Origin of the sequence: Apibacter sp. B3919, from assembly GCF_026537405.1 — a bacterium.
Lineage (GTDB): Bacteria > Bacteroidota > Bacteroidia > Flavobacteriales > Weeksellaceae > Apibacter.
This window is the reverse complement of sequence record NZ_JAFNMG010000001.1, coordinates 571749-629419: the sequence shown is the minus strand read 5'-3', so window position 1 is coordinate 629419 and position 57671 is coordinate 571749. Positions and strand designations below refer to the sequence as shown.

The 57671-nt window shown below is 32.7% G+C and carries 47 protein-coding genes and 1 riboswitch (2 of these 48 cut by a window edge); of the genes, 30 read left to right on the top strand and 17 right to left on the bottom strand.

Annotation, left to right across the window (positions count from 1 at the left end; all coding sequences use genetic code 11):
• The 3 genes from J3U20_RS02830 to J3U20_RS02820 form a co-directional block, all read right to left on the bottom strand.
• Window positions 1–944 carry the 5' portion of a homoserine dehydrogenase gene (locus tag J3U20_RS02830; RefSeq protein WP_185150270.1) on the bottom strand. 238 nt of this gene lie to the left of the window's left edge, so only the first 944 of its 1182 coding nucleotides appear in the window; the start codon lies at window positions 942–944; its stop codon lies beyond the left edge, outside the window.
• Between the two features lie 28 nt (window positions 945–972).
• Window positions 973–2109, bottom strand: a complete 1137-nt coding sequence (locus tag J3U20_RS02825; RefSeq protein ID WP_160542320.1) for a trans-sulfuration enzyme family protein — start codon at window positions 2107–2109, stop codon at window positions 973–975.
• A gap of 159 nt (window positions 2110–2268) precedes the next feature.
• A riboswitch (SAM riboswitch) is annotated at window positions 2269–2366 on the bottom strand.
• 302 nt (window positions 2367–2668) lie between these two features.
• Window positions 2669–2977 (bottom strand): MerR family transcriptional regulator, encoded by a 309-nt coding sequence (locus J3U20_RS02820; RefSeq protein WP_160542319.1) that lies wholly within the window; start codon window positions 2975–2977, stop codon window positions 2669–2671.
• Window positions 2978–3098: 121 nt separating this feature from the next.
• Between J3U20_RS02820 and J3U20_RS02815 the strand changes: the two genes are divergently transcribed.
• Window positions 3099–3866 (top strand): SDR family NAD(P)-dependent oxidoreductase, encoded by a 768-nt coding sequence (locus tag J3U20_RS02815; protein ID WP_160542318.1) that lies wholly within the window; start codon window positions 3099–3101, stop codon window positions 3864–3866.
• A gap of 68 nt (window positions 3867–3934) precedes the next feature.
• Here J3U20_RS02815 and leuS read toward each other — a convergent pair whose 3' ends face one another.
• Together leuS and J3U20_RS02805 are read right to left on the bottom strand one after the other, a co-directional pair.
• Window positions 3935–6790 carry a leucine--tRNA ligase gene (gene leuS, locus J3U20_RS02810; protein WP_160542404.1) on the bottom strand — a complete coding sequence of 952 codons (2856 nt, stop codon included), beginning with the start codon at window positions 6788–6790 and terminating at the stop codon, window positions 3935–3937.
• A 141-nt stretch (window positions 6791–6931) separates the two neighbouring features.
• The gene (locus tag J3U20_RS02805; protein ID WP_160542317.1) at window positions 6932–7567 is read right to left on the bottom strand and encodes a DUF6348 family protein; all 636 of its coding nucleotides are present in this window, start codon (window positions 7565–7567) and stop codon (window positions 6932–6934) included.
• Between the two features lie 315 nt (window positions 7568–7882).
• Between J3U20_RS02805 and J3U20_RS02800 the strand changes: the two genes are divergently transcribed.
• The 6 genes from J3U20_RS02800 to J3U20_RS02775 all read left to right on the top strand — a co-directional run bounded on the left by J3U20_RS02800 (window position 7883) and on the right by J3U20_RS02775 (window position 25824).
• On the top strand, window positions 7883–10960 hold the full coding sequence (locus J3U20_RS02800) for a T9SS type A sorting domain-containing protein (RefSeq protein WP_160542316.1): 3078 nt from the start codon (window positions 7883–7885) through the stop codon (window positions 10958–10960).
• 23 nt (window positions 10961–10983) lie between these two features.
• The gene (locus J3U20_RS02795) at window positions 10984–20871 is read left to right on the top strand and encodes an RHS repeat-associated core domain-containing protein (RefSeq protein WP_160542315.1); all 9888 of its coding nucleotides are present in this window, start codon (window positions 10984–10986) and stop codon (window positions 20869–20871) included.
• Between the two features lie 794 nt (window positions 20872–21665).
• Complete coding sequence (locus J3U20_RS02790) at window positions 21666–22706, top strand: RHS repeat domain-containing protein (RefSeq protein WP_160542314.1); 1041 nt, start codon at window positions 21666–21668, stop codon at window positions 22704–22706.
• A 14-nt stretch (window positions 22707–22720) separates the two neighbouring features.
• Complete coding sequence (locus tag J3U20_RS02785; protein WP_160542313.1) at window positions 22721–23197, top strand: hypothetical protein; 477 nt, start codon at window positions 22721–22723, stop codon at window positions 23195–23197.
• A gap of 537 nt (window positions 23198–23734) precedes the next feature.
• Window positions 23735–24685, top strand: coding sequence for a hypothetical protein (locus J3U20_RS02780; RefSeq protein WP_160542312.1), 951 nt, complete (start codon window positions 23735–23737; stop codon window positions 24683–24685).
• 548 nt (window positions 24686–25233) lie between these two features.
• On the top strand, window positions 25234–25824 hold the full coding sequence (locus J3U20_RS02775; protein WP_160542311.1) for a hypothetical protein: 591 nt from the start codon (window positions 25234–25236) through the stop codon (window positions 25822–25824).
• Window positions 25825–26218: 394 nt separating this feature from the next.
• Here J3U20_RS02775 and uvrB read toward each other — a convergent pair whose 3' ends face one another.
• The 8 genes from uvrB to hemG all read right to left on the bottom strand — a co-directional run bounded on the left by uvrB (window position 26219) and on the right by hemG (window position 34493).
• A complete protein-coding gene (uvrB, locus tag J3U20_RS02770; protein ID WP_160542310.1) occupies window positions 26219–28225 on the bottom strand; it encodes an excinuclease ABC subunit UvrB in 2007 nt (668 codons plus the stop codon).
• A gap of 279 nt (window positions 28226–28504) precedes the next feature.
• Window positions 28505–29125 (bottom strand): bifunctional nuclease family protein, encoded by a 621-nt coding sequence (locus J3U20_RS02765; protein WP_160542309.1) that lies wholly within the window; start codon window positions 29123–29125, stop codon window positions 28505–28507.
• Between the two features lie 152 nt (window positions 29126–29277).
• Window positions 29278–30099 (bottom strand): glutamate racemase, encoded by an 822-nt coding sequence (murI, locus tag J3U20_RS02760; protein ID WP_105297369.1) that lies wholly within the window; start codon window positions 30097–30099, stop codon window positions 29278–29280.
• A 28-nt stretch (window positions 30100–30127) separates the two neighbouring features.
• The gene (gene hemW / locus J3U20_RS02755; protein WP_160542308.1) at window positions 30128–31261 is read right to left on the bottom strand and encodes a radical SAM family heme chaperone HemW; all 1134 of its coding nucleotides are present in this window, start codon (window positions 31259–31261) and stop codon (window positions 30128–30130) included.
• A 338-nt stretch (window positions 31262–31599) separates the two neighbouring features.
• A complete protein-coding gene (locus tag J3U20_RS02750; RefSeq protein WP_105297371.1) occupies window positions 31600–32337 on the bottom strand; it encodes a uroporphyrinogen-III synthase in 738 nt (245 codons plus the stop codon).
• 6 nt (window positions 32338–32343) lie between these two features.
• Window positions 32344–32985: a DUF4271 domain-containing protein gene (locus tag J3U20_RS02745; protein ID WP_158254223.1), complete on the bottom strand. Its 642-nt coding sequence runs from the start codon at window positions 32983–32985 to the stop codon at window positions 32344–32346.
• A gap of 24 nt (window positions 32986–33009) precedes the next feature.
• The gene (locus J3U20_RS02740) at window positions 33010–33885 is read right to left on the bottom strand and encodes a carbon-nitrogen hydrolase (RefSeq protein ID WP_160542307.1); all 876 of its coding nucleotides are present in this window, start codon (window positions 33883–33885) and stop codon (window positions 33010–33012) included.
• 68 nt (window positions 33886–33953) lie between these two features.
• On the bottom strand, window positions 33954–34493 hold the full coding sequence (gene hemG, locus J3U20_RS02735) for a menaquinone-dependent protoporphyrinogen IX dehydrogenase (RefSeq protein WP_160542306.1): 540 nt from the start codon (window positions 34491–34493) through the stop codon (window positions 33954–33956).
• Between the two features lie 154 nt (window positions 34494–34647).
• Between hemG and trhA the strand changes: the two genes are divergently transcribed.
• A complete protein-coding gene (gene trhA / locus J3U20_RS02730) occupies window positions 34648–35274 on the top strand; it encodes a PAQR family membrane homeostasis protein TrhA (protein ID WP_160542305.1) in 627 nt (208 codons plus the stop codon).
• Window positions 35275–35281: 7 nt separating this feature from the next.
• Window positions 35282–35881 (top strand): dephospho-CoA kinase, encoded by a 600-nt coding sequence (coaE, locus tag J3U20_RS02725; RefSeq protein WP_160542304.1) that lies wholly within the window; start codon window positions 35282–35284, stop codon window positions 35879–35881.
• Here the strand turns inward: coaE and J3U20_RS02720 are convergent.
• A complete protein-coding gene (locus tag J3U20_RS02720; RefSeq protein WP_160542303.1) occupies window positions 35874–37088 on the bottom strand; it encodes an RsmB/NOP family class I SAM-dependent RNA methyltransferase in 1215 nt (404 codons plus the stop codon). The genes coaE and J3U20_RS02720 overlap by 8 nt on opposite strands.
• Window positions 37089–37219: 131 nt before the next feature.
• Here J3U20_RS02720 and J3U20_RS02715 point away from each other — a divergent pair, with 131 nt between their 5' ends.
• The 4 genes from J3U20_RS02715 to J3U20_RS02700 all read left to right on the top strand — a co-directional run bounded on the left by J3U20_RS02715 (window position 37220) and on the right by J3U20_RS02700 (window position 39978).
• Window positions 37220–37924 (top strand): alpha/beta hydrolase, encoded by a 705-nt coding sequence (locus J3U20_RS02715; protein WP_160542302.1) that lies wholly within the window; start codon window positions 37220–37222, stop codon window positions 37922–37924.
• Between the two features lie 117 nt (window positions 37925–38041).
• Complete coding sequence (locus J3U20_RS02710; protein WP_160542301.1) at window positions 38042–39007, top strand: PorP/SprF family type IX secretion system membrane protein; 966 nt, start codon at window positions 38042–38044, stop codon at window positions 39005–39007.
• Window positions 39008–39023: 16 nt separating this feature from the next.
• A complete protein-coding gene (gene idi / locus J3U20_RS02705; protein WP_160542300.1) occupies window positions 39024–39548 on the top strand; it encodes an isopentenyl-diphosphate Delta-isomerase in 525 nt (174 codons plus the stop codon).
• Between the two features lie 19 nt (window positions 39549–39567).
• Window positions 39568–39978, top strand: coding sequence for a secondary thiamine-phosphate synthase enzyme YjbQ (locus J3U20_RS02700; protein WP_160542299.1), 411 nt, complete (start codon window positions 39568–39570; stop codon window positions 39976–39978).
• Between the two features lie 45 nt (window positions 39979–40023).
• On the opposite strand, the gene J3U20_RS02695 is transcribed toward J3U20_RS02700, so the two are convergent.
• From J3U20_RS02695 to J3U20_RS02685, 3 genes are read right to left on the bottom strand one after another with little or no spacing between them, the layout of a single operon-like run.
• The gene (locus J3U20_RS02695; RefSeq protein ID WP_160542298.1) at window positions 40024–41262 is read right to left on the bottom strand and encodes a hypothetical protein; all 1239 of its coding nucleotides are present in this window, start codon (window positions 41260–41262) and stop codon (window positions 40024–40026) included.
• 11 nt (window positions 41263–41273) lie between these two features.
• Entirely contained in the window at window positions 41274–41993 is a 720-nt protein-coding gene (gene ric / locus J3U20_RS02690) for an iron-sulfur cluster repair di-iron protein (RefSeq protein WP_160542297.1), read from the bottom strand.
• Window positions 41994–42000: 7 nt separating this feature from the next.
• Window positions 42001–42441, bottom strand: a complete 441-nt coding sequence (locus J3U20_RS02685; protein ID WP_160542296.1) for an RrF2 family transcriptional regulator — start codon at window positions 42439–42441, stop codon at window positions 42001–42003.
• A 363-nt stretch (window positions 42442–42804) separates the two neighbouring features.
• On the opposite strand from J3U20_RS02685, the gene J3U20_RS02680 reads away from it, so the two are divergent.
• The 17 genes in view from J3U20_RS02680 to J3U20_RS02600 are tightly spaced (at most 48 nt apart) and all read left to right on the top strand, a layout consistent with a single transcriptional unit that may run on beyond the window.
• Window positions 42805–43194 carry an RrF2 family transcriptional regulator gene (locus tag J3U20_RS02680; RefSeq protein WP_105297385.1) on the top strand — a complete coding sequence of 130 codons (390 nt, stop codon included), beginning with the start codon at window positions 42805–42807 and terminating at the stop codon, window positions 43192–43194.
• Window positions 43195–43242: 48 nt separating this feature from the next.
• A complete protein-coding gene (locus J3U20_RS02675) occupies window positions 43243–44718 on the top strand; it encodes an MFS transporter (RefSeq protein WP_160542295.1) in 1476 nt (491 codons plus the stop codon).
• A gap of 34 nt (window positions 44719–44752) precedes the next feature.
• Window positions 44753–46108 (top strand): MFS transporter, encoded by a 1356-nt coding sequence (locus J3U20_RS02670; protein ID WP_160542294.1) that lies wholly within the window; start codon window positions 44753–44755, stop codon window positions 46106–46108.
• Window positions 46109–46124: 16 nt separating this feature from the next.
• Window positions 46125–47180, top strand: coding sequence for a respiratory nitrate reductase subunit gamma (locus J3U20_RS02665; protein ID WP_160542293.1), 1056 nt, complete (start codon window positions 46125–46127; stop codon window positions 47178–47180).
• Window positions 47181–47226: 46 nt separating this feature from the next.
• Window positions 47227–49449, top strand: a complete 2223-nt coding sequence (locus tag J3U20_RS02660) for a molybdopterin oxidoreductase family protein (protein WP_160542292.1) — start codon at window positions 47227–47229, stop codon at window positions 49447–49449.
• Between the two features lie 10 nt (window positions 49450–49459).
• On the top strand, window positions 49460–50029 hold the full coding sequence (locus tag J3U20_RS02655; RefSeq protein ID WP_105297390.1) for a 4Fe-4S dicluster domain-containing protein: 570 nt from the start codon (window positions 49460–49462) through the stop codon (window positions 50027–50029).
• 14 nt (window positions 50030–50043) lie between these two features.
• Window positions 50044–50550 carry a Rieske (2Fe-2S) protein gene (locus J3U20_RS02650; protein ID WP_105297391.1) on the top strand — a complete coding sequence of 169 codons (507 nt, stop codon included), beginning with the start codon at window positions 50044–50046 and terminating at the stop codon, window positions 50548–50550.
• A 4-nt stretch (window positions 50551–50554) separates the two neighbouring features.
• A complete protein-coding gene (locus tag J3U20_RS02645; protein WP_105297392.1) occupies window positions 50555–50827 on the top strand; it encodes a DUF6755 family protein in 273 nt (90 codons plus the stop codon).
• A complete protein-coding gene (gene moaA / locus J3U20_RS02640) occupies window positions 50820–51803 on the top strand; it encodes a GTP 3',8-cyclase MoaA (RefSeq protein WP_160542291.1) in 984 nt (327 codons plus the stop codon). The genes J3U20_RS02645 and moaA overlap by 8 nt, the downstream gene beginning before the upstream one ends.
• Before the next feature lie 38 nt (window positions 51804–51841).
• The gene (locus J3U20_RS02635) at window positions 51842–53035 is read left to right on the top strand and encodes a molybdopterin molybdotransferase MoeA (RefSeq protein ID WP_160542290.1); all 1194 of its coding nucleotides are present in this window, start codon (window positions 51842–51844) and stop codon (window positions 53033–53035) included.
• A complete protein-coding gene (locus J3U20_RS02630) occupies window positions 53023–53346 on the top strand; it encodes a winged helix-turn-helix domain-containing protein (RefSeq protein WP_160542289.1) in 324 nt (107 codons plus the stop codon). The genes J3U20_RS02635 and J3U20_RS02630 overlap by 13 nt, the downstream gene beginning before the upstream one ends.
• A 2-nt stretch (window positions 53347–53348) precedes the next feature.
• The gene (gene mobA / locus J3U20_RS02625; RefSeq protein WP_160542288.1) at window positions 53349–53915 is read left to right on the top strand and encodes a molybdenum cofactor guanylyltransferase; all 567 of its coding nucleotides are present in this window, start codon (window positions 53349–53351) and stop codon (window positions 53913–53915) included.
• Window positions 53912–54142 (top strand): MoaD/ThiS family protein, encoded by a 231-nt coding sequence (locus J3U20_RS02620; protein WP_160542287.1) that lies wholly within the window; start codon window positions 53912–53914, stop codon window positions 54140–54142. Before mobA ends, J3U20_RS02620 begins: the two co-directional genes overlap by 4 nt.
• 20 nt (window positions 54143–54162) lie before the next feature.
• Window positions 54163–55248 (top strand): HesA/MoeB/ThiF family protein, encoded by a 1086-nt coding sequence (moeB, locus tag J3U20_RS02615; protein WP_160542286.1) that lies wholly within the window; start codon window positions 54163–54165, stop codon window positions 55246–55248.
• Between the two features lie 12 nt (window positions 55249–55260).
• Window positions 55261–55698: a molybdenum cofactor biosynthesis protein MoaE gene (locus tag J3U20_RS02610; RefSeq protein ID WP_105297399.1), complete on the top strand. Its 438-nt coding sequence runs from the start codon at window positions 55261–55263 to the stop codon at window positions 55696–55698.
• Window positions 55699–55702: 4 nt separating this feature from the next.
• Window positions 55703–56392: an MOSC domain-containing protein gene (locus J3U20_RS02605; RefSeq protein WP_160542285.1), complete on the top strand. Its 690-nt coding sequence runs from the start codon at window positions 55703–55705 to the stop codon at window positions 56390–56392.
• 31 nt (window positions 56393–56423) lie between these two features.
• Window positions 56424–57671, top strand: partial view of an alginate export family protein gene (locus tag J3U20_RS02600; protein WP_160542284.1) — the 5' portion only. It continues 12 nt past the right edge of the window; 1248 of the gene's 1260 nt are visible here — the first part of the coding sequence; the start codon lies at window positions 56424–56426; its stop codon lies beyond the right edge, outside the window.

Below are 57671 nucleotides of genomic sequence, written 5' to 3'. Positions count from 1 at the left end.
CTGTAATCATACGTTAAAGCTGAAATATCAGAAAGCACGGCAGATCCGGTGGGTTTATCTCCCGCACCTTTACCGATCATCAGTTGCTTTTCTGAAAAAGCACTTTCTAAAACCACTCCATTATATTCATAATTTACATGAGCTAACGTATTTTCTTTTTCTATAAAAGTAGGAGCACAAAAACCCGTAATTTCATTATTATTTTTATTGCATCTTGCTATTAACTTGATTGTTAAATTTCTTTGACGAGCAAATTCCAAGTCGAAATCACTTATTCTTGATATTCCAAAATTAAATATAGATTCCGGTTTAGTAATAAGTCCAAAAGCATGAAAAAGAATAATACACAATTTATATTTAGGATCAATTCCCTCAACATCTAAGGTAGGATCTGATTCTGCGAATCCTTTTTCTTGTGCTTCTTTTAAAACCACAGGATAAGAAAGTTTTTCATGGATCATTTTGGTTAAAATGAAATTGGTAGAACCATTAAAAATTCCCGATACCGATGTTAATAAATCATTATCATAATATTCTTCTAAATTTCTGATAATGGGAATACTGGCACAAACAGAGGCTTCATAGAGTAGGGGAACTTGGTATTTTTTTTCCAACTTTAGTAGTTCAGGTAAATGTTCGGCAATCATCTTTTTATTTGCCGAAACTACAGCTTTTCCGTTTTTCATGGCCTCTGAAACAATATCAAAAGCAGCATCAGCGTCATCTATTAATTCGACAATAACTTCAATTTCAGGATCCGATAATAACTCGTATTTATCAGTAGTAAAATACTTTTTATCGATTGATCTCGGTTTATCGGGATGTTTAATACATATTTTTTTAATATTTGCATCTACACTTTCGGCTTCTTCTAACACTTTATACAATCCCGTTCCCACACATCCAAATCCAAAAATTCCTAATTTAAGTTTATTTCTTATCATTCAATTATTCAATTTATAAAATTAACCGTTAATCTAAAGCTTGTTTGATATCATTAATCAGGTCATCCACATTTTCAATTCCTACCGATAAACGAATTAAAGAATCTTGAATTCCTGTTTCTTTACGAACTTCAAGAGGGGTTGATTTATGGGTCATTGTTGCAGGATGGCTACCCAAACTCCTAACATCGCCTAAATTTTCAGCTAAAAGGAAAATTTTGGTACGGGTTAAAAAATCTTTTGCCGCTTCCAAAGTATCGTCTTTTAAACTAAAAGATACCATTCCGCCAAACCCTTTTTGTTGTTTGGCCGCAATATGATGGTTGGGATGATTTTTTAATCCTGGATAATATACTTTATCTACTTTGGGATGTGTAGTTAAAAATTCAGCAATTTTTTGAGCATTTTGTGAATGTTTTTCCATACGCAGAGATAGAGTTTGAATTCCGCGTAAAGTTAACCAACTATCAAAAGGAGAGAGTACGCCCCCTGAGGTATTTTGTAAGTATTTTAATTCTTCGGCTATTTTAGGATCTTTCACAACTATAAATCCGGATAAAACGTCTCCATGTCCTGAAAGATATTTAGTTCCACTGTGTACAACAATATCAGCACCTAAACGTATCGGTTGTTGTAAAGCAGGAGATAAAAAAGTATTATCTACAATTAATAGTGCTCCCACTTGCTTGGAAATTTTAGAGATTTCTTCAATGTCGGATATTTTTAAAGTTGGATTTGTAGGGGTTTCCAACCAAATGAAGCGAGTTTTATTTGAAACTGCATGTAAGACATTTTGAATATCAGTCGTATCAATAAATTTAGAGGTTACACCAAATTTATTATAAACCGTAGTAACTATTCGATAAGTACCTCCGTAAACATCATTTACAGCAATAATTTCATCCCCTTGTTTTAATAACTTTAAAACACAATCCGTTGCTGCCAATCCCGATGAAAAAGCAAATCCGGCAATACCGCCCTCTAATTCAGCAATGGCCTGCTCTACAACTTTACGGGTAGGATTAGCCGTTCTTGTATAAGCAAATCCTTTATTCAAATCCGGTTCTTCCTGAACATAAGAAGAGGTTTGGTAAATAGGAGTAGATATAGCTCCGGTAAGTACATCAGGAGTAGAAATATGTACTAATTTTGTTTCTAATTTCATGACTAGGTTGTTTTTTCTAATTAATAAATGCCTTAAAATTCATTAATCATCATAAAACAACTTATACAAGATTCCCATTTAAATGCTAAATTATGAATTAGCTTCTTTATGTAGGTCGAAAGAAGCTCGTATTATATGTATTTGTATGTAAGCTGTTTCGACTTATCTTTCCTTTACGGTTGGATGCAGCACCTACTCATATAAGAGGGTTGCTAAGGTATCATAGGGCCAATTCCCTCCACCTTTCTTGATAAGTAATTTTATTAATGATCGCTAAATATATTACAAAGATACGTTTTATTTTTTAATTTCCAATAAAAAACGATTTTATTATAATATTTATAAAGGTAATGTATTTTTAATAATCATTATAATATAAGACATAAAGCATACTAAATATAAATGAATTTACCAAAAGAAGTATTTTAATAATCATCGAAATTAATTTTAAGTTGAAAAAATAAAATTTTTTGTGATGGTAACTAATTTATATTAAGATCAATAATAATATTATGCAATGTAAATGATATTTTAACAACCCATTTATTTAATACTGATTTTATTTGTTGTTAAGCTTTTTTAATACATTTTCAATCAATTGCATTCGGCTGTCTAATTTTTGTGAAGCAGCATCTAATGTAAACCCTTCTTCCAATAATTCTTTTATTAGAATCATTTTTTTTATATTTTCATAATTGTATCTTCTGTTTTTTCCTTCCTGTTCTGTAAGACTTTTGATAATTCCTTTATCTTCCCAATACCTAATTTGTCGTGTAGGAATTCCCGTTATTTGAGAAACTTCGCCAATGCCCACAATTAATTGCTCTAAAAACTTAAAATCGAAAGATAAATGATTGGTTTCGTTCATTTTGTAAATTATTTACATTATTTGAAGTAAATATACAAAATAAAAGTTAAATTTGTAATTGTAAATAATTTACATAAAATGTAAATATTTAACAATAAACTATAATTAAAATTTAAGTATTATGTTAATAGACAAAAATGTTATTATAACCGGCGCTACTGAAGGAATAGGCTTGGGAATTGCTCGTGCTTTCGCCCAACAAAGAGCAAATCTTGTTCTAATTGCCAGAGATTCTCAAAAATTAAATAACATCAAAGAAGAATTTTCGTCGTATCATGTAACTGTTTCTCTGATTTCTGCGGATTTGACGGAAATTGAAAAATTATCTTCAGTTGGTAAACTAATTTTAGAAAAAGTAAAGACAGTTGATGTGTTAATTAATAATGCAGGAATCGGTCGTTTTAATCCTTTTGAAGAAACATCTGAAGATTTATTAGATAAACACATTAATCTTAATATGAAAGCGCCTTATATACTGACTCAAAATTTGTATCAATCTTTGAAAAAATCCAAAGGAAATATAATTAATATTTCATCTTATTTTTCACACAGAATGTTACCGGGAAGAGAATCTACTGCTTACTCCATGACAAAGGGCGGTATAGATTCATTTACTAAATCATTGGCTTTTGAGGCAGGAAAAGATGGAATTCGGGTTAATGCTATTGCTCCTGGAAGTATCGATACGCCGCTTCTACGATATAATTTAGAACAACTTAGCGAAGAAGGGAAAACAAATTTTCATACAATGATTAAATCTATATATCCGATGGGAAGTATTGGAACGGTAGAAGATATTGGGGCGGCAGCTGTTTTCCTGGCTTCCGATCAAGCCCGATGGATTACCGGAACGATTTTATCAGTTGATGGTGGGTTAACAACTAATTAGTTAATAAAAGATAGCATAAAAGAATATAAAAAAACCAATCCCAAAACGGATTGGTTTTTCAATTCTATTTATAGTACAATATTGACAATTCGTTTAGGCACAACAATAATCTTTTTAGGTTGTTTGCCGTCAAGATAATTCGGTGTTTTTTCATGGGCCATTACTGCTTCTTCAATTTCTTTAGGAGTAGCGGAAATAGGCATTTCAATTTTAAAACGTACTTTTCCATTAAAACTAACCGGATATTCATGTATTTCGGAAACAAGATATTCAGCGTTAAATTCAGGGAATGCTTGAAATTCAATGCTGTTTTCATGTCCTAATTTTTCCCATAGCTCTTCTGAAATATGTGGAGCATAAGGAGAGATTAAAATGCACAAAGATTCTAAAATTTCTCTTTTATAACATTTTATTTTTACCAAATCATTGGTAGCAATCATAAAAGAACTTATGGATGTATTGAAAGAAAAGTTATCCAAATCCTCTTTAACTTTTTTTATTAATTGATGAATTATTTTTTGTTCTTCTTTAGTAGGTTTTTCATCTGATACAAAGAAAGTTTCTCCTTCACCGGAATGATACAGTTTCCAGAATTTTTTTAAGAATCCATGAACTCCGCTAAGTCCTTGAGTATTCCAAGGTTTAGCCTGTTCAATAGGTCCTAAAAACATTTCATACATACGTAAGCTGTCGGCTCCGTATTCATCACAAACATCATCCGGATTAATAACATTGTAGTAAGATTTTGACATCTTTTCTACTTCTCTCCCGCATATAAATTTACCTTCTTCAAGAATAAACTCTGCATTTTTGAATTCATCTCTCCAATTTCTTAATTTTTCTAAATCAACTTCATCTGTAGTTCCTTTAAGAAGTTTTACATCAATATGCAGTGGAGTGGTATCTTGTGCTTCATGTAATAAATTGTAAGAGATGAAGTTATTAGTTCCGTTAATTCGGTAGATATAAGCACTTTGACCTAAAATCATCCCTTGATTAATTAATTTTTGGAACGGTTCTTCTTGGGCACAGTATCCATAATCTTTTAAAAATTTATTCCAAAAACGTGAATACAATAAATGTCCCGTAGCATGTTCACTTCCTCCAATATATAAATCTACGTTTTCCCAATAATTTATTTTTTTAGTATCGGCAAAGCAAGAATGGTTAGTTGGATCTGTGTATCTGAGAAAATACCAGGAACTTCCGGCCCAACCGGGCATTGTATTCAAATCTAAAGGAAAAATCGTGGTATGATTAATACGGTCGTTACTTACAACTTGTTCATTTTCAGTGTCCCAAGCCCATTGTGTAGCACGTCCCAACGGAGGATCTCCGTCTTCAGTGGGCAAATATTTTTCAACCTCCGGAAGAAGTAAAGGTAATGCAGATTCCGGTAAAGCATAGGGAATATCATTCTTATAATATATAGGAATAGGTTCCCCCCAATATCTTTGACGAGAAAAAACGGCATCTCGTAATCGATAGTTGGTAGTTCCGTGCCCGATTTTAATTTTTTCTATTTCCTCAATAATTTTAGCTTGAGCATCTTTAACAGTCAATCCGTCTAAAATTTGGGAATTGATACAGACCCCTTCTTTGGAAGAAAAAGCCTCTTCTTGAACATCGGTTCCTCCTTTAATTACTTCAACAATCGGAAGTCCAAAATGTTTAGCAAATCGATGATCACGCTCATCGTGAGCAGGAACAGCCATTATGGCACCTGTTCCGTATCCATATAATACGTAATCTGCAATATAAATAGGAATTTTTTTATGAGTAAAAGGATTTATAGCATAAGCACCGGTAAATTGTCCTGAAACAGTTTTAGCATCTGCGATTCGCTCTCTTTCCGATCGTTTGGTGCTTTGATCTTTATATTGGTTTACGGCTTCGTAATAGGCGCCGGTAGTAATTTGATCCACAAGAGGATGTTCAGGAGCCATAACCATATAAGTAGCACCATAAATTGTATCCGGACGAGTGGTGAAAATTGTAACGGTTGCTTCGGAATCAGCAACAGCAAAATTGATTTCTGCCCCTAAAGATTTACCAATCCAATTACGTTGACTTTCTTTGATTGATTCGCTCCAATCGATAGTTTCCAATCCGGAAAGAAGTCTTTCAGCATAAGCCGTAATCCGCATAGACCATTGCATCATGCTTTTTTGATAGACAGGAAATCCTCCTCGTTCAGAAACTCCATTTACCACTTCATCATTTGCCAGAACCGTTCCTAAAGCCGGACACCAGTTAACGGTTGTTTCTGCACGATAAGCCAATCGATAATTTAAAAGAATATGTTGTTTTTTTTCATCTGAAAAACGGTTCCAATCTTCAGCCGAAAATATTTCAATTGGTGAGGTACAGGCATTTATTTTAGCATTACCTTCCTTTGAAAAAATATCTATTAATTCAGTAATAGGACGAGCCTCTTGCGAAGAAGTATTGTAATATGAGTTAAAAAGTTGGATGAATATCCATTGGGTCCATTTGTAATAGTCGGGATCAGATGTTCTCACTTCACGATTCCAGTCAAAAGAAAATCCCAATTTTTTCAACTGATTATTATATCCTGCAATAACATTGTCTTTATTATCTATACCCCCGTTAATATTAACTTCTGTGGTTATCGCCGGATGTTGGCCTGTTTGAATAGCATATTGTTCAGCAGGTAGCCCGAAACTGTCATAACCAATGGGATGAAGTACATTAAAACCTTGATGGCGTTTAAACCTTGCATAAATATCAGAGGCAATATAACCCAGTGGATGACCTACATGTAAACCTGCTCCCGAAGGATACGGAAACATATCCAACACATAAAACTTGGGTTTATCTGTATGGTTTGAAGCAGCAAATGTTTGTTGCTCTTTCCATTTTTTTTGCCATTTTTTTTCGATTTCCTGAAAATTATATTGCATGGGTAAAATTGAATTAATTTTTTGCAAAGGTAATGATTTATTCAATTTTTAAATTGTATTTCAGCTTAAAGCATACGTATTAATTACAATAGTAAAAAAAAAGATATATGATATGAAATATATATAATAATTCTTACAAACTTACTTACGCTTCAATATAATAAAATTTCTTAGACTGTAAAATTTATCGGAACTTTCCCATGCAACTGTTTTCAATTTATTTTCCATTTCCGGCCATACTTCATTATTTTTTAAAGTTTCAATCATAATCTCCCGGCTGTTAACATTAGCATAATAGATGCGAAGCCAATATAAATCTTCCTCTAGATTTTCCTCTTGAATTTGTTCCTCTATGATTTTAAATAAATTCTCGGGAATATTGAAATCGCCTTTGCACCCAAAATTACCGATATATACCTTCCATTTGTTGCCTTTAATCTCCCATTCTTCAATTCCGATTTGATCATCATTAGTAATTTGCCAAAAAGCAGATAAAAACACATGAAATGAATTAGTTACAAAATTTTGAAAAGCATTTTGTATGGCACTAATTTTATTTTTACCAATACCTAAGTAGCTTTCCGAGATAGTTTTTTTACTGGCTAAAAGTAAGGTTATATCTAAACGTATACTGGCTCCGTTTTCATATTCTTTAAAATCAAATGTTTCAGCACGCATGGCAGGAAGTTGTTCATCAACCAAAAGCCAGTCTTTATATTCAATGCTGGGTAGGTCATGAGCAAGAAGCATATTAGCGAGAATTTCTTGAGGTGACATAGATTATTTTTCTTCAAAATTACATAATATCTTTTTTAATACTACAACTAGTACAAGTACGTAACTCACGAATACTGCTTCATATATTTATCATAAATCGCATTGATTCTATAAAAATATTTTGATACAAAATTTTAATAGACAATTATAAGTAATTTATATTATGTTTATTATGTATATTAAATTTAAAATTATCAATTCTACAATATAATTAATTCAAAATATTAATTTTTTTAATTGTAAAACCTTTATGTGTATATTTAATAAAAATAAAATAATATATTTGTTGCTTTAATTCAAAATAATCATTTAACTATGAGAAAATTATACTTAATACTTCTTATAGGGGCTAATTCTATATTTACTTCTGCACAAACAAGTAGAATTGTAGGGCCGGGAGGTGTTCCCGGTGCTGTTTTATGGATGAAAACAGTCCCTGAAACAAAGAATCTTAACGGTAGATATCTTTGGAAAGATTTTTCTGGAGATTCTTTACGGCTGAATTACTATGATAGTAGTGGAGAGTATATAGTTGAATGGAATCCATTCGGAAGATCCATTAATTTTAATCCTTCAATACTTTTAACCAATCCCTATTCGAGTAAGGAAATTCAAATAAAAAGTGGGAATTTATCTACGGCTACTATTTTAGGTACTTATGCCGAGGCCAATTTATTAGGAAATAAATTTGAATATCCGGACTATATTTTCACACTTAACGGGGTGGAGGGAAAAGGATTTGTCTTAAATAAAGATAAAATCATTCACAGTGATGAAAGCAACAAAGGAGTTTTAGACTATGGTTCTGAAGAAGGCTATGATTTAATGTATCACCCGAACGGGAATTCAAATTCAGATTTAACGGCTTATCAAGAAAAGACCATGCGTTTGTTCACTTATTTTCGTGCAAATAAACGAGCAACTAACGTATGGGGTGAAAGAATGAGTTCTACCTTATCCATAGGAGAAAAATTTTATTCATTCAATAAATATAACAATTCGACTTATAATACAGATCTTTTTGATCCTAATTCGATATACAGAGCGTATATGCCGGAATTAATCATGTACGATCGTATATTAAATCCGCTTGAAAAAATTAAAGTAGAATCGTATTTAGCCTTAAAATACGGTTTTATGTTAGAAAATTCCTTGATAAATAGTTATAATAAATTACTATGGGACAAAGATGAGAATGTAAAGTATAATCATCGAGTTACAGGTATTTACAGAGATGATATAAGTGGATTATATCAACGAAGAAGTACCACATCCTACGAAGAAAGCCCTTATTTTAGTTATTCAGCACAAGGAGACTCCTATGATGAAGCTAATAATTACAATTTACCCAATAAAAATAAATTATTGGTTATTGAAAAATTCCCGGCTAATTCCTTGTCTGATTCTGAATATATGATTTGGGGTGATAATAATAATGATATCAAAACATCTCAGATTGAAAGCATTGCCGGAATGAATATCATGAATCGTCGATGGTTAGTAAATACCGGTAATATCAGTAATGCAGATGAACAAGACGTAATTTGGAAATTGCCTGAAAATTTAGAAGCAGTAAAAGAAAAATATAAGTTTTCTCAAGTAAAAATGGTTAATGATCGCAGCAAAGATTCTGAGACAGCGATCATGTATACTCAAGATCCCTTGAAAGGATATGAAGGACATGCCTCTTTAACTTTAGGCAATCCTTTTGGAGGAGTTATGTTAAAGTTCGGTACAAAAGAGGTTACAAATCAACAAAAACCAAGTGCTGATTATGGAGTATTCATAGACCATCAAGGAAAAGTATTTACCATTATTAGAGGTATAGTAACACACTATATCAATCACAAAGTAAATGTAGGAGATCGGGTACAAATCGATAAAACTAAAGATGATTTTATCATACGATTTAACGGATATGCCCCCCCAATTCCCGGGTTAGACTCTCCCAATATACCTTTGGATAAGGAAGATATAGATCAACCTTTCCATGTCAGTCTGGTCATGTACAAGTGGAATTTAGAATCAATTGTCAAAGATGTGAGGACCGGAGGATTTGTAAATAGCGGTAACAAAGTTGAATTAGGATATATTCAACATCGCGCGGAAGAATTCTCGGAATATAAAGACGGAAGAACATATCTTTTAATTGACCGATCAGGAAAAGGAGATTTTAAATTAGAAAATACCGATTTTTATTTATCGGATGAATACGATCCATACAGACAAAAAATAATATTTAATAATGTATTCTTTGATACGGATTACAACGGAAAAGATGTATTTACTTTCGGATACCGTCCAACCAATATAATTGCTAAAATAAATAAAAGCAATCCAACCTGTGATGCTTCTTCTCATAGTAATAATGACGGATCCGTACAAGTGAAAATTCTTAGAGGAGATGAAGGATTTGAATATGAACTAGTCGATAAAAATGATATGGAAGTAAAAAAATCCGGAGTGTTTTATGGTAAAGATTTAAATTTAAGCGGACTTTCAACCGGTGAATACACCTTGAGATTAAAAGAATTGGGCGGTTTCAATATTTTATCCGATTCTACCGGTGTGGAAGCAAAAGCACATAGTATACAAAGTATCGATTGGGATAGAGGAGGATTTTTTGAAACAACTATTAAAGGTACCAATCAAAATTTCCAGATGGGATTAACTCTTAATCCAAGATCGAATTCAGTAGCCGACATTGCAATCCATGCAGGATTTGAAATCAATCAAGGACGCATATATATAATAAAAGACTATGTAAAAAGCAACACGCCTTTAGCAAATGTTGTGCTTAAGGAAGGTGATCGAGTTCAAATATATAAAGACTTTAATGAAAGACAATCGCCGTATAAAGTATACTATAAAATAAACGGTGAAACCTTTTATACGGAATATATCACCCTTTACCATTTCTTTGCAATTAAATTAAACAATAATGTGGGAGGTGTTTATAATATAAGAAACACAGACGGATTTAATGAATCTCAACCTAATTATTGGAAGTATCAAGGAGCTCATTCTTATCCAAAATACGAAAATCTATCTAAGAGTATTTTGGAACAAACAATCATTTTGAAAGATGATTGTACGAAAAAAGAGGAAGAAACAGAAAATCAAGACTTACTGGATAAAACCAATAAGAATGTTCAATTTTATTATAAAGATTTTAAAAATAAATCTGAAATAACCGGTACTATTAAGTTAAAACAGCCATCGGGAATTATGATTTCAGTTTTCGACTTTTCAGGAAATATGGTTTTGAATAAACATATGAACAAAATCGATACTGAACATACCTTCGATCTTACCGGACTTTCCAAAGGTGTGTATATAGTGAAAATATTTTCCGAAGAAGGTGAATTTACAAAGAAGATTTCAATAAACTAAATTACTAAAATAAGTACATCATTATGAAATTAAATTCAAAGCAAGCCCGTTTTGTTTCACTCGTGTTACTATCCACGATGGCATTACAGAGCTTTTCCCCATATATTCCTTTAATTGAACATAAGAAGTATGAATTAAGGGAGAAACGTTTAGTACTTACTAAGCATTCTGAAACCGTTGATGAGAATTCTGAATCTGGAAACCCTCAAAAATCGGTGATGAGTAAAGGTGAGGAAACCCAAAAAAATAGTAAATCAGAAAAATTAATTACTTCAAAGTCTATTCTTTACAGTGCTAATATTTCAGAAGGAGTAATCGGTATTTTAGAGAATAAAATTTTTGATAATCCGGAAGATAATATTTTCACGGTATATCTGGATCAAAAACCGCAGCAGGATCAAAAAGTATATTTGACTTATGAATTATATGGAGTTTCCGATAAAAACGGAATTTCCAAAAGTATCAACGACCGAATGAGCAGAGGAGGATATTTAGTGAAAAAATATTCCGGATGGACTCATCAAAAAGAAGAAATTAATTCAGATTGGCTGAAAACCGGTGATAACACAATTCAATTTGCTATTCCGCAGGATGCCGGATACGGATATAAAATAAAGAACTTAAAAATTGAAGTAGAAAAACAAGAATCACCCGTAGGTACTATTACCTGGGAGGCATTTGCTTTTGAAGGAGGAGATACCTATGTAAAAGGATATTTTGCAGACGGAAAAGATCGCAAATTAGTTATTAATAATACCGAAACTTCGACCTGTCAAGGTGAATTTGAAGTTGTACTTTCCGGTAAAGTTTCTACCGTTGAATTGGTTACCGAAGGAATTAAAAATGTCAGAGATTCCAAAATTGTATCCGGAAAACAAGATTACTCGTATTCCTTGCAATCAAACACAGCACAAGAGCAAATATGGTTTAAAAAAGATAAGACAAATAATAAAATACATCTTTTAGGAGCTGAATTGAGTGTAAATGGTAAGAATTTGTTAAGTGACAAGCAAATACTGATTCGAGGATTAAGAAGTATTGACATTCCCGCACTGGATATGGGTATGAAAAATGTGACGGGAAAAGCAGACGGGTATAAATTTTTACCTCATGGAGAGCATTTCAATGAAGGGGCAATACTCAAGTTGGCTTACGACCGCTCCAAAATTCCGAACGGCTATACCGAAAAAGATATTCGTACCTTCTATTTTGATTTGGAAAGCCATCATTGGGTACCTTTGGAACGAGACAGTATAGATACCAAAAATCAAGTAATCATATCCCGAACTACTCATTTCACGGATATGATTAACGGGGTGATACAAGTACCGGAATCACCGGAAACTAATGGTTTTACACCAACAACCATGAGCGATATCAAAGTTGCCGATCCTTTGTCAAAGGTGAATTTAATTAGCGCACCGACTGCCAATAATCGTGGATCCGCAGCGTTAAGTTATACCTTTGAAATGCCTCCTGCACGTAATGGAATGAGTCCATCTCTAGGTATTCAATATAACAGTGATGGAGGTAGTGGATGGTTAGGCGAAGGCTGGGATATGAATATTCCGAGTATAACAGTAGATACTCGTTGGGGAGTACCGAGATACGATACCTCAAAAGAAACCGAAACCTATACGATGGATGGAACCCAGTTGGTAACCCTGGGAGCCGATGGAAAAACGTCAATAGCCCACAGAGGAGAAAAAATAGCCAGAAAATCAGATCGATTATTTTATTCCAGAAAAGAAGGGAGCTTTGCTACCATTCAAAGGAAAGGAACTAATCCGGGAAATTATACCTGGGAAGTTACCAATAGAAAAGGGGTTAAATATACTTACGGAGGAAATGGAGGAATACTTAAAGGAACTGTTACCGATATATCCGGAAAGAGCAAAGACGTAATTACGGAATGGAAAGTTTCCAGAGTAGAAGAACTTCACGGAGATTGGATTGAATATATTTATGAACAAGTGGAAGAACCGGTAAAAGGAGGTTTGAAATCCAAAGCTTTATATCTTAAAGAAGTACATGCCGGTAACAAAGGACAAAATGGTCATACAGTAGTTAAATTTACTTCTGCTAAAACTAAGCAAAAAGAAACAAATTCAGCTCGATATGGATTTTTTACCTCTTCTAATCGCTTACTTACCCATGTTGAGATAGATTTTGAAGGAAGTAAATTAAGAGAATATGAATTAAAATATAAATCCGGAGCGTTTTATACAGATCTTTTAGATCAGATAACGCACAAAGACGATCAAGGAAAAGAATTTACTTCCAATCGTTTTGAATATTATGATGATGTTAAATCTCAAGAGGGATATATAGCCTTTAGTCAAAATGAAGAAACTTGGGCAAAAAAAGGAGAAAAGATAAACGAAAGTTCCACAACATCGTATGGAGGATCTTTTTATGCCGGGATAGGTCTTAATAAAGGCGATGTCATCTTTAATAGTGGTACCATAGGAGGAAGCTATAGTTATAGTAATAGTGTAACCGAGGGTAAATCAATTTTTATAGACATCAACGGTGATGGTTTAACGGATAAAGTATACCAAAAAAATGGAGTATTATATTATGAACCTCATTTGCTAACACCTCTAAAAGGAGAAAAATTTGGTAAACCTTTAGCCATAAAAGGTGTAAACAAATTCTCTAAAACCAAATCAACCAGCACTAATACCGGTGGATCAGCCAAAGTAGGGAAGTGGATGGCTGCGGTGACAGTAGGAGTAAGCGGAGGTACAACAAATACAACAACAACGGTTTACTTTTCTGACGTAAACAGTGATGGATTGATCGATATAGTTTCCAATGGAAAAGTGTATTTTAATCGAATTATTCGAGATAAAGACGGAAATCTTATACCCAACTTTTCTTTAGAAAGCGCTACAACTCCCAGTCCGATTATGGGGGGAGGAACTATTGACAGTTCTGATACTGCGGTAGATCCTCAGGAACAAAAAGATCTTATTTATAATTCTCCACTTTATGATGTTGTAAAAGTATGGGAAGCACCTTTTGACGGGAAAATAAGAATAGAAGGAAATGTACAATTACAAGCACCAACGGGAGATTACGACACTGAAGAGTATGAAAAAGCCGACGGGGTGAGGGTTGCTATCCAATATAAAGGAAAAGAAAAATGGAATAAGAGTATAAACAAAGGTGATTTTACTAATTATCCAGCCAATATAAAATTATCCGAGACTATAAAAAAAGGAGATAAAATTTATTTCCGAGTACAATCCGGAAACCAAGAAATGTCTAATGGAAGCTTTGATCAAGTACAATGGAATCCTATTATAACCTACGAACAAACCGCCCTTGCTGAAGCAGACTTAAACAGTATAAATCCAGACGGGCAAAAAATGTATCGTTTTCCATCCTCAGAATCCCATATAGCTTCACAGGATGTAGCAACCAGTGTCGGTGATTTTAAAAAAGCCGTAATATTTGGAACTTTTGAAAAACCGATCACATCTGATGACGTTACGGTAAAAGTTATTCAAACCAATGACAGTCGTTCCGAAGAAGTTATAGTTTATGAAAAAACATTCAGTTGGAACGAATCTCATCAAGGAAATTTGGAAATACCTGTACCTGAAGGCAAAAATTGGACAAACTTTTATTTTACTTTAAGTTCACCCAGCCAAGTGAATTGGAAAAAAATTAGTTGGAAACCACAGATAAAATTAGATGACAGCCAAGAGGCAGAACCGGGAAGTGTTAATTACAGCATTTACCATCAGAAATGGGAAGGAAATTATTATCCATTAACTTTTGAAAATGCAAGCCAAACTAAAAATATATCGCTTACATTTCAAGCGCTGGCAAATGATCCTATGAATTCTTCCGTTTTAAATGGAGATATTGCGATTACCATTAAGAAAAAAACCGGATTATTGGGAAGATATAAAATCAGAGTTGAGAATGGAATTGTTGTTACTCCACCTTTAACGGATTTGAAAGTTGAGGCAAATGGTGCTTTAACTGAAAATATTTGGGTAGAAGCATTTACCAAGGATGCAACAATCATCAAAAATTTGAAAGCTTTAACTTTTACTTTGCAAACCGAAAACGGATTGTCGTCTAATGGATATGCAAATATTTTTGTAAAAGATTCAGACAAAGGTTTTGGACCTATGTATCGCGGTTGGGGTCAATTTATCTACAATGCCAATGCCGGACGTTATGCACGTCCTATAGATGAAAAGGAATTAAAATTGCCGCAGAATGAAAATGCTGATATGGATCCTCGTACCATGATTTTTATTCCGATGGGATTAGATAATGAAACCAAAAGTTATTGGACGGGAGCAGACCGCTATGTATATACTAAAGATTCAAGCATGAGTGCATCCCGATTAGGTGAAAAAGAGGTTAAACTTACCAACCCATTGGAAGGTTTAAGTAATAAATTTACCTCTTCAGGAAATTGTCTTCAAGGATCTTCGGCAGTAGGAGTAAAGTTACTAAGTAAATCCAAAAGCACAACCAAACAATCGGGAGCTAATAAAGATGAAGGAACTTTAAAAGGGTTTGGAATAACATATAATAGTTCCGAAGGCAGTGACGAAACTCGTTTGTCATTTACCGATATGAATGGAGACGGATATCCGGATATTATAACCAAAAATAAGATACAATTCACCAATACCCGTGGAGGTTTCGACGGAGAAATTATCGATTCACGTAACGGATTTCCGGGCAATCATCGCAGCAATACCACCAGTAAAGCTTATGGCTTAGGAGCTAATCCTATATCTGCAGCTGCCCTTTTTACCAAAAAACAGAGTTCGGAACAACAAAATTCTCAAGATTCTAAAGCCTCAGAATTGGGAATAAGCTCTGTAGACTTGTCTATCAGCGCTCCGAAAATGAGTGAAAATGTGGAACATACCTTGATAGACCTCAACGGAGACGGTTTGCCGGATAAAGTGTATAAAAATGGAAAAGTACGTTTGAATTTGGGTTACAGCTTTACTCCTGAAGTAGATTGGGATATAACCGAAATACAATCAGCAAAATCCGAAGCAATTTCCGGAGGCGTAGATATTCCGATAGTTGCCAAAGCTACCGATAAAGCTTCTTCAAGTTTTGCCGGAGGTGTTAATGTGACCACCGTAACCAACAATCCTACCTTTAATTTGATGGATGTCAACAGCGATGGTTTAATTGACAAAGTACGTATTAGTGACGGAAAAGCGTGGGTGTCTTTAAATAGAGGAACTAACTTTGCTCCCGAAATAGAGTGGAAACAATTAAGTCGAATTGCAAAATCAAACTCGGTAAGTGTCTCTACCCATGTAGCGTATACTTTAAACGTTATTATTCCTCCACCTTTTAATTTGAAATTTTCAATCAATCCGGGTATAAACTCTTCAACCTCTACCGGTCATACAACTTTTGAGCTTAAAGATGTTGACGGTGACGGATATCCTGATATGGTATGGACGGATAATTCGGGAAGTATAAAAGTGAAGCGTTCTACCATTGGAAGAACCAATAAATTGAGCAAAGTATCCAATTCCATAGGGGGAAAATTCATGCTTGATTATAATCGTTCCAAAGCTACTTATGAACATCCGGGAGGAAAATGGGTGTTATCATCCGTAGAAATTGATGACGGAATTCATGATGATGGGGCTAATATGCGTACTGAATATAACTACCTGGAAGGAAAACAAGACAGACATGAAAGAGAGTTTTTAGGTTTTGGAAAAGTTGAAAAAATTAATATAAATACCGAAAATAACAATCAAGTATATAGAAAAACAATTGAGGAATATGATGTTACGAATTACTATACTTCAGGTAATTTATTAAAAACAACCATCACCGATGCTCAAGGGAAAAAATATGCCCAAACGGAAAATAAATATTATCAATACGAAGTAAAACAAAAGGATAGAAACAATTATAGCATTTCTTCCAACATAGTATGTTCTGATGACCAAGCGTCCTTTGCTCCACTACAATATACCCGCAATATGGTGTTTGAAGGTAAAGATCAAGGGATAATAACCAATGAAACCTGGTATTCGTATGACTTGGTAGATCAATACGGAGAACTATCCAACTACCGATACAGTGATAGCGGAAACTTAGGCGAAAACGGAGCAGGAAGCTATAACTATCAAACAACCATTTCCTATACCTCTAATCCTAATAAGAACATTTTCGGATTACCGGTAAAAGTTCAAGTCAAAGGATCTGGTGGAAATGTTCAAAGAGAAGTAACGGCAGAATATGATTTAAACTATGCTAATCATATTACACGAGTTCGTCAAAAACTCAATGATAAAGAAGAATCGGTAACCGATATAACTTACGACAAGTACGGAAATATTACCCAAAAAACTTTACCGGCCAATACTAAAGGCCAAAGAATGTGGTATAAATATCGATACGATAAAGATTACCATATGTATGTAGAGCGTATTGATGATGCTTATGGATATACCGGTTTATTAGAAAATTATGATTATCGTTATGGAATACCGTTAACTAGTAAAGATATCAACGGATATTTCACAGAAACCACAATAGATAATCTGGGAAGAATTGAGACCATAACCGGACCAAATGAATTGGAATTGGATTTACCTTATACCATAAAATATAAGTATAATCCGTCAGTAGTTTTAAATTCAGATGGAGACATTGAAAACCCTGCTTATGCAATAACTTATCATTACAATCCGCAACACCCAACAGAGGATATAAAAACATTTAGTTTTGTTGACGGAGCAGGAAGAACCTTGCAGGTAAAAAAAGACGGAGTGATAACCAAGACCGATGCAAACGGAAGTAATCCTCAGGACGAAAAGGTACTTATTGTAAGCGGAATAACTATGCTGGATCCGTTCGGACGAGTAGTAAAAAGCTACTATCCAATTACCGAATCGCCGGAACATGCCATAGAATTTAATCGAAACTTCGATAAAGTAAACCCAAGTGTAAGCAACTATGACCTGTTAGACCGTATCGTAGCAACTATCCTTCCGGATTCCAGTACTCAAACCACCGAGTATACAATAAATCCGACTGAAAGACAACAAGTAACCATCGTTACGGATGCTATGGGAGGAAAACAGAAAACCTATGCCAACGGATCTGGGCTTACTGTTAAGACCGAACAACTATCCGGCCCGTCAGGAATAATTACTACCCGTTATGCTTACGATGGTATTAATCAATTATTAGAAGTCATCGATACCGAGGGACAAATCACTCAATCGAAGTATGACTTAGCCGGAAGAAGAATTCAATTATCACATCCAAGTGCAGGAATTACCCGATTAAGTTACGACGCCTTAGGAAATGTAATAAGTCGTCAGACTTCCAACTTAGAAAAAACAAACCAAAAAATAGAATACGAATATGATTATACCCGATTAAAATCAATATATTATCCGGAACATCCGCAAAATAACGTTACCTACCATTACGGAAATAAAAATTCCAAATATAACCGAAAAGGAAGAGTATCTTTAGTTGAAGATGCAACCGGAGCTCAAGAGTATAAATACGGTACGTTAGGAGAAATCACCGAAGTACGCAGAACTGTGATAATTCCTAATCAAGCAATCGCTACCTACGTAACCCAAACCAAGTACGACAGCTGGAATAAACTAGAGCAGATCATCTATCCGGATCAAGAAAAAGTAGATTATATCTATAATACAGCAGGATTACTAACCGGAATAAAAGGAAGCAAAGCTTATAGCTATGACTATGTAAATAAAATAGGCTATGATAAATTCGAACAAAGAAATTATCTTAAATATTGCAACGGCTCGGAAACCACTTATACGTATGATCCAGAAAGAAGAAGACTTAGCGATTTACAAGTTTGGGTAACACCAAAAACGCAAGGAACAGGAGTAATAACTCAGATCATTAATAACAAATATACCTATGACGCTGTTAGCAATGTATTAAGCGTATCCAACCAAGCCCCGCTACCGCAGGACAACAAAAAGACTATGGGGGGACAAATGCAGCATGAATATGCCTATGATGGACTTTACCGCTTAGTACAGGCACAAGGAAGTTACACAGGTGCGGATAACAAAACGGCCGCATACAGCTTGCAAATGGGCTACGATAACTTACATAATATAGTAAGCAAAAACCAACAAGTAAGTCAACAAGGCATAATGATTGAAGGCGGATTAAAAGCAGGTTATGACTTATCGTATACCTACGATTCAACGAAAAAGAATCAAATAAAAACCGTTCAAGACATAAATTACAGAGAAGAAGAAAGTAAAGAAGAAGAAAAACGCCAAGAGCACAAGAATTATCACTATGATTTAAACGGAAATCTAACCTATGTAAATGTAGAATTAGAGAAGAAAGATTTAAGAAAAACAAATCAAACCCATGAAAGGAAATTACGCTGGGATGAAGAAAACCGATTAATGTCAATAGATGATAATGGGTATGTAAGTAACTATGTATACGATGCTACAGGAGAACGGGTAATCAAAACAAGCGGCGAGAGCGAACAAGTGTATATCAATTCCTTATTCTCAGGCGGGAATACCGAAACACAAGGATTCACGGCCTATATTAACCCCTACTTAGTAGTAAGTCCTAATGGAAAATATACCAAACATTACTACGCAGGAAGCCAACGAATAGTAAGTAAGTTGGGAGATATAGAAAGCTTTGGCGCAGATCCGAGAAGAATAGAATATGCAGGATCAACCGTACCCGGAGTAACGATCAACTGGAAAGCGAAATACCAAAGAAGCATTGAAGACTTAAAAGGGAACTATGCGTACTTTGAAGTACCGTATAACGGAAAGGACAATGATGATTACGTAAACGGGGAAGGCTTCTGTTGTTCTCAGAATACAGCCTTAAGAGCAGGAATAGGAATCGGAAATGTGAACTATGAGAAAATGCAGTATTATTATCACCCGGATCATTTGGGCAGCTCAAGTTATATCACTAACTTAGACGGCGAAATAGTACAACATGTAGAATATGTACCGTTTGGAGAAGTGTTTATAGAGGAGAGAAACAACAGTTGGAATACCCCTTATTTGTTCAATGGAAAAGAGTTAGATGAAGAAACAGGGCTGTATTATTATGGAGCAAGGTATTATAACCCTAGGGAATCTGTTTGGTTATCTGTGGATCCATTGGCGGAGAAATATCCGAGTATTTCACCGTATGCATATGTAGCGAATAATCCAGTAAATGCGATAGATCCTGATGGAAGGGTAATAATATTTATTAATGGACAGCATGCAGGAGATGGGGGTAATAGGAAGTATTGGAATGGCTTAGATCAAAGAATTGCAAATAGATTCAATGATTATCGTGCTCGCTATTATGATGGAGCAATGGGAGGTTGGAAAAATACGCTTACTAGATGGACAATAGATGGGGGAAAGAATAATTTATGGTGGAGCCATCGAAGAAATGCAGGATATAGAGAAGGATACTCTCAAGCAGCAGAAATTTATGCAAATCTTAAAGATGGAGAAACTATTAAAATAGTAACTCATAGTATGGGAGGAGCCTATGGTAAGGGCTTTATAAATGGTTTAAAAGCATATGCGAAAGAGAATAAATTGGATGCTCGAATAGAAAGAGTTTTAGATTTAGCAACATTTCAAGGATCTTCACTACAAGCAAGCGAAGGTGTTTTAAATGAACAAATAGCTCATACAAATGATGGAATTGCCGGAGTGTCAAGAATAAATGGAATTAATAATGAAAACTTTCATGAAACTCGAAAAGATAATAAAACTGGATGGTTGAGTGAACATTCTGTAGATAGTTTTACACAAAAAGAAATAAATGAGAATGTGGTAGCTGGTAATCCTTCGACATCTCAACCGAGTCAAGACAAAAAGATAAAAGTAGATTATCAACAGAAACCCTAATAATATATGAAAATGCCTTTTTTATTTTTTGTAGAAAGCATACTTACCTTTATAATTTTTTATTTATGGGTATTTAACAGTGAATATTCAGGGGGTAATATTGGCATGGCTCCATTTTTAATGTTTATTACCCTTATTATTCAAATAATTATTTCTGTTATAATTTATTTTACAATGAGGAATATAATTAAGGGATCACATATATTCTTTATAATCAACATTATAATATATGCTATTGTGTTGTATTTTTTTGATACAAATGGTTTTCAACACATTTTCAAAAATGATTTGAGTGGCTTTTTAACAAGGAGTTCTTTGCTATCTCATACTTTTGTATCAATCATTATGATGATACTTTTTTCAACAGTGTTTTTATCTTGGATGGAAAAATAAATTAAATCAAAACCCCTCGCCGAACGAGGGGTTTTATATTACCTTTTATTCAATAGGTCAAGCAGTTCCAGTTCGTTGATAGAAATGGGAGATTTAATAATAGAAAAAATATTATAAAAGTCGAGCGGTTGGTGGCAACAAGTTTCTTTTTTATATTCCTGTTCCTCCATTAGGGCTGTTTGTAAAATTTTGCAGGAGAGGCGATAGTGTGCCCAGGTTTTGTTAATAAGGATTAGATGTAATCTTTACTAAGGAGGTTAGAAACTCTTTGGGGTTTTTGTTTTCGACTTTAAATTTGTTGTCATAAAATTTAGATTAAGTATGAATAAAAGAGGTATGTCGCTGACAACAAATTTAAACGAGTAGAAAAAGCTTTGTGACTTTTACCCATACGCCTTCCAATGTATTTTTCACAACATTGTTACTCATTTATCACTAACTTAGATGGCGAAATAGTGCAGCATGTAGAATATGTACCGTTTGGAGAAGTGTTTATAGAGGAGAGAAACAACAGTTTGAATACCCCTTACTTGTTTAATGGAAAAGAGTTAGATGAAGAAACAGGACTGTATTATTACGGAGCGAGATATTATAATCCAAGAGAGAGTGTATGGTTAAGTGCGGATCCATTAAGCGGATATAATCCGATGATGGAAGTAGAACACTACATAGACGGTCAACACAACAGAGGAGTCTTCAACTCATTTAACTTAAATACGTATGGATACACCTATCAAAACCCTATAACAATGGTAGATCCTAATGGTAAGCAAGCGCATTTTATGCATGGAACAGGTGATTGGGATGCAAATACCTACTTTAAAGGAAGTTTTGAAGATAAGTTTAAAGCAAGGTTTGGTACATTTGATTCATGGGGATGGTCAGGAAGTTTATTCAGTAGAGATAATGCATTTTGGAACGGAAAAGAAGGAAGAATTAGTGCAGGACATAGAATAGCAAAAGATGTTATAAAATCTATTAAGAATAATATTTCAGGAGGAAAATACAGAGGAAAAGGCATTGCTATTGGAGGTCATAGTCATGGAGCTAACGTGGCCAGAGTAGTAGCAAAAGATGTATATAAAGCCTTATCTTTAATGGTAAGTAAAGGAGAGTTAGATGAAATACCTGCTATAAACTTAGTGATGGTTAACGTTCCTACCATAGTTAATGAGTCGGCATATAGTTTAACACCTGTTGAACAGCTTCATATTAATTCCATTCAAGTAGATTCGAAAGTCGATCTTGTAGCTGGAGCAGGTCAGGGAATTACAGGTTCAGGCGCTTTGACAAATGAATTTTATCAAGATGCAAATTCACGTATAGAATATAAAGATCAGTTAAAAATAGATATGTTTGGTTGTGGAATGTCTAATCATTGTGGACATGCAGATGCAAATGTAAACGTTTGGTATCCCAAGGTAGAGAAAGACTTGAAATAATAAAGAATTATATTATGAAAGTAAAGAAATCAGTAATAATACTTTTGTTAGTTTTTATATTCTGCACATCATTTATTATATGGTTCTGGCCGGTTAGAAATGATGATTATACAGAAATAACTTATCAGGAATTGCCCTCAGATGTAAGAAATAAGTTTAAGGAAGTATATAACTATAAAGAACCCCCTAAAATATCATCTAAAGGAGATACTTTATGGTATTCTCCGCCTTTTGTAGAATGCTATAATATGAATATAGATTGTCCTTGTAAAATATCATCTAAAGGAGGAATTATAAGAGATATATTTTTTGTATTTACTTCTTGTGCTAAGACAAAAAAGATGTCTTGGGGAATATTGCAAAGAGTGTTTATTATAAAAAATGATTCTATTTATTATCCATGGAGTACTAGTGCTGGCACTAGAACGGGAGAGGCTAGAGCATTTCATGTAAAAATAGATACATTAAAATTTAGAGTAGAAAAGATGTAAATATATCTTCTATCTAAATTAATAAATAAAAACCCCGTATTAATCGGGGTTTTTCTTTTAAAGTTCTTTGTTAAGTAAATCTAACAACTCTAACTCATACTTAGGAATAAGGGAGCGAATGAAAGCAAAAAAATTATAAATATCCCATTGATTGTGTTCTGTGTAATTAGGGAAAGAGATTTCTGCCAGTAAAACCGTTTGGGTAATTTTAAAATTAGATTTAAGAGTAAAGCCTAAGTTTTCGTAGTCAGGAATAGTTTTAAGCTTTTCTAAAGTAACTAAGAAATCCTTAGGTTTAAAGACTTTTTTGGGGATGTCATGATGAAAAAGGGTTAATTTAACGAAAAAATCAGGTCACTAACAATGAATTCTACTAGGTGTAAAATTACAAGTTTGGGTATCACCAAAAACGCAAGGATCAGGAGTAAGAACTCAGATCATTAGTAACAAATATACGTATGACGCTGTTAGCAATGTATTAAGCGTATCCAACCAAGCCCCGCTACCTCAAGACAACCAAAAGACTATGGGTGACAAATGCAACATGACTATGCCTATGATGGACTTTACCGCTTATTACAAACACAAGGAAGTTACACAGGAGCGGATAACAAAACGGCCGCATACCGCTTACAAATGGGCTACGATAACTTACATAATATAGTAAGCAAAAACCAACAGGTAAGTCAACAAGGCATAATGATTGAAGGCGGATTAAAAGCAGGTTATGACTTATCGTATACCTACGATTCAACGAAAAAGAATCAAATAAAAACCGTTCAAGACATAAATTACAGAGAAGAAGAAAGTAAAGAAGAAGAAAAACGCCAAGAGCACAAGAATTATCACTATGATTTAAACGGAAATCTAACCTATGTAAATGTAGAATTAGAGAAGAAGGATTTAAGAAAAACCAGCCAAACGCAAGAAAGGAAATTACGCTGGGATGAAGAAAACCGATTAATGTCAATAGATGATAATGGCTATGTAAGTAACTATGTATACGATGCTTCAGGAGAACGAGTAATCAAAACAAGCGGCGAGAGCGAACAAGTGTATATCAATTCCTTATTCTCAGGCGGGAATACCGAAACACAAGGATTCACGGCCTATATTAACCCATACTTAGTAGTAAGTCCTAATGGAAAATATACCAAACATTACTACGCAGGAAGTCAACGAATAGTAAGTAAATTGGGAGATATAGAAAGCTTTGGCGCAGATCCGAGAAGAATAGAATATGCAGGATCAACCGTACCCGGAGTAACGATCAACTGGAAAGCGAAATACCAAAGAAGCATTGAAGACTTAAAAGGGAACTATGCGTACTTTGAAGTACCGTATAACGGAAAAGACAATGATGATTACGTAAACGGGGAAGGCTTCTGTTGTTCTCAGAATACAGCCTTAAGAGCAGGGATAGGAATCGGCAATGTGAACTATGAGAAAATGCAGTATTATTATCATCCTAATATTAGTAGGAGATAAAGTTGATAATAAATTAAAAATGTATAAAAAAAGATATAGAAAAAGAATGTGAGTTTGTTATAAAATTAGATAATAATTCTAATTCGGAAATAGTGTGTAAAAAAGATCAATATAATGTAAATTTAGTTGAAAATTTAGGAGCAGAAGAACCTATATATTAATTTTTAAGTATAATTTTCAAATAAATACTTCTATGTCCGCTAAGTAATTTGCTTGATTTTTTTTATTACTCTCTAAATCTATAATTTAAGTAACGAAAATTAAGTATAAATCTAAGTTATGATCGTAACAGTGGACTGCTAATTAAAGGATTGAACATTACTTTTATAAATATTTTAATTGAATAATTTTAATCAATATAAAATTTATCTATAAAAATTATATATTTGTCGGCTATTTTAAAAATTTATTGAATTGTGAATTGATCTTTATATGGAGTTAAACTATATAAATTAAAATCTTAAAAAAATATCGCTACTATAAAACATTTTCAAGATATCTACTAAAATTTATTTAATCTAAAATTTATATAAACAAACAATAACATTATGAAAAAAATTTTATTATTATTAATGATAACATTTAGTATGTTTTCATATGGACAATTTAACAAATTAGCTCTTCCGGCAAAAGTTTATTTAAAAAATGGAGAATTAAAAGAAGGTAAAGCTTATATTAATGATCAGCGGTCTAGATTAGGTATAAATGGAGTAGGCTTCGGTAAAAAAAATAAAAAATACATGAAGGAGATATCTTTTACACCTACAAAAGCTAAAGGTGGAAAAAGTGAAGAAATAAATGTAGAAAATATAGATAAAATAGAATTTGAAACCAGATCAAAAATGTTTGGTAGAGAAACTAAAATCGCTACATATAGACCTATTTTAATTGAAAATGAAGTTCAATTAAGCAAAGAAATTGTTCCGAATAAATTATATGCTTTAGTAAAAGTTCAAACGATTGATATGACTGATAAATTACCCGGAGACGATCATGCTCAAAAAAAAGTGTATTATATTAAAAATGGTGATTCTTATGAGAAAACAACATTAGCTTCTATAAAGATGAAATATAAGTGTTCAATGGATGAGGATGGAAATCGAGAAGAAAAGATAGCTAAATGTCTAGAGGGGAAATAACTATTAACTAATATTAATTTTTAAAATATGAAAACCCCGCTTTATAACGGGGTTTTATGATATTTATATAAAAATCCGGAATTATGAATTCTAAATGAAATCATAATATTTCGTAACAAATAAAATAGAAAAAGTTCAATAATTTCAAATTAGAAAAGTTTCAAAATAAAAGATATTCAATCATCCATCACATATTAAAAAAACTTTTTCAGTTTATAGCCATAGTATGTATTGTTAATGTTAACTCTATCCCTAATTTTTATCATAGGAAAAAAAATATTCAATGAAGATTTTTAATTAATCCAATAATCAATCTAATCCCGTTTAATAATTATATATATTTTTTTAAGCTGCTATTTTCTAATAAAATAGATGTATTACTAAAAAATACTATTTAATTAGATAAATTCATTTTATCCTTTAAAGCCTGTATTTCGTCTCTATATTGAGCAGCCGTTAAGAAATCTAAATTTTTAGCAGCTTTTTCCATTTCTTTTTGTTTTTTAGAAATAATTTTTTCTAAATCTTCTAATTTATATTGAGGTTCATCTTCTGCCACTTTTTTAATTTCATGTCTTGGAGCATATGATTTCACTTCATTGTCCAAATTATTAATGGAAATATTGGTTATTTTTTTATTTAATGGTTGAGGAGTAATATGATGTTCTAAATTATATTGATTTTGAATTTCCCTTCTTCTGGCAGTTTCATCGATCGTTTTTTTCATGCTATCCGTCATTTTATCCGCATACATAATAACCTTACCGTGAATATTACGAGCGGCTCTACCCGCGGTTTGCGTTAGAGAACGATGCGAACGTAAAAAACCTTCTTTATCGGCGTCAAGTACAGCAACTAAAGAAACTTCTGGAAGATCTAATCCTTCACGTAATAAATTTACACCAACTAAAACATCGAATTTACCAATACGTAAATCCTGCATAATTTCAACACGTTCCAACGTATCAATATCTGAATGAATAAATCGAGTTCTAATTCCAAATTTCGTAAGATATTTAGTTAATTCCTCCGCCATACGTTTAGTTAGCGTAGTAACTAATACCCTTTCATCCTCTTCAATTCTTTTTTGAATTTCAGCCATCAGATCATCAATTTGATTTAAAGAAGGTCTCACTTCAATTATAGGGTCCAGTAATCCGGTCGGACGAATAATTTGTTCAATGTATATACCTTCACTTTTCTGCAATTCATAATCAGCAGGAGTAGCGCTAACATAAATGACCTGATTCTGCATCATTTCAAATTCCTCAAATTTTAAAGGACGGTTGTCAAGTGCAGCAGGAAGTCTGAAACCATGTTCTACCAACGTTTCTTTTCTGCTTCGGTCTCCTCCGTACATGGCATGAACCTGAGGTAAAGTAACGTGACTTTCATCAATTACCATTAAATAATCTTCAGGAAAATAGTCTAATAAACAGAAAGGTCGGGTTCCGGGTAGACGACCATCGAGGTATCGAGAATAATTTTCTATTCCCGAACAATATCCTAACTCTTTAATCATTTCCAGATCAAATTCAGTTCGTTCTTTTAAACGGTGAGCTTCCAGATTTTTACCTACTTCATTATAATAGTCGACCTGCTTACCTAAATCAATTTGTATGTTTCGTATAGCATTATTTAATGTTTCCGGAGAAGTCACAAATAGGTTAGCCGGATATATATTGATACTTTCAATAGAATCAATTACATTATTAGAAACATAATCAACATTTTCAATACGTTCAATCTCATTTCCGAAAAATTGAATTCGTATTCCTGTATCTGAATAAGCAGGAAAAACATCGATTACATCCCCTTTGACTCTAAAATTTCCTCTTCCAAAATTGATTTCAGAGCGAGAATATAAAGCATTTACCAAAGATTGCAGTAATTTAGTTTTTGAAATAGCCTGACCCACTTTTAATGAAACCATGCTACTTTTAAATTCTACCGGATTTCCAATACCATATAAACAAGAAACAGATGAAACCACCAATACATCTCGTCTGCCGGAAAGCAGGGCAGAAGTAGCGCTTAAACGTAATTTTTCAAGATTTTCATTAATGGACAAATCTTTCTCTATATACGTATTGGTAGTAGGCATAAATGCTTCAGGCTGATAATAATCGTAATATGAAACAAAATATTCTACTGCATTATTTGGAAAGAATTCTTTAAATTCCATATAAAGTTGGGCAGCCAACGTTTTATTATGCGCCAGGATGATAGTCGGACGTTGAATTTTTTCAACCACATTGGCAATAGTGAAGGTTTTACCCGAACCAGTTACTCCTAATAGAGTTTGATACTTTTCATTTTTTAATATTCCTTTGGAAAGTGATTCAATAGCCTGAGGCTGGTCGCCTGTAGGCTTAAATTGAGAAACTACTTGAAATTTCATATATTAAAAATATAAATGTAATAAAATATATATTGATAGTACTCTTTTTACTAAAAAAGGTTTTTTTTCTGTATAAAAACAAATATATTAAGGCATTAATTATCATTTGAAACCTAGGTTTCAAAAAAAATATTACATTAAATTAAGTAATGTTTTATTTACTTAAATAAGGAAGATAATAAATTTAAAGTTTGAAACTTAAATTTATAAATAATAATCAATTAAAAGATGTTAAAATATTATAAAATAATAATAAATTTAAACAAGTTGTGAGATAGTTTATTTTCGTTTAACGAGTTCATCTCTTAATTTCGCTGCAGTCTCATAATCTTCATTTTCTATAGCTTTAGAAATTAAATCATTAATCTCGAAATCGGTTAAATGGGCGAATGAATCTTCAATATCATTGATATTCAATTGATTTTCAATGGTATCTAACGCCTTTTCAAAAGTTGATTCATTGGATAATTCTTCTTCATTCATTTCCATATATACCCCTGCTTTTTCCAAAATTTCTTTAGTGGCATACACGGGAGCTTCAAAACGCACGGCTAATGCAATGGCATCAGAAGTGCGAGAATCTATTTCAATTTCCTCATCGGTATCTATGTTTTGAAATAAAATATTGGAATAAAATACTCCGTCTTTCAATTTATATATAAAAACAGCTTTTACAACAAAATGTAAAGTTTTTACAAAGTTAGTAAATAAATCATGAGTAATTGGTCGGGGAGGAGTAACAGTTTTTTCTAATGCAAAAGCAATGGATAGTGCTTCAAATTTTCCTATAATTACAGGAATTTTCCTTTTACCAAAATCTTCTTCTAAAATAAGAGCATAAGCTTCGGATTGAGTTAAGCTTTCTGAAATACCTCTAATATGTAGTCGAATTAGATCCATAAATTATATATTACTCAATGAAAACATAGTAAATACTGAAATAACAATGCAATTTACGAATTTTTTTTAGAATTTTTTAATAGATATTTATTTTAGGGGTATAAAGGAACTTTTCTTTATATAAATTAATAAAATCCTTTTTTATTGATAAATTAATTTCTAATAATATTAAAAATATCAACAATTTTAAGATGTATGCAGCTTCCAAAAAATTTCTTTGCCAATTTAGAAAAAGTAGGCGTTAAATCGGAAACATAAAATTCATACAAAGGATTTTTAGATTGTGAAGTCAATTTTTTATTTTCAAGGTCTTGTTTAATGTAATTGGCAACGATCAGTGGAGAATCAATAACTTGTATTTTATTTAAATAGAAATTTTTAACTTCATTAATAATGATAGGATAATGAGTACACCCTAAAATTAAAGAATCTATATTTTGTAGCTTTTTATTAGTTAAATACGTTTTAAGAACTATAGAAGATATTTCATGATTATTAAAACCTTCTTCAATTACCGGAACCAGCAGGGGAGCAGCTAGTTCATGAACATTAATATGTGGATTTAGTTTTTGAATGCTTTTTTTATAAATATGAGAAGAAATGGTAGATTTGGTGGCTAACACACCTACATTTTGATTAAAAGTGAAGGCTACTTTTTCAGCTACGGGTGAAATAACATCATATACCGGCACATTTTTTTCATTTGCCAAAGCAATTACTTCTTTCAAAGCGTTGGCAGTGGCAGTATTACAAGCAATAACAATAGCTTTGCAATTATTTTCGAGTAAAAATTTAGTTATTTTTATCGAATATTCGGTTATAACTTCTTTAGATTTATCTCCATAAGGCAAATGTTTTGAGTCTCCGTAATAAATTAGACTTTCATGAGGTAACAATCGTTTTATTTCCTTCGCAATAGTAAGTCCTCCCATTCCGGAGTCAAAAATACCAATAGGTCGATCTTCTTCTTTCATTGGTGCAAAAATAAGTGTTTATAAGTTATTAATCAATGAAAAAAAATTGGGCAATAATTCCATCCGTAAAAAATAAAGATTCCGGATGAATAGTTACTATTTGATTGGATATTCTTACTTTTTTAGTTGCTTCCAGTTTCTTTAATTCTTTATAAAAGTGTTTCATCAAAGAAGATGAAAATTCTTTCTCCAATTCATCGATATTGATCCCCCAAAGGGTACGTAGTCCCAACATGATTTTTTCATTAAAACGATCTTTTTCACTAATTACCTCTTCCTCATAATTGAGTATATTATTTTCGATTGCTTTAAGGTATTTTATATTATGGGAAACATTCCAGCATCTTTTATCTATTCCATTATAAGAGTGGGCGGAAGGTCCTATTCCCAAATAAGGTTTATTTTTCCAATAGGAAGTATTATGTTGAGAAAAAAACGTTTCTTTACCAAAATTTGAAAATTCATATTGGATATACTTATGCTCAATTAATTTATTTCTAAGCGTTTCAAATTGAATCGCTTGTTTTTCCTCATCAATTGGTGGAAGTTTATTTTTTCTGATTTGAGCTTCAAAAGCGGTTTTTGGTTCAACTGTAAGCGCATAGGATGAAATATGAGGAATTCCTAGAGAGATAGCTTTTTCAAGAGTATACATCCATCTTTCATGGGTAGTAGTTTGTGCCCCATAAATCAAATCTATCGTAATATTGTTAAAACCAATATCTTGAGCGGATCGAATAGATTGAATTGCTTCGTCTGCATTGTGGTTTCGATTCATAAATTTGATATCCTCATCAATAAAAGATTGAATGCCTATACTTAGTCGATTTACAGGAGTTTGATTTTTGAGGAAGTGAAGATATTCTACAGATAAATCATCCGGATTTGCTTCAAAAGTAATTTCCTTAGTTTCAGACATATCGTAATGTTCCTTAATAATAGTAAATAAGTATTCAAGTTCTTTATAATTAAGGATTGAAGGAGTTCCACCACCAAAATATATGGTCTCAATGGGGCTAATCAATTCATTTTTTCTTATAATCAATTCTTTACCTATAGCTTGTATCAATTGTGATTTATAGTTGAATTGAGTTGAAAAATGAAAATTACAATAATTACATTTTTTTACACAAAAAGGAATATGAATATAAAGTCCTGACATAGTAAAATCTTTGCAAAGATATTATAACTCAAGGAAATGTTGAATCACTTTAATTAAATTAACTTGGATTTATAAATGATTTTTAAGCGAATCATTACGTCCTAATACCTAATAAATAGTTTAATCTAGATTAAATTCAGTTATAAAAAGTAGAAAGTTAAAAAAAGTGTATTTTAATGAATGAGTTTTATTGATATCGGAAGCTAAAGAGGTAAATTGTCTTAAAAGTATTATAATAGGAAATAAGTAACGTAAAGTCAATATGCAAGTAAGAACTAAAATAAAGTAAAAAAAGCTCAAATTTAATTTTAAACTTGAGCTTTATATATTTTATAAATTTATTGTAAAAAATCATCCAAAGCTTTTGCCATTGATGGACTTTCTTTGGTTGGTGCAAAGAAGTTAACAGTTAATCCTGCTTCTTCAGCAGCTTGTTTGGTGGAATGGCCAAATATACCGATACTTATGGAATCTTGTTTAAAATCTTTATAATTATCAAATAAGGATTTGATACCGGAAGGACTAAAAAATACCAAAGCATCGTATTCTTTAATATCTTTAATTTGTGAAGCCACATCGCTACTTACTGTACGGAAAAGTATAGCTCGGGTATAATCTACTCCCGATTTGTCTAATGCATCAGGGATATCCTGGTTAAGCACGTCAGAAGTTGGTAAAAGATATTTTTCATTAGGGTTCTTCTTCAAAAGAGGAATCATATCTTCCGCCTCTTTCTCTCCAAAATAGATTTTTCTTTTTCGGTATACAATATATCTTTGAAGATATAAAGCAATAGCCTCAGATTGACAAACATATTTCATGGAATCGGGTACCGTAAATCGCATTTCATCGGCCAGTCTAAAAAAATGATCGATCGCATTGCGGCTGGTAAATATGATTGCGGTAAAATTAGAAAAATCGATTTTTTGTAATCTAACATCTTTTGCATCAGCGCCCTGCACATGGATAAAAGGACAAAAATCAATTTTTATTTTATGCTTTTTTTCAATGTCAAAATATGGTGAACTATCGCCAGCGGGCTTTGATAGAGAGATTAAAACGGATTTTATTTTCATAATAAATTAAAATTTATCTCCTAAAAACACTAATTTTAAAACATATAGTGCCGGTAAGATTTCGAAAGCGCAAAGGTACAAAAATTCATAATAACCAGGAAGTTTTATTTGATTTTTAATGAAGAACATCAGCCAAATCCATTCAGTAACCAGTAAAAATGATAGCGTTCCTACCACAAGATAAGGAGCATATTGAACCGAAATATCTGTATAATATATTGTAAAACAAAGTAGTATTGTAATAAACAATTTGATAAACAAAAAGATAAATCGATTATTATAATTAATCTGATATTCTTTGTTTTTTCCTAATATCAAAAGAAAGCCGTTTCCTAATGTATAAGAAGATACTTGATATATAGTTAAAATTACAAATAATGAGATTAATTTTAAAGCTTCCGTATTATAAAAAGGAATTACTACCGTAAAAAAAGGAAGAAGAGTTAAAGCCAAAATAACCGTATAAACAAAACTACATATAGCAACATACAAAGTAAAATTCTCATTTTCGGTAGGTATGGACCTAAAACGGAAAATGGGTTCATCTTTAGGAATTAATAAAAATCTCGAAATAATCAATAATAGTAAAGATCCTAAGAGAATAAAATTTACCAGATTGTCCCCTAAAGGTATTTTTGTTATTTCCAAAATTTAGATGATTTATTCTATAAATTAATCTTCATCAATAAAACGTTTGGTAATAGGAGAATAAGAGTCAATACGGCGATCTCTTAAAAAAGGCCAATGCACTCGGTAACTGTCAGATTGTTCGGTTTCAATTTCCACAACCATAACCTCTTCGTTTTCATGAGAAGCTTGTTGTAAAATAGTGCCGAACGGATTAGAAACAAAAGAACCACCCCAAAATTTCATCGCGCCGTCTTGTTCATATCCCACACGATTAACACTTACTGTATGCACTCCGTTGGCAATTGCATGACTTCTCTGAATGGTTTGCCATGCATTATATTGTTCGATGTTGGTATCTTCATCTTGAGTAGAAGCCCAACCAATAGCTGTAGGATAAAATAGAATTTCAGCACCCAATAAAGCCGTAATACGAGAAGCTTCGGGATACCATTGATCCCAACAAATTAATACTCCAATTTTAGCATATTTGGTTTGAAAAACCTTGTATCCTAAATCACCCGGAGTAAAATAAAATTTTTCATAATATGCAGGATCATCAGGAATATGCATTTTGCGATATTTTCCCAAATATTGACCATCGGCATCAATAATTGCAGTAGTATTATGGTATAATCCTTTCGCTCTTTTCTCAAAAAGAGAAGCAACAATAACTACATTTAATTCAGCTGCTACTTTTCCCAATCGGTCCGTAGTTGGGCCGGGAATAGTTTCAGCTATTTTAAAATTATCGTAATTTTCAACATCACAAAAATATAGGGATGTAAATAACTCTTGAAGACAAACTATTTGAGCACCTTGTGAAGCTGCTTTTTTAATTCCTTCAATTGCTTTCTCTATGTTATTCTCAATATTATTGGAACAGCTGGATTGTACCAATCCGATTTTTACTTTTGCCATTACTTAAAAATATATTTTCAAGGTTTTTTCACTTACAAAAATAAGTTATATTTTATAAATTATAGTGTTCAAATGGCATCAATTTGAGAATTAAACTCGTTGGCAAAATTTTTAACCTGTTTCCAATCTGTATATTCTATTACGGTTGAAGAATCTGTAGGACCTTTAGTCATTGTCATAATAAGCTGAATCATGAGCCTGTCAAAAGTTGAATAGGCAGGATAATTTAATAAGCCACCAAATAAACCTATAAGGTTTGGTTTCCATTTAATTTTATTTAAAAATTTTTTAGCGTATGGATTATTTTCAACCAATCTTCTTTCTTTATTTCTCGATATTAAACTTATTGAGAAAAAAGCATTCGGCATCGAATTGAGTTCTTGAGAATGAGTATTGATATATTTTTTTACTTTATTTCTGTGGAATCCATACCGAATACTAGCCCCGATAATTACACCATCAAAGTTAGAAAGAGAGGGAATTGGATCATTAATTGATACTATAGTTACCGTCGCCTTTAAATTAGCAGCAATGAACTTGGAAATTTTAATGGTATGACCATCGGTAGAAGAATATATAATCAAAACTTTTTTTTCTTTTGATGACATATGACAATAAAGTTTTTAGTGACTGCAAAATTACTTATAATAAATGTAATAGCCGGTATGTATGAATAAAGCTTTTATGAATAAGAAGTGTTAAAAATTACAAAATTAAATTTCAGATAAATATATTTAGTAACTTTGTTAAAAGTTAAAGGTAATGACTCAAATAGCCAGAGATAAACAAGAAATTTTAAATACTATTTCGCATGGAATGGGAATTGTATTGGGTATTGTCGGACTAATATTTCTATTAGTAAAAAATAATAATAGTAGTATATACAGTACCTTAAGCATTTGGACGTTTGGTCTTTCGCTCATCATCTTATATACCTCTTCAACCATCTATCATTTTTTTGTGAATGAAAATTGGAAGAAAAAAGCTCGCGTTTTAGATCACATGAGCATATTTTTACTTATTGCAGGAACGTATACGCCGATTTGTCTGATCACATTGGAAAAAAGTTCGGGATGGACGCTTTTTACTATCGTTTGGACCATAGCAGCTTTAGGTATTATCATGAAAATTTTTTTGACCGGCAAGGTTGATAAGTTATCTTTACTTCTTTATTTGGTTATGGGTTGGCTTTTGGTATTCGACATAAAGAATATCGCAAATTCTATGACTTCTCAGGCTTTGATTTTTTTAGTTCTGGGAGGAATTTTGTACACTCTGGGAACTATATTTTATGCAAGGGATAAGATGCCTTATGCTCATTTTATATGGCATTTATTTGTTTTAGGAGGAAGCGCATCCCATTACGCCATGGTATACTATATTATATAAATTTTTAATGAAAATAGTTGGATTAACAGGAGGAATGGGGGTAGGAAAATCGACGGTAGCCAATTTATTTGAAGATTTTGGTTTTCCGGTGTTTAATTCCGATACAAGAGCAAAGGAACTAATGGTTGAAAATGATGAGCTCAAAAGGAATATAATTTCACTTTTAGGGCAAGAGGCTTATGAAGGAGACACATTGAACCGAAAATATATAGCAAAAAAAATCTTTACCGATAAAGAACTTCTTAAAAAGCAGAATCTTTTAGTTCATACTGCTTTGCAACACGACTTTCAGTTATGGAAAAGTAAACAGAATGCCCTATTTGGAATCAAAGAAGCAGCCATTTTATTTGAAAGTGGTTCTTACAAGGATTGCGATTTTACGATAGCTGTTACTTCTCCCGATCCTCTACGGATGCAAAGAATACTATCCAGAGATCATTTATCCGAAACTGAAGTTAAAGAACGTATTCAACATCAATGGCCTCAGAGTAAAATTGTAAAATTATCCACCTTTCATATAAATAATGATTCGGATTATGAAAATTTAAAGAATCAGGTAATTCAAACCGTCAATATCTTAAAAATCAAATGCAAACAGACTAGCTAGTTCGCACGATTTTAGCCATATAAAACCCATCAAAACCACAAACGGAGGGCATCAATTTTTTCTCTTCAATCAACTGATAATTGGAGTTTTCTTTCAAAAAGTTTTCTACTTGTAAAGAATTTTCAGATGGTAAAATGGAACAAGTTGCATAAACTAAGATTCCGTCTTTTCTAACAAGTTTGGAATGGTTTTGCAAGATTTGTCTTTGTTCTTCCCTAACACGGCTAATAAATTCTTCATTTAATTTCCATTTTGCATCCGGATTACGTCTTAACACACCCAAACCGGAACACGGAGCGTCAATGAGTACTCTATCTGCGCTATTTTCTAGTCTTTTTAATGTTTTAGAATCTTCAATAACTTTAGTTTGTATATTGTGAGCACCATTTCTGCGAGCTCTTTGTTTTAACGTTTGCAATTTCCATTCATGAATATCCATGGCAATAATTTGGCCTTTGTTTTCCATTAAAGCAGCAAGTTGTAATGTTTTACCACCGGCTCCTGCACATGAATCGATAACTCTCATCCCGGGTTTTACGTCAACAAATTCTCCCACTCTTTGTGAAGACGCATCTTGAATTTCAAATAAACCGTCTTTAAAAGCTTGTGTTTTGAAAATATTTTTCTTCTCTTCCATTATAAGAGCATTTTTGTATCCCCTGATAAAATCAACATTTATATTTTCTTCACTCAAAACGTCTTTAAGTTCTTCTGCTGTGATTTTAAGAGTATTAGCTCTTAAGATAGTTTGTGCCGGAACATTTAATGCTTTTATTTCTTGGCTCCATGAATCGCCCAATTCTGATTCCAACACTCTTTGCATCCATTCAGGAATAGAATATTTTATGGCTAGAGTGGGAAAGGGAAGTTTAAAACGATCCTTAATCTTTTTTATATAAACTTTTTCGAATTCAGGAAAAGGTTGAAGCTCAATTTTATTACGGAGTAAATACGTGGCGATTATATTATCTATTGATTCGGGAGATAGCTTCTTATTTGCAAAAAATTCCAATTGGTTTTTCCAGCGTATAATCTCATAAAATGATTCAGAAACAAAGCCACGGTCTTTGCTGCCCCATTTTTTATTGAATTTCAGAGTTCTTTCCAGCACCTTGTCCGCGTATTTATTGGGCTCGAAAAAACTTTCTTCTAAGGCTTTATGTAAACCTATTATTAAATTTCTGTGTAACTTTATCTTTGGAATCATTTCGTATGAAAAATATTTGCAAATATATAGGTTAATTATAACATGTATCAATATTTAAGCTAATGCTTTGCACAATAAAAAATACAATTGTATTATAACAGTAATTACTTAACTACAAAATAAATAAAACTATGAAAGTATATTTCATTCCGGGATTAGGGGCAAAATGTCAATGTTTCAAATTCATTAGGCTACCTGAAGGATTTGAAAAAATATATATTGAATGGCATCTTCCTGAAAAAAATGATAGTTTATCTACTTATGTCCGAAAGATGTCAGAAAAAATAGATCAATCCGAACCTTTTATATTAGTCGGTTATTCTTTTGGAGGCGTCATTGTTCAAGAAATGAATAAGTTTATGAAACCGGAAAAAACCATACTGATAGCAAGTATGAAAGATAAAATCCAAATTCCTGAATTATTTAAAATCTTAAAGAAAATTAAATTCGCAAAATGGTTTCCCATGAAATTTTTTACCGGAAAGAAAATGCTTTCTTATGCATTTATGAGATCCGTCTATTTTAATACGATACCATCCAAAAAACAAAAAAGAAATCAAATTAAGTTAGACGAATTTATGGTAGATTTTAATTCAGAGTACTTTAAATGGTCCATTGATCAAATTGTAAATTGGTTACCCGAAAAAGAATGTGAAAAAATATATCAAATTCACGGAACAAATGATCTTATTTTTCCATTTAAAAAGATACATACCAGTTATGCTACCACCCAACAACCCCATCTTGAAATAGTAGAAAAAGGATCCCATCTTTTAGTATTGGAATTACCAAAAAAAGTGAATAAAGCATTAGAAAATATAATATTAAATGAATAAATAATAAAAATTGATGAAAAAAAAATTAAAACATTAGTAATACTTAAAATATTTCTTTTTTTAGTAAGTTTGTACAATATATAAACGTTTATTTAGATTCTAATTTAATAATTGCTAATGAGATCATTTCGACTTTTTTTATTTTTAATGCTATCATTTTTTCTAACTAAAGTAAAATTATATGGACAACAAAGTATTCCTTTTGATCAACAATATCTTTTGTCGGATAAAGTGTTGATTAATCCGTCATATACTGGATCTACTGATGATATTGTATTAAAAGCTACGTATCATCAACAATTTAGCAATTTTAATGAAAGTCCGAATACTCAAACCATCAGTACCCATTTCAATGCTTTTGACAGGGTAGGATTGGGAGCTTACTTTTTTAGGGACGAAAACGGTCCGATTACACTAACAGGAGCTAATATTTCTGGAGCCTATCATATTCCTTTAACGGATGAAGAGAACAGATCGGAAAGTCAGTTTTCATTCGGTACTTCGTTCAGTTTTTTTTCACAATCATTTGAATATTCCAAATTGAGACCGGAAGATGCGAATGATCCTCTATTATATGGTGATAAATCTGTATTTTTGCCTTACCTGAATTTAGGGATGTCTGTAGCCTACGAAGGTTTTTTTGCAGGAGTTTCTGTACAAGACATACCTTTAGGGAAAAACAAACCGGTGGTAAACTCCATTGAACCTTCACCTTCTTGGTATTATTTGAATTTAGGCTATAATTGGGAATTGGTGGAATCCTTTTTTTTAGAACCCTCATTTATGATGAGCTTAAATACAAATTCCGAAAGAATGATGGATTTAAATTTGAAAGCCAAATATAAAGATGATTTCAATGCTTTTGCTTTAGGAGTTAGTTATAGGACAGCCAAAGATTCTCAAGTTAGCGGCGGTCTTTCCGTAACACCATTTTTACAAGCAGAATTAGGCAGATTAAATTTTACTTTTGGCTATAATTTTGGAATTACAGACGTATTCAAAAAAGGAGGTGATGGATTATTGGTAGGTTTAGGATATAATATAGAAAACTTTATAAATCCGCAAGGATTTCGTTACAGATAGAAGAATTTTTGAAAAGATGACAGAATACGTAGTTTTAGTGAATGAGAAAGATGAGATAGTAGGTGAAATGGAAAAGCAAGAAGCCCATATAAAAGGTGAATTGCATCGAGCATTTTCAATATTTATTTTCAATAAAAAAAAGGAACTTTTAATTCAACAAAGAGCAAAAATAAAATATCATTCCTCTTTGAAATGGACCAATACTTGTTGCAGCCATCCTAGAATTGGTGAAAGTTATATGGATGGAGCGCATCGGAGACTTAAAGAAGAATTAGGATTTGATTGTGAATTGCACAAAAAGTTCGATTTTATTTATAAAGCAGAGGTAGGAGACGGGCTTATTGAACATGAATATGATTATGTTTTCATAGGCCAATACGATGGAGAAATAGTTATCAATCCCTTGGAAGTAGAGTCTATAAAGTGGATAAACTTAACAGATTTAAAAAAAGATATTGATTTGCATCCCTCTAATTATACTGAATGGTTTAAGATTATATTCGACAAATATGAAAAATATATTGAACATTACACCGATTAATTTTTAATCAATAAATCTGATGGTATCTCAAATAGAAATTGTTTTAAAAGAACGAGCCAGAGGTTTTCATTTGATCACGGATGAAATAATCAATAAATTACCGCACCTTCCTCCGGTCGGAATACTCCATCTTTTTATTAAGCATACATCTGCAGGTTTAGCTATCAATGAAAATGCCGATCCCGATGTCAGATTCGATTTAGAAAATATTTTTAATCATCTAGTTAAAGAAGGAGAACCTTACTATACCCATATTTATGAAGGGGAAGATGATATGCCTTCCCATGCTAAATCTATACTTTCAGGAACGAGTGTATCGATACCAATAACCAATGGAAAACTTAATCTAGGAACTTGGCAGGGTTTATATTTATGTGAATTTAGAAATAGAGGAGGAAATAGAAAACTAGTTGCTACTATACTAAGTTAGTTCTGCTTTTTTAACCCCTTTTTTAATTTTTAATTATTCAATACTTTACTGGATTTGGCTATTGCTTTTTAAAGAAAGATTAGCTTGATATAAATACATCAAATATAATCCAAAACTTAAAGGAAATAACAAGCTGATCCAAGACAAAACACAAGAATAATAAGGAGTTGAACCTTTATCTAAATAAATGTAAAATCCTTGTATAAATAATAAACTTTCCGAAATAAAGAAGAAAAGTAAGAAGAAGAAAGTACCGATCTGTATAAGATTATTTCTGCAGTTAATCCATTGACATTGTATCAAGAGTAAAACAACAGCTAAAGTTGTATACATTCCAAGAACTTCCAAATGTATAAATCCTATACGTAAATTTTTAATTTCATGAGATAATTGAGCCATTTCCGGTACTAAAAGAAACAGTTGGAGAACGTTTTTTGCAACAAAGGAAATAACAAAACAACCATATAAAAGAGATAGGATATAATCATTTGTCTTACTAATTTTTACAATAAAAGGATGAATATACTTTAAATACAATACTAAAGCGGCAATGTTACAAAGAATCCCTAAAGAGTATACAAAATAAATATAAATCGAATGAAAATACCAGCTAAGAGGTAAGCCAAATGTTAAAAGTATACCTCCTAAAATCAAAATATAAAAATACCTGGCAATTTTAGGCGGAACACCTAAAGATTTTATTGAAACCAAACGTAATAATAAAGCCAAAGAGCCCAATAAAAACCAACCGTTGATTTGGAAATGTAGATAAAATTGTATGCAAATAGAATACAATACAGAGTTCTTACCTAATGTTCCCATTGTAATCCCCAGTCCCCAAATACCAAAAGAAGATATGAGCATACAAGTTAATGCAGATCTAAGAAAAATAGAACTTAAGTCATTCTCTTGAGTAATACTCTTAAAAGTTATAAAGCAGAAATAATAAGAACATAAAATATGTATAACGGAAAACAATATAGAAAACAAGCCATAGCCTTGAATAGGAAAGCTCAATAACATTCCCAAAATAGTTAATTGAGTAATCCAAAATAAGGCAGAATAGGAAGATAAATTTTTTTTATTTTGAGGGATAAAATACAGATAGATTAATACATAATATATTTGATACAATCCTCCCAACATAGCAATATGAGAATGAGTATGTAAAAAATTACCATATGGAAAACGTACCTCATAGTATTGAAATATCCTAAGTAAAAATCCCAGAACTCCGGCAACAAATACATTTAAAAAGCTTACAAAAATCCACTTTTTAATCATCGTTTGTATTCTCAGTTCAAAGAAGATTCCAATTGTATAGCTTTTGGAAATAAAATATTATTTTCCAAATGAATATGTTTGTGTAAATTTTGCTCAAATTCATCCAGCATAGCAAAAGATACACGATACGTATTGCAAGCCTCCATGGGTGGAGTATAATTTTGAGTTAATTCGCAAATTCTTTTAAATCGTTCACCTTCAATGTCATGATCGTGCTTCATCATCTCAATAGGATTTTGTACAGTACCAAAATGAGGAGTTACAAAGGGTAAATTTTTATTTTTAGCTTCATTCAATTGACGAATAAAAGGAAATAAAATTCTTTCCTCCTTTTGTATATGTGCTTCTAAATCGTTTACAGAGGCTTCAAATAAATGATAAACTTCTACTAATTCGGGATGCCTAAAACCATGAACTTTTTGTACTTTATTTAAAAACTTTAACAATGAGGGACTTTTTTCACGAATATATTGATGATGGATTTTTTCAATATAATCTGCCAATAAATCCGGCGGCCAAGATTTAAAATCAATGTTTTCCTCACGAACAGCTATTGCTTCATTGAGTTGATCGGTCAATTCTTTGATATCAATTGATTTTTTATCACAAGCTTGTTCGATGGTTCTGTCTCCTTTACAACAAAAATCGATGCCGTATTTTGAGAAAACGGAAGCTGTTTGATAATTTTCTGCTACAATTTCTCCAATAGTTGCGTTCCAATTGTGTTCCATATTATAATTAATTTGTTATTTTTAAAAAAGTTAAACCGGAAATTACATCCCTAATCATATCTTCAATACTGATTGATTGGAGAGTATCTTGTAATTGATTCCGAATAGCCTTAAATTTATGGTGAGCAGGGCAAGGGTGATTCTCCGAGCATTTGGGTAATCCCAATGCACATCCCGTAAAAATTGAATCTCCATCAATAGCCGATACAATGTCGTATACTTTAATTTCCGATAAAGAATCAATAGGAATACTAAACCCACCCGAAGGTCCTTTATGGGAAGTAATTATATGATGCCTAACTAAAGTTTGTAAGATTTTAGCGGTAAACGCCTCCGGAGAATTAATTTCTGCGGAAATATCTTTCAAACCCGGTTTATTTCCTATGAAAGATTGCGCACCAACAAATATCGTCGCTCTAATAGCATATTCACAGCTCTTCGAAAACAATTTCAAGATATTTAAATTGTGTCAAAGGTATAAAAAAAATAATAAAGGACAAAAATATCTTTTATTATATAGAAAATTATCAATATTTATATGAGATAAAAACGCTTGATTTACAGAATAATAAATTAAATTAAGGTAAATATTAATATATAAATTGTAAAATAAATATAAAATAATTATACATATATCTTAAAAAAACATAATAATACTAAATGGTATATTAAGTTAAGAAATTGAAAATGAATCAGTTATTTATAATCTTTTTAAATATTGAAGATAATAGGATATAAAAGTCTTATTATAATTTTTTAATTTGTATATTTGTAGAAATAAAACTATGTTTAATTTCTGCATTAGAAAATAATGTTTTCAAAAACAAGTGAATACGCAATTAAAATTATGATATATCTAAGTGCTAACAGTACAGTAGATAATTTGCGTCAAGTCAAAGAGGTAAGTGAAGCATTAGGCACTCCCGGGCCATTTACTGCTAAAATTTTGCAGCAATTGGTTAAAGCAGGTTTATTGTTTTCAATGAAAGGTAAAAACGGCGGGTTCACTTTAAGCAGAGAACTGGGGGAAATCAAGATTTCTGATATAGTTATAGCAGTTGATGGAGAAAAATCTATAAATCGATGCCTTTTAGGTTTAAAAGATTGTTCTTCAGAAAACCCTTGTCCTTTACATCATAAATTTTATAAAATCAAAGACGATTTTAAAAAATATGTTTTGGATTCAACCTTAGAAGTCTAACAATTAACTATTATACAACTATTAACTATTATTAAACTACTTTATTAAATGAGCACTAAATTACTTCAATCTCACAAAATACTTTTTTTAAATACATTAGCCTTTACGGTTTGCTTTGCCTGTTGGACACTCAATGGTGTTTTAGTAACTTACTTAGTAGATAAAGGCATATTTGATTTTTCTGTGGTAGAAACGGGATGGCTGTTGGGGATTCCTGTTTTAACAGGGTCACTTTTACGACTACCTATCGGAATTTTAACGGATAAATTCGGCGGTAAATATGTATTTGCAGGTTTACTTTTGTTTTGTTCCATTCCTTTATTTTTACTGCCTATGGCCAAATCATTTTGGGTATTTGCTTTATTAAGCTTTTTATTTGGATTTGTAGGAACAAGCTTTGCTATAGGAGTAGGGTATACCTCTGTTTGGTATCCTAAAGAATGGCAAGGAAGAGCTTTGGGAATTTTTGGAATGGGGAATGCAGGAGCAGCTTTAACCACTTTTTTTGCACCGACTCTTTTAAACTATTTTTCAAAAAATGATCCCGATAACGGATGGAAAATGCTTCCGATAACTTATGCAACAGTGTTGTTGGTTATAGGAATTTTATTTTTACTATTTGCAAAAAATAAAAAACCGGCTGGAAATGCCAGAAATTTGAATCAGATGTTATCTCCATTAAAAAAAGGGAGAGTATGGCGTTTCGGTTTATATTATTTATTAGTATTCGGTTTTTTTGTAGCTTATTCTCAATGGTTGGTTCCCAACTTCATGAACGTTTATGGAACGTCTCTAGTAGTAGCAGGAATGTTTGCTTCTTACTTTAGTCTTCCTTCAGGAGTAATTAGAGCCTTTGGGGGATATCTTTCAGATAAATTTGGAGCAAGGAAAGTTATGTATTGGGTATTAGGCTCTTCTGTCGCATTAAGTTTCTTATTAATGTTCCCTAAAATGGATATTTATACGGATGGACAAGGAGTTTCTGCAGCCAAAAAAGGAATAGTAACTAAAGTTACGGCAAATAGCGTAACTGTTGATACTAAAGAATATGTAATTAAAGAAAAAGAAGATAGAGCAGACAAGAAAAAAGATATATTTCCAACTAAAGAATCTTGGCAAGAAATTGTTGTAAAAGAAAACCAGCAGGTTAACAAAAAAGATTTATTAGCCAAAGGAATTACTGAAATCAGTTTTGATGCAAATATGTGGGTTTATTTAGTATTGGTAATATGTATAGGAATTTCTTGGGGAATAGGAAAAGCAGCTGTTTACAAACATATACCTGAATATTTTCCTAATGAAGTTGGAGTGGTAGGAGGCATGGTAGGCCTTATCGGTGGATTGGGAGGATTCATCGGACCAATTATTTTTGGATATTTTCTTAATTATACAGGATTGTGGACCAGTTCTTGGATATTAATATTTATTATTTCATTAACCTGTCTAATTTGTATGCACAGAGTAATATTAAAAATGACTCGTGAGAAAATGCCTGAAATTTATAATGATATAGAAAAAAAATAAAAGAATCAAATTATAACTTAAAATAAATTCAAATATGGGTACATGGCTAAAAGAATGGAAGCCTGAAGACAATAATTTTTGGGAATCTACAGGTAAGAAAATAGCTTGGAGAACATTGACAATAACTACAATATCCCTAACACTATCATTTATCGTATGGTATTTAATGAGTGGTATTGTAACTAAACTTCCGGGTATAGGTTTTAACTTTACGGAAAAAGAGCTATTCTGGTTAGCTTCACTTCCTGGATTAGCAGCAGGAACTTTACGTATTGTCCATACTTTCTTAATCCCAATTTACGGGACAAGACATACCGTTACATTTTCTACCTTAATAAAATTAATACCGGTAATCGGTATAGCTTTAGCAGTAATGAATCCCGAAACTCCATTTTGGGTGTTTGCTGTATTGGCTTTTACAATGGGATTCGGAGGTGGAGACTTTTCATCTTTTATGCCTTCAACCAATATGTTTTTCCCGGCTCGTTTAAAAGGAACAGCTTTAGGAGTACAAGCAGGTATTGGTAATTTTGGAGTAAGTATAGTACAATTTTTAACTCCGGCTTTACTGGGAGTAGCCATTGTAGGAGCTCCGGAAATTTTAAAAACTACCGATCCAATTACTCATGAAGTAACGACTAAACCGATTTATCTACAAAGCCCGGCTTTAATATATGCACCGATACTAATAATAATGACTTTAGTTTGTTGGTTTGGCTTACGAAGCATCCCTTTAAAATCATCATTTAAAGAACAATTAGGGATTTTCAAAATCAAACATACTTGGTTTTGTACAATTACCTATTTTATGACATTCGGAACTTTCTCCGGACTTGCAGCAGCATTTCCGTTAATGATAAAATCATTATATGGAGACTTTCCGGGAGCTCCGGATCCGTTAAAATATGCATTTTATGGTCCATTAATCGGTTCTGCCAGTAGAGTAGCTTTTGGATTCGTTGCAGATAGAGTAGGAGGAGCCGTATTAACAACAATTACAGGTCTAGGATTTGCCGGTTGTATTGCAGTTATGATTACTATGGGATTGGTAGCACCGACTTCCATAGATCAATTTCCTTTATTCTTAGCTATGATGTTAACCATATTCTTTTTCTCAGGAATGGGAAATGCGGGAACTTTCAGACAATTTCCTATCATTTTCAAAGATAACCCGGTACATTCTGCAGGAGTAATTGGATGGACAGCAGCTATCGCAGCCTACGGACCGTTTATATTTTCAATGATTATAGGAGCTGAATTACAATCATCTAAAGCTTCAGGATTGAAAAGTGTAAATTCTTTTTTCTGGGGAATACTTATATTTTCACTTTTAGCAACTGCTATAAATTGGTATTACTATCAAAGAAAAGGAGCTGAAAGACCAAGCTAAATAAATCATAAAAATTATGTTTAAATCATTTAGTACACTTAATAAACCGGCATTGTTAAAAGCAACTATTGCTACACTCTTAATTATTGCCTTAGTTTTTATAGGTTCGCGCAATCTTCAAAATTTTGACGCCGCATTAATAGCCTATTTATTTGGAGCTGTCTTTTGTGTATTTGGAGTAACCTATCGGTATTCCATTTGGCTGCAACGTCCGCCAACTAAAATGTATTGGAGACGTTCTTGGCAGTTTTTTTTCAGTAAGCATTTTATCGCTTATGCAATAAGAGGGCTTAAATTATTTTGTCAAAATATACTTTTTCAAAAATTTATATACCCGAGAGGTCGAACCCGATGGATAGGACATTTTATGTTAGCTACCGGTTGTTTGATCGCATTTTGTATAACTTTTCCGCTAACTTTCGGTTGGATACATTTTACCTTAGAATCAGGTTCAATGTCCACCTATGAAGCTCATATGTTTGGTTTTAAAGTAATGGATTTTCAATTAGGATCTTTCTTTGCTTTTTTAGTATTTCATGCTTTGGTTTGGTGTTCTATATTAGTTATCATCGGTTCAATTATGATGATGAAAAGAAGGCTTACCAACGGAGGCTTAATAGCTACGCAAACATTTGACGGAGATTGGTTACCGCTACTTTTGTTGATAGCCATATCATTAACAGGAATAGGAATTGTTTTCGACTATACCTATTTGGACGGAAAAACTAATCAATTCATGTCAGTTTCTCACGCGGTTACTGTGATATTATTTTTAGTATGGATGCCGTTTGGAAAATTTTTCCACATATTCCAACGTCCGGCGCAACTAGGTGCCAATATATATAAAACAGAAGGTATAAGACAAGGTATGGCGGTGTGTCCTCACACCAAAGAGGAATTTGCTACCAAAATGCACGTTAATGACCTTAAAACTGTTACCAAAGAATTGGGATTTGACTTTACCTTAGAAGACGGTAGCAGTCATTTAGACTATAGCCCGGAAGGAAAACGATCTGCCCTTGCAATCGCTCACCTCAAAGCTAGAAAAGAATCCGGTAGTTTCTTCGGATAAAAAATAGAAACTATAGTAATTATAATGATAAAATAAAATTAATTATATGGCTAAATTACCTGTAGATGGAGATAAAATTATAGAGCAATTTGGACCTCATAAAAATTATACACCAAAAGAAGGTTTCAAAGGAATTTCAGATCCGGATAAACTTGTAAAAACACATTGTTGTTTTTGCGGAATGCAATGTGGTATTCAGCTAAAAGTAAAAGATAATAAAGTAATCGGATTCGAACCTTGGAAAGAATTTCCTTTTAATGAAGGAAGACTTTGTCCAAAAGGAGTTCAGCGTTATCTACAAGATAATCATCCGGATCGATTACTTCATCCGATGCAAAGGGTTGAAAACGAAGGTTTTAAGCCTATTTCTTGGGATGATTCATTTGACAAGATAATTTCAGAAATTCATAGAATTCAAGGACAATATGGAAACAATGCCTTTGCTATGCTTTCAGGAGTTTCACTAACCAATGAAAAGAGTTACATGATCGGTAAATTTGCTCGTGTAGCTTTAAAAACAGCTAATTTGGACTACAACGGAAGACTTTGTATGGTTAGTGCCGGTGCAGGAAATAAAAAAGCATTTGGAATGGACCGATCTTCCAACAGTTGGGCAGATTTAAAACATGCGGAAGTTATCATGGTAGCCGGAGCAAATGTGAGTGAAACGTTTCCTACTTTAACTTATCGACTTTGGGAAGCCAGAGATAACGGTGCAAAGTTAGTGGTAGTCGATCCAAGAGTCACCCCGTTTGCCAGAACTGCAGACTTACATTTAGATTTACGTCCGGGTACAGACTCTGCTTTATACGGAGCTATACTTAAAATCTTATTTGACAATGATTGGGTAGACCATGAATTTATAGAAAAACACACCTCAGGTTTAGAAGAAACCTTACAGTCAATTCAAGATCATACGGTAGAATGGGCTGAAGAGGTAACCGGTGTTTCAGCAGATAAAATACGCAAAGCAGCCGAAATATGGGGTAAAGCCAAAACCAGCTTCTTATTACATGCCAGAGGAATCGAGCAACATTCCAAAGGGGTAGATAATGTAGTTGGATGCATTAATTTAGTGTTGGCAACCGGAAGACTTGGAAAACCTTATTGTGGTTATGGTACCATAACAGGTCAAGGAAACGGACAAGGAGGTAGAGAGCACGGACACAAATGTGATCAACTTCCCGGAAACAGAGATATAGAAAATCCTGAAGACAGAAAAGTAGTATCCGAAATATGGGGAATCGATGAAAAAGATTTACCGCACAAAGGATACAGTGCTTGGGAGATTATTGAGGCAATCCATAGAGGAGAAATCAAAGGACTTATATCCATTTGCTTTAATCCTTTAGTTTCTTTACCTAATAATAATTACGTACGTTCTGCCTTAGAAAAATTAGAATTCTATGTAGCCATAGACTTCTTTTTAAGTGAAACCGCACGTTATGCCGATTTAGTTTTAGCAGGATCCCTGCAGGAAGAAGAAGAAGGTACGGTTACCACAGCAGAAGGAAGGGTAGTTCGTGTGCGTCAATGTGTAACCCCTCCGGGAGATGCCAGAACCGATACAAGTATTATTTTGGAATTAGCCAGAAGGTTAGGAGTAGAATCTTATTTCCCGTATAAAAACAGCGAAGAAATTTTCAATGAATTGAGAATTGCTTCCAGAAACAGTAGAGCTGATTATTATGGAATAACTTACGATCGAATTGAAAAAGAAATGGGAGTTTTTTGGCCTTGTCCCGAAATAGGACATCCGGGTACTCCAAGGCTTTGGGAAGATTATAAATTTAAAACACCTGATGGAAAAGCACATTTCAATCCGGCTCCTTATCGATTATCTTCAGAAATGACCGATGAAGAATATCCGATTATTTTAACTACAGGACGGGTTGTTTCTCAATATCTAAGCGGTACGCAAACCAGAAGGATCGGAAAATTGGTGGACCAATATCCTGAACCTTTATTAGAAATACATCCTAATCTGGCACAAAAATACGGTATACAAGATAGTGATTTAATTCGAGTAGTAACTCGAAGAGGAGAAATGATAGTTCCTGCCAATGTTGTAGAAACCATCAGAGAAGATACCGTATTTATACCGTATCACTGGGGAGGAAAACATTCGGTGAATCAATTAACAATATCAACTTTAGATGCTGTTTCCAAAATGCCCGAATTTAAAGTATGTGCATGTAAATTAATTAATACAGGTAAAAAATTATCAAAAGAAGAAGAATCCAAAGCATTCCAAAGTTCAATTGGATAAATTAGAAAATATGGTAAGTACAGAATATAATAAAAATGTAGGCTTTTTCGTGGACATGCAAAGGTGCATTGGATGTCATGCATGTGAAATGGCGTGTGCTGAGTGTGAAACTAACGGACAGGACAGTATGATCAATATCCATTATGTTGATCGTAAACATACCATACAAACCACTGTACAGGTTTGTATGCATTGCGATGACCCCGTTTGTGCTAATGTTTGTCCGGCTGATGCCATAACTAAAGATACTTTCGGTGTGGTACATTCAGCGAATACTTCTCGTTGTATCGGATGTTCTAACTGCGTAATGGCTTGTCCATTCGGAGTACCTAAAAAAATGGAAGAAGCAGAACTAATGATGAAATGTAATATGTGTTACGACCGTACCAGTGCAGGACTAAAACCTATGTGCGCTACGGTTTGTCCAAGTGGAGCACTATTCTATGGAACTTTAGAAGAAATAGAAGCAAAACGTCCGAACAGTACACCGGTGAATAAGTTTATTTTTGGTAAACAAGAAGTAGTTACCAAAGTAAATATTATGATGCCAAAAGGAAGTACCGAGTTAAAAGTTCACTAATAATATTGAAGAAAATGTCAAAAAAAGATAAAGAGAAACCCATTTGGAAAACAGATTTTCCTATAAAGCAGGATGAAGCAACGCATGTTTCAAGAAGAGAATTTGCAAAGTTTTTATGCCTACTATCCGGTGGATTGGCTATAGGAAACGGTGCAATAGCTGCTAAATCTTTATTATTTCCTAAAAAAAGGCTGGATGAAGAATATTTTGTTTGTAATTCAACAGAAGTTCCTATTGGAAAGATGAAAGCCTTTGTAATTAATGAAAACCATAAAGTACCCTATATACTTATACATTTAGGTGAAGATAAATGGAGATGTTTTGAACAAAAATGCACTCATTTATCTTGTGCGGTATTATATGACCACGATCAAAATAAAATCGTTTGTCCTTGTCATAAAGGGTTTTTTAATCCTGAAACAGGAGAAGTACTGCAAGGTCCGCCGCCAAGACCCTTACCGCAACTGTCTGTTGTAATAAGAGATGGAAAAGTATACGTAACAGATAAAGATAAAGCCTAAGAATATGAATAATTTCAAAGAAGTTCAAAATTCAGCAAATTCAAATAAAATTAATACATTAATGTCTGCAATTATTGTTATATTAATATTAATTTTAACCTTGCAGGTATGGATGATGTATGGAGCATTGAACAATGCGTTAGATGATAACCAGGCGTTTGCATGGGCAACATTTGGAGGTTCGGTTTTTCTTTTCTTCTCGGCTGTCTTTTTACTAAGATATTTACCGGAACCACCTAAAAATCTAAAAAAAGATCCGAATAATAAATATGAATAAACTAGTTGATAGTTATAATCGAATTCATAATTATTTGAGAATTTCTCTTACAGACAGTTGTAATTTCCGTTGTATTTACTGCATGCCCAATGAAAAAATGCAGTGTTTGCCTTACGGAAAATTAATGAGTCCGGATGAAATTTTCAGCATAGCTAAAACGTTTACTAAATATCAAATAAATAAAATACGTCTTACCGGAGGAGAACCTTTGGTAAGACGTGATTTTGAAGAAATAGTTAAAAGGTTGTCTACTTTACCGGTAGAATTGAATTTAACAACCAACGGGGTGCTTTTACATAAGTATGCAGATTTGTTAAAAGAGGTAGGATTGCATACAGTAAATATCAGTATTGACAGTTTACAAGAAGAAAAATTTAAATTCCTTACAAAGCGTAATGCATTCTCTCAAGTTTGGAATAATATTTTACTTTTCGTAAACCGAGGTTTTCAGGTTAAACTCAACACAGTACTAATGAAAAATGTTAATGATGACGAAATAAAAGACTTCATCTCATTAACCAAAAATTTTCCAATACAAGTTCGTTTCATAGAATTTATGCCTTTTAATGGAAATCAATGGGAAAAAAATAAAGTTATTACTATGGACGAAATGTTGGATGAAATAGATTCTCATTTTATTTATGAGAAAATTCAGGATCACAACCACGATACAACCAAAAAATTCAAAGTTAAAGGTTATGAAGGAACTTTTGCCTTTATAACAACCATGAGTCAACCTTTTTGTCAAGGATGTAATAGAATGAGAATTACTGCTGACGGAAAGATGAAAAATTGTCTTTTTGGAAAAGATGAATTTGATATTTTAGGAACCTTACGAAAAGGTGAAGATATTGAACCGCTCATACAATCTTTTCTAAAAAACAAACATAAAAAGATGGGAGGTCAATTTGAAAATTTTATAAAATTAAATCCCGAATATCTTAAAAACAGGAGTATGATTAAAATTGGCGGTTAACTTTTCTTTTCGATATGCTAAAAAAAACCTATTGAAACATGAATGAATTTATAACAGTATCTGAAGCGAGAACCCTTATTTCCAATGAAATACGTATTAAATGTCCCATTCGTGAGAAGAATTTGAGCGATTCTTTGCATTCGTATATAGCTAAACCAATATATGCACCCATAGACGTACCGAATTTTACCAATTCAGCGATGGACGGATACGCTTTTTGCTATCAAGATTGGGTGGATAAAAACGAAATAACGGTTAAATACGTCATACAAGCGGGACAAACTGAATTGCCAACTCTAAAGAGAGGAGAAGCAGCTCGAATATTTACCGGAGCAATGATTCCGATCGGCGCAGATATAGTAGTCATGCAAGAAAAAGCAACCGTTGAAAATAATAAATTACTAGTTCAAAAAGGAGAATTTCAAAAAGGAGATAACATACGCCCCCTAGGTTCTCAAACAAAAAAGGGTGAATTAGTGGCAGCAGAAAACACATTGATTACACCGGGTGTTATAGGTATGTTAGCAGGTTTTGGAATTGAAAAGGTACACGTTTTTTCTTCACCAAAAATTGGTATTATTGTTACAGGGAATGAATTAGTTACGGCAGGAACACCTTTAAAAAAAGGACAAATATATGAGAGTAACTCAATTACGCTGCAATCTGCTTTAAAAGAAATGGATATTTCAGTTGAATTTATAGTAAAAGTTTCTGATGATAAAGAAAAAACATTTCATGAAATCCAAACAAGAATACCGGAAGTTGATGTATTATTGCTTACAGGAGGTATTTCTGTAGGAGATTATGATTATGTAAAAGAAAGCTTAGAAAGAGCAGAGATACATCAACTTTTTTATAAAATTCAGCAAAAACCGGGTAAACCTTTGTATTTTGGTAAAAAAGAACAACATTATGTATTTGCCTTACCCGGTAATCCTGCATCCGTTTTAACGTGTTTTTATCAATACGTTCGTCCCTTTATAAAAGGATTGAAAGGGGAAAAACATATTTTCAATTCTTATGAAGATGCTAAGTTGATAAACGACTTTAACAAAAAAAATAAACTCACTAATTTTTTAAAAGGGCATTTAGAAAATGGAGAGGTAAGTATAACATCCTCTCAAGAATCCTATAAAATGAACTCATTCAGTAGCGCGAATTGTATAGTAGAAATATCGGGAGAGGAAAGAATGATCCGTCAAGGGGAAAAAGTTAGAGTATGGAGAATTTAAAAATAGAAGGATTTATTTGGTTAGAAACCACCCACGGCTTAAAAATAGGCAGGGGACGGGCCGAACTATTGAACAGTATTGAGGAAACCGGATCTATAGCCGCAGCGGCCAGAGAAATCGGCATACCTTATAGAAAAGCTTGGGGAATGGTAAGAGAAATGAACGAATATTCCAATACACCGCTGGTTTTTAAAAATCTGGGAGGTAAAAATGGAGGAGGTGCTTTCTTGACTAAAGAAGGGAAAAAAATTGTGGAAGAATATAAAAAAATAAACGGACAGTTTAATTTGTTTAAAACCAAAACTTTATAACAATGGAAGCTTATATCCTTGCAGGAGGAAAAAGTACTCGCATGGGAGAAGATAAAGGTTTGAAAAAACTAAACGGAATTCCTATAATACAATTCAGCATTGAAGTTTTATCCCAATGTTTTCCATCGGTTAAAATTAATACGGATAAAGAAGATTATAAACAATTCGGTTTAGAATTGGTTTCTGACAAGATTAAAAATAAAGGTCCATTGGGAGGAATCCATGCAGCATTAGATCACTCAAAGAAAGATGTATTTGTTGTAAGTTGTGATATGCCTTTTATTACCTTCGAAGCAATTAATTATCTAGTTAATAACCTCAGTACTAATTTAGCCACCATAGCAAGTTATAACGGAAGAATTCAACCTTTGTTTGGAATATATACCTATGATGCACTACAATTTATAGAAGATAAACTAGCCGATAACCAATTAAAATTGACGGAATTTATTATAGAATCCGAATCTAAAGTAATCGACCTAACTGAGATAATTGAAAAAGATATCTTTTCAAATATAAATACTCAAGAAGAATTTAAGAAAATCGAAAAAAATTTTAAAACAATATGAATATTAAAATTTTCGGGAAATTAACCGATATTTTTCAGAATGAAAAATATCAACTTAATGATAAAGTTAATACTGTTTCAGAACTTAAAGAAATATTGGAAACTTATTTTCCTGAATTAAAATCATTAAATTATTTGATTATTGTTAATAACCAAAATACAAAAGAAACAGACCCGATTCCGGAAGGTGCAGAAATAGCTTTACTTCCGCCATATTCCGGAGGATAAAAATTTAATTTAATCAATCGATGGATTTTAAAAGATATAACAGACAAATAATTTTGTCCGGATTTGGTATGGAAGCCCAGAATAAACTTTGTAAGTCTCGTGTATTGGTGGTGGGAGCAGGAGGATTGGGTTGCCCCGTGCTTCAATATTTAGCTTCAGCCGGAGTTGGACTATTGGGAATTGTTGATTATGATACTGTTGAATTAACAAATTTACATAGACAAATTTTATTCAAAGAAGGCGATATAGGAAAGTTTAAATCGGAAGCAGCAAAAGAAAGGTTGGAAGAAATGAACTCAACTATTAAAATTATCTCTTTCACGGAAAAGGTTACTTCAAAAAACGTATGTAAACTTATAGATTCCTATGAAATCGTTGTAGATTGTACAGATAATTTTCAGGTACGGTACCTTCTTAATGATATTTGTACTTTAAAAAATATTCCCTTAGTATATGGAGCCATTTACCAATATGAAGGTCAAGTTTCTGTATTCAATGTGGAAAAAGATAAAATGAAAACCAATTACAGAGATTTGTTTCCTTATCCACCCAAGCCTTCAGAAGTTCCAACCTGCAATGAGACAGGAGTTTTGGGTACTCTGACGGGTATAATTGGCACTATACAAGCCCAAGAAGTTATAAAATTAATTACAGGTATCGGAGAACCTTTAGTACATAAATTAATGATATTTAACATCTTGTATTATAGTACTCGAATTATTAATTTTGCCGAGTCGGAAAAAAATTCAACTCCAAAAAATGAAGATGAATTTAAAGCAATCGATTATGAATGTAGTTGTGGAATTTTTTCATCCGAAAATGAAATTGAAAATCTTTCCCGGTTGGAAGAAGTACTTTCCAACGAAAAATCGATACTGGTTGATGTAAGAAACGAAAATGAACTACCCAAAATTTCTGGTTTCGACTATATACAAATTCCGTTGTCTGTGATTGAAGAAAATATACCTATTCTTGAAAAATTTGACACAATTGTATTTGTTTGTAAAACGGGAATACGCAGCAGCCGAGCTGTCGAGATAGCCAAAGAATTGTTTCCCAATAAAGCTGTATGGCATATTCGAAACGGAATTGACACGATTTTTTAAATAGAAAATTATATGAAAAAAATATATCCATTTTTAGAGGGAGCTATACCCGCAGAATTTATTTCTGAAAGTATTCAAAGCCATACTCATAAAAAAGATATTGGAGGACATAGTATTTTTTTAGGACAAGTTAGAGCAGATATAGTTGAAGGAAAGGAAGTTGAAGGAATAGAATTTACCGCCTATCAAGAAATGGCCGTTGAAAAACTTTCACAACTACGGGAAGAAATATTTTCTAAATACGATTTGTTGTGCATGCATGTATATCATAGCCTCGGTTTGGTAAAAAAAGGCGGAATTTGTCTTTTTGTTTTTACATCATCTAAACATAGAAAACCTGCTATGCTGGCTTGTGACGAATTAGTTGAGAGAATAAAAAAAGAACTTCCCATTTGGGGTAAAGAAATATTTAGCGATAACAGCTACCAATGGAAAGAAAACAAACAATAAAACCATGAAAAAACCTTTAATTAGCTCTTTACATGCGGGTAAAATACAACGCTTAGCTAACACAGAATATCAAAGCGCCATTAACAAAAAAAAAGTTACCGATTCGCAAAAGGTATCCAAATTGGGATTAATTAATGATGAACAGAGTGATAAGATCAACCATGGAGGAGAAGAAAAAGCAGTACATCAATATGCCTTTGAAAATTATGAATATTGGAAAACGTCTTTGCCTGAACTTCCTTTATTAGAGAAATCAGGAGCATTCGGCGAAAATATTTCCTCATTAGGAATGACGGAAGAGACGGTTATGATCGGAGATATTTATAAAATAGGCAGCTGCGTGTTAGAAGTAAGTCAAGCCAGACAACCGTGTTGGAAATTAAACTATCATTTTCAATGCAGTGATATGTCGCTTAGAGTACAAGAAAGTTTAAAAACAGGATGGTATTATCGTGTATTGGAAGAAGGAAGTTTAAAAGAAGGAGATACTATTGAGCTAATAGATCGGCCATACCCCGAGTATAGTTTAACCTATTTATTAACTATTTTATATAAAAAAGAAAATTGTTTAGATAAGGAAATTTTAAACAAATTATTAAAGATAAAATCATTAGCACTAAGTTGGAAAAAAATATTTAGCAATCGTTTAGAAAATGGAACCATTGAAAATTGGGAAAAACGATTGTTTAAATAGAGAAAATTAATTATTAACTAAAATTAAATTTATGAAACACAAAAAAATTTGGTATTTGTTGTTTTTTAGTTTAGGGAGTTTAAGTCTCTTAACTGCACAGAAAATTAAAATTGACGGAGAACTGAGAACCAGAGGAGAATTAAGAAGTGGTTTTCGTAAGCCTTTGGCAGATTCTTTAGATGCTGCTTATGTGAATAACTTAAGGGTACGATTGGGTGCTACTTATTCTGAAAAAGATTATAAAGTTAAAATTACTTTACAAGATACGGAAACGTATGGATCAAATGGAATAAATAAAACCGGAAATAATTTAGGAGTATACGAAGCTTGGGCAGAATATTTCTTTACCCCTGAATTTTCAGGAGTTTTAGGACGTCAAATATTGGAATATGACGACAAGCGTCTTTTTTCATCCGGTAATTGGAGCAATACCCCTAATGCACATGACCTTTTAAAATTAAAATACGAAACCTCTAAATTTAAAGCACATGTCGGAGGAGGTTGGAACAATGCAGCAGATGTCCTTTATGAATCTGTGTATGACAAAAGTTATAAATCATTATTCTATACTTGGTTATATAAACCAATTGGAAAATTTACAGCTTCTGCCATATGGGTAAATGAAGGTTTCCAAAAAGGAGAAGTTCCTGAAGAAGTAAAAACTTCTATCTTTAGAAATACAGTAGGAGCTAACTTTGGATTAGATGATCGCAGCATTCCTTTTTCATTTTATGCAACCGGATATTACCAGTTTGGATATGACCGGTCTGACAGTAAATTAGATGCATCTTTATTAGCTTTGAAAACTAAGTATAGATTCTCCGATTTCATTTCAGCTAACGTAGGGGTTGATTATTATTCAGGTTCCAAATCCACGTTATCAAAATCTAAAGATCACACGTTTAATAAACTTTATGGAGCTAACCATTCTTTTAATGGATCTATGGAGTATTGGGCAACCTTACCTAAGCAAGGGTTACTTGATTTATACGGTGGAGTATCTGTAAAAGCTAATTCAAAATTAAGTTTTGATGGTGGATTCCATACTTTTTCAACTGCTGAAAAAATGGATAACCGAAATAACAAAGGCATAGGATCAGAAATTGATTTATTGGCAGATTATACAGTTTCTCAAACATTATCTTTACAAGCAGGTTGGAGTACTTATATGAAAAACAAAGGAACAAGAATTCTAAAAGATCAATTGGGGGTTGATACCAAGTTTCCACAATGGGCTTATATCATGATTACTTTCAAACCGGTATTCTTTTCAACCAAA

What these genes read in the sequence shown, in the direction of transcription:
- J3U20_RS02825 (WP_160542320.1), bottom strand. Translation starts at nt 2,109, where the DNA reads ATGAAATTAGAAACAAAATTAGTACATATTTCTACTCCTGATGTACTT.
- J3U20_RS02820 (WP_160542319.1), bottom strand. Translation starts at nt 2,977, where the DNA reads ATGAACGAAACCAATCATTTATCTTTCGATTTTAAGTTTTTAGAGCAA.
- J3U20_RS02815 (WP_160542318.1), top strand. Translation starts at nt 3,099, where the DNA reads ATGTTAATAGACAAAAATGTTATTATAACCGGCGCTACTGAAGGAATA.
- leuS (WP_160542404.1), bottom strand. Translation starts at nt 6,790, where the DNA reads ATGCAATATAATTTTCAGGAAATCGAAAAAAAATGGCAAAAAAAATGG.
- J3U20_RS02805 (WP_160542317.1), bottom strand. Translation starts at nt 7,567, where the DNA reads ATGTCACCTCAAGAAATTCTCGCTAATATGCTTCTTGCTCATGACCTA.
- J3U20_RS02800 (WP_160542316.1), top strand. Translation starts at nt 7,883, where the DNA reads ATGAGAAAATTATACTTAATACTTCTTATAGGGGCTAATTCTATATTT.
- J3U20_RS02795 (WP_160542315.1), top strand. Translation starts at nt 10,984, where the DNA reads ATGAAATTAAATTCAAAGCAAGCCCGTTTTGTTTCACTCGTGTTACTA.
- J3U20_RS02790 (WP_160542314.1), top strand. Translation starts at nt 21,666, where the DNA reads ATGTATTTTTCACAACATTGTTACTCATTTATCACTAACTTAGATGGC.
- J3U20_RS02785 (WP_160542313.1), top strand. Translation starts at nt 22,721, where the DNA reads ATGAAAGTAAAGAAATCAGTAATAATACTTTTGTTAGTTTTTATATTC.
- J3U20_RS02780 (WP_160542312.1), top strand. Translation starts at nt 23,735, where the DNA reads ATGCAACATGACTATGCCTATGATGGACTTTACCGCTTATTACAAACA.
- J3U20_RS02775 (WP_160542311.1), top strand. Translation starts at nt 25,234, where the DNA reads ATGAAAAAAATTTTATTATTATTAATGATAACATTTAGTATGTTTTCA.
- uvrB (WP_160542310.1), bottom strand. Translation starts at nt 28,225, where the DNA reads ATGAAATTTCAAGTAGTTTCTCAATTTAAGCCTACAGGCGACCAGCCT.
- J3U20_RS02765 (WP_160542309.1), bottom strand. Translation starts at nt 29,125, where the DNA reads ATGGATCTAATTCGACTACATATTAGAGGTATTTCAGAAAGCTTAACT.
- murI (WP_105297369.1), bottom strand. Translation starts at nt 30,099, where the DNA reads ATGAAAGAAGAAGATCGACCTATTGGTATTTTTGACTCCGGAATGGGA.
- hemW (WP_160542308.1), bottom strand. Translation starts at nt 31,261, where the DNA reads ATGTCAGGACTTTATATTCATATTCCTTTTTGTGTAAAAAAATGTAAT.
- J3U20_RS02750 (WP_105297371.1), bottom strand. Translation starts at nt 32,337, where the DNA reads ATGAAAATAAAATCCGTTTTAATCTCTCTATCAAAGCCCGCTGGCGAT.
- J3U20_RS02740 (WP_160542307.1), bottom strand. Translation starts at nt 33,885, where the DNA reads ATGGCAAAAGTAAAAATCGGATTGGTACAATCCAGCTGTTCCAATAAT.
- hemG (WP_160542306.1), bottom strand. Translation starts at nt 34,493, where the DNA reads ATGTCATCAAAAGAAAAAAAAGTTTTGATTATATATTCTTCTACCGAT.
- trhA (WP_160542305.1), top strand. Translation starts at nt 34,648, where the DNA reads ATGACTCAAATAGCCAGAGATAAACAAGAAATTTTAAATACTATTTCG.
- coaE (WP_160542304.1), top strand. Translation starts at nt 35,282, where the DNA reads ATGAAAATAGTTGGATTAACAGGAGGAATGGGGGTAGGAAAATCGACG.
- J3U20_RS02720 (WP_160542303.1), bottom strand. Translation starts at nt 37,088, where the DNA reads ATGATTCCAAAGATAAAGTTACACAGAAATTTAATAATAGGTTTACAT.
- J3U20_RS02715 (WP_160542302.1), top strand. Translation starts at nt 37,220, where the DNA reads ATGAAAGTATATTTCATTCCGGGATTAGGGGCAAAATGTCAATGTTTC.
- J3U20_RS02710 (WP_160542301.1), top strand. Translation starts at nt 38,042, where the DNA reads ATGAGATCATTTCGACTTTTTTTATTTTTAATGCTATCATTTTTTCTA.
- idi (WP_160542300.1), top strand. Translation starts at nt 39,024, where the DNA reads ATGACAGAATACGTAGTTTTAGTGAATGAGAAAGATGAGATAGTAGGT.
- J3U20_RS02700 (WP_160542299.1), top strand. Translation starts at nt 39,568, where the DNA reads ATGGTATCTCAAATAGAAATTGTTTTAAAAGAACGAGCCAGAGGTTTT.
- J3U20_RS02695 (WP_160542298.1), bottom strand. Translation starts at nt 41,262, where the DNA reads ATGATTAAAAAGTGGATTTTTGTAAGCTTTTTAAATGTATTTGTTGCC.
- ric (WP_160542297.1), bottom strand. Translation starts at nt 41,993, where the DNA reads ATGGAACACAATTGGAACGCAACTATTGGAGAAATTGTAGCAGAAAAT.
- J3U20_RS02680 (WP_105297385.1), top strand. Translation starts at nt 42,805, where the DNA reads ATGTTTTCAAAAACAAGTGAATACGCAATTAAAATTATGATATATCTA.
- J3U20_RS02675 (WP_160542295.1), top strand. Translation starts at nt 43,243, where the DNA reads ATGAGCACTAAATTACTTCAATCTCACAAAATACTTTTTTTAAATACA.
- J3U20_RS02670 (WP_160542294.1), top strand. Translation starts at nt 44,753, where the DNA reads ATGGGTACATGGCTAAAAGAATGGAAGCCTGAAGACAATAATTTTTGG.
- J3U20_RS02665 (WP_160542293.1), top strand. Translation starts at nt 46,125, where the DNA reads ATGTTTAAATCATTTAGTACACTTAATAAACCGGCATTGTTAAAAGCA.
- J3U20_RS02660 (WP_160542292.1), top strand. Translation starts at nt 47,227, where the DNA reads ATGGCTAAATTACCTGTAGATGGAGATAAAATTATAGAGCAATTTGGA.
- J3U20_RS02655 (WP_105297390.1), top strand. Translation starts at nt 49,460, where the DNA reads ATGGTAAGTACAGAATATAATAAAAATGTAGGCTTTTTCGTGGACATG.
- J3U20_RS02650 (WP_105297391.1), top strand. Translation starts at nt 50,044, where the DNA reads ATGTCAAAAAAAGATAAAGAGAAACCCATTTGGAAAACAGATTTTCCT.
- J3U20_RS02645 (WP_105297392.1), top strand. Translation starts at nt 50,555, where the DNA reads ATGAATAATTTCAAAGAAGTTCAAAATTCAGCAAATTCAAATAAAATT.
- moaA (WP_160542291.1), top strand. Translation starts at nt 50,820, where the DNA reads ATGAATAAACTAGTTGATAGTTATAATCGAATTCATAATTATTTGAGA.
- J3U20_RS02635 (WP_160542290.1), top strand. Translation starts at nt 51,842, where the DNA reads ATGAATGAATTTATAACAGTATCTGAAGCGAGAACCCTTATTTCCAAT.
- J3U20_RS02630 (WP_160542289.1), top strand. Translation starts at nt 53,023, where the DNA reads ATGGAGAATTTAAAAATAGAAGGATTTATTTGGTTAGAAACCACCCAC.
- mobA (WP_160542288.1), top strand. Translation starts at nt 53,349, where the DNA reads ATGGAAGCTTATATCCTTGCAGGAGGAAAAAGTACTCGCATGGGAGAA.
- J3U20_RS02620 (WP_160542287.1), top strand. Translation starts at nt 53,912, where the DNA reads ATGAATATTAAAATTTTCGGGAAATTAACCGATATTTTTCAGAATGAA.
- moeB (WP_160542286.1), top strand. Translation starts at nt 54,163, where the DNA reads ATGGATTTTAAAAGATATAACAGACAAATAATTTTGTCCGGATTTGGT.
- J3U20_RS02610 (WP_105297399.1), top strand. Translation starts at nt 55,261, where the DNA reads ATGAAAAAAATATATCCATTTTTAGAGGGAGCTATACCCGCAGAATTT.
- J3U20_RS02605 (WP_160542285.1), top strand. Translation starts at nt 55,703, where the DNA reads ATGAAAAAACCTTTAATTAGCTCTTTACATGCGGGTAAAATACAACGC.